The organism is Streptomyces sp. MUM 203J (assembly GCF_022414595.1).
In the GTDB taxonomy this organism is placed as follows: domain Bacteria; phylum Actinomycetota; class Actinomycetes; order Streptomycetales; family Streptomycetaceae; genus Streptomyces.
Genome location: NZ_JADWYO010000001.1, coordinates 288,358 through 346,028, shown reverse-complemented (window position 1 = coordinate 346,028; position 57,671 = coordinate 288,358). Strand labels below are relative to the sequence as shown.

The 57,671-nt window shown below is 73.1% G+C and carries 45 protein-coding genes and 1 pseudogene (2 of these 46 only partly in view); 24 read left to right on the top strand and 22 right to left on the bottom strand.

What is annotated here, in order from left to right; translation table 11 throughout:
• The 5 genes from I3F58_RS01455 to fxsT all read left to right on the top strand — a co-directional run.
• Positions 1–820, top strand: partial view of a MoxR family ATPase gene (locus tag I3F58_RS01455; RefSeq protein WP_240106267.1) — the 3' portion only. It extends 215 nt beyond the left edge of the window; only the last 820 of its 1,035 coding nucleotides appear in the window; its start codon lies off the left edge, out of view; its stop codon occupies positions 818–820.
• On the top strand, positions 817–4,212 hold the full coding sequence (locus I3F58_RS01450) for an SAV_2336 N-terminal domain-related protein (RefSeq protein ID WP_240106266.1): 3,396 nt from the start codon (positions 817–819) through the stop codon (positions 4,210–4,212). Before I3F58_RS01455 ends, I3F58_RS01450 begins: the two co-directional genes overlap by 4 nt.
• Positions 4,209–4,376, top strand: coding sequence for a hypothetical protein (locus I3F58_RS01445; protein ID WP_240106265.1), 168 nt, complete (start codon positions 4,209–4,211; stop codon positions 4,374–4,376). Before I3F58_RS01450 ends, I3F58_RS01445 begins: the two co-directional genes overlap by 4 nt.
• Positions 4,373–5,551 carry an FxsB family cyclophane-forming radical SAM/SPASM peptide maturase gene (locus I3F58_RS01440; protein WP_240106264.1) on the top strand — a complete coding sequence of 393 codons (1,179 nt, stop codon included), beginning with the start codon at positions 4,373–4,375 and terminating at the stop codon, positions 5,549–5,551. Before I3F58_RS01445 ends, I3F58_RS01440 begins: the two co-directional genes overlap by 4 nt.
• A 129-nt stretch (positions 5,552–5,680) precedes the next feature.
• Positions 5,681–8,647, top strand: a complete 2,967-nt coding sequence (gene fxsT / locus I3F58_RS01435) for an FxSxx-COOH system tetratricopeptide repeat protein (RefSeq protein ID WP_240106263.1) — start codon at positions 5,681–5,683, stop codon at positions 8,645–8,647.
• A gap of 70 nt (positions 8,648–8,717) precedes the next feature.
• Here the strand turns inward: fxsT and I3F58_RS01430 are convergent, their stop codons facing one another.
• The 4 genes from I3F58_RS01430 to I3F58_RS01415 form a co-directional block, all read right to left on the bottom strand.
• Positions 8,718–12,530: a multifunctional oxoglutarate decarboxylase/oxoglutarate dehydrogenase thiamine pyrophosphate-binding subunit/dihydrolipoyllysine-residue succinyltransferase subunit gene (locus I3F58_RS01430; protein ID WP_240106262.1), complete on the bottom strand. Its 3,813-nt coding sequence runs from the start codon at positions 12,528–12,530 to the stop codon at positions 8,718–8,720.
• A gap of 355 nt (positions 12,531–12,885) precedes the next feature.
• A complete protein-coding gene (locus tag I3F58_RS01425; RefSeq protein ID WP_240106261.1) occupies positions 12,886–14,049 on the bottom strand; it encodes a HAMP domain-containing sensor histidine kinase in 1,164 nt (387 codons plus the stop codon).
• Positions 14,050–14,648: 599 nt separating this feature from the next.
• Positions 14,649–15,386 (bottom strand): response regulator transcription factor, encoded by a 738-nt coding sequence (locus I3F58_RS01420; protein ID WP_240106260.1) that lies wholly within the window; start codon positions 15,384–15,386, stop codon positions 14,649–14,651.
• Positions 15,387–15,477: 91 nt separating this feature from the next.
• On the bottom strand, positions 15,478–16,167 hold the full coding sequence (locus I3F58_RS01415; RefSeq protein ID WP_240106259.1) for a spermidine synthase: 690 nt from the start codon (positions 16,165–16,167) through the stop codon (positions 15,478–15,480).
• 282 nt (positions 16,168–16,449) lie between these two features.
• On the opposite strand from I3F58_RS01415, the gene I3F58_RS01410 reads away from it, so the two are divergent.
• Positions 16,450–17,049 (top strand): rhomboid-like protein, encoded by a 600-nt coding sequence (locus I3F58_RS01410; RefSeq protein WP_308354934.1) that lies wholly within the window; start codon positions 16,450–16,452, stop codon positions 17,047–17,049.
• Here the strand turns inward: I3F58_RS01410 and I3F58_RS01405 are convergent.
• A complete protein-coding gene (locus tag I3F58_RS01405; protein ID WP_240106258.1) occupies positions 17,033–17,716 on the bottom strand; it encodes a GNAT family N-acetyltransferase in 684 nt (227 codons plus the stop codon). The genes I3F58_RS01410 and I3F58_RS01405 overlap by 17 nt on opposite strands.
• A gap of 117 nt (positions 17,717–17,833) precedes the next feature.
• Positions 17,834–18,193, bottom strand: coding sequence for a zinc ribbon domain-containing protein YjdM (locus tag I3F58_RS01400; protein ID WP_308354933.1), 360 nt, complete (start codon positions 18,191–18,193; stop codon positions 17,834–17,836).
• Positions 18,194–18,494: 301 nt separating this feature from the next.
• Here I3F58_RS01400 and I3F58_RS01395 point away from each other — a divergent pair, with 301 nt between their 5' ends.
• The gene (locus I3F58_RS01395) at positions 18,495–20,789 is read left to right on the top strand and encodes an MMPL family transporter (RefSeq protein ID WP_240106256.1); all 2,295 of its coding nucleotides are present in this window, start codon (positions 18,495–18,497) and stop codon (positions 20,787–20,789) included.
• A gap of 183 nt (positions 20,790–20,972) precedes the next feature.
• On the opposite strand, the gene I3F58_RS01390 is transcribed toward I3F58_RS01395, so the two are convergent.
• The 3 genes from I3F58_RS01390 to I3F58_RS01380 form a co-directional block, all read right to left on the bottom strand.
• Complete coding sequence (locus I3F58_RS01390) at positions 20,973–21,182, bottom strand: 4-oxalocrotonate tautomerase family protein (protein WP_240106255.1); 210 nt, start codon at positions 21,180–21,182, stop codon at positions 20,973–20,975.
• Between the two features lie 94 nt (positions 21,183–21,276).
• A complete protein-coding gene (locus tag I3F58_RS01385) occupies positions 21,277–22,182 on the bottom strand; it encodes an SDR family NAD(P)-dependent oxidoreductase (protein WP_240106254.1) in 906 nt (301 codons plus the stop codon).
• Positions 22,179–22,940: an SDR family oxidoreductase gene (locus tag I3F58_RS01380; RefSeq protein ID WP_240106253.1), complete on the bottom strand. Its 762-nt coding sequence runs from the start codon at positions 22,938–22,940 to the stop codon at positions 22,179–22,181. Before I3F58_RS01380 ends, I3F58_RS01385 begins: the two co-directional genes overlap by 4 nt.
• An 87-nt stretch (positions 22,941–23,027) precedes the next feature.
• Here I3F58_RS01380 and I3F58_RS01375 point away from each other — a divergent pair, with 87 nt between their 5' ends.
• From I3F58_RS01375 to lon, 4 genes are all read left to right on the top strand, one after another.
• Positions 23,028–23,888 (top strand): helix-turn-helix transcriptional regulator, encoded by an 861-nt coding sequence (locus I3F58_RS01375; RefSeq protein ID WP_240106252.1) that lies wholly within the window; start codon positions 23,028–23,030, stop codon positions 23,886–23,888.
• 341 nt (positions 23,889–24,229) lie between these two features.
• Entirely contained in the window at positions 24,230–25,402 is a 1,173-nt protein-coding gene (locus tag I3F58_RS01370; RefSeq protein WP_240106251.1) for a ThiF family adenylyltransferase, read from the top strand.
• Positions 25,399–26,004, top strand: coding sequence for a GNAT family N-acetyltransferase (locus I3F58_RS01365; RefSeq protein WP_240106250.1), 606 nt, complete (start codon positions 25,399–25,401; stop codon positions 26,002–26,004). Before I3F58_RS01370 ends, I3F58_RS01365 begins: the two co-directional genes overlap by 4 nt.
• Positions 26,005–26,121: 117 nt before the next feature.
• The gene (gene lon, locus I3F58_RS01360) at positions 26,122–28,560 is read left to right on the top strand and encodes an endopeptidase La (protein ID WP_240106249.1); all 2,439 of its coding nucleotides are present in this window, start codon (positions 26,122–26,124) and stop codon (positions 28,558–28,560) included.
• A gap of 45 nt (positions 28,561–28,605) precedes the next feature.
• On the opposite strand, the gene I3F58_RS29240 is transcribed toward lon, so the two are convergent.
• The gene (locus tag I3F58_RS29240; RefSeq protein WP_275677950.1) at positions 28,606–29,760 is read right to left on the bottom strand and encodes a helix-turn-helix domain-containing protein; all 1,155 of its coding nucleotides are present in this window, start codon (positions 29,758–29,760) and stop codon (positions 28,606–28,608) included.
• Positions 29,761–29,914: 154 nt separating this feature from the next.
• Here I3F58_RS29240 and I3F58_RS01350 point away from each other — a divergent pair, with 154 nt between their 5' ends.
• The 4 genes from I3F58_RS01350 (at position 29,915) to I3F58_RS01335 (ending at position 35,962) form a co-directional block, all read left to right on the top strand.
• Positions 29,915–32,821, top strand: a complete 2,907-nt coding sequence (locus I3F58_RS01350) for a M4 family metallopeptidase (protein ID WP_240106248.1) — start codon at positions 29,915–29,917, stop codon at positions 32,819–32,821.
• 151 nt (positions 32,822–32,972) lie between these two features.
• A complete protein-coding gene (locus I3F58_RS01345) occupies positions 32,973–33,653 on the top strand; it encodes a response regulator transcription factor (protein WP_240106247.1) in 681 nt (226 codons plus the stop codon).
• A gap of 227 nt (positions 33,654–33,880) precedes the next feature.
• Entirely contained in the window at positions 33,881–34,945 is a 1,065-nt protein-coding gene (locus I3F58_RS29545) for a sensor histidine kinase (RefSeq protein WP_240106246.1), read from the top strand.
• A gap of 531 nt (positions 34,946–35,476) precedes the next feature.
• On the top strand, positions 35,477–35,962 hold the full coding sequence (locus I3F58_RS01335; protein WP_240106245.1) for a MarR family transcriptional regulator: 486 nt from the start codon (positions 35,477–35,479) through the stop codon (positions 35,960–35,962).
• Here I3F58_RS01335 and I3F58_RS01330 read toward each other — a convergent pair.
• Positions 35,947–36,729 carry a protein phosphatase 2C domain-containing protein gene (locus tag I3F58_RS01330; protein WP_240106244.1) on the bottom strand — a complete coding sequence of 261 codons (783 nt, stop codon included), beginning with the start codon at positions 36,727–36,729 and terminating at the stop codon, positions 35,947–35,949. The two genes, I3F58_RS01335 and I3F58_RS01330, sit on opposite strands and share 16 nt — an antisense overlap.
• Positions 36,730–37,198: 469 nt before the next feature.
• Here I3F58_RS01330 and I3F58_RS01325 point away from each other — a divergent pair, with 469 nt between their 5' ends.
• The 6 genes from I3F58_RS01325 to I3F58_RS01300 all read left to right on the top strand — a co-directional run bounded on the left by I3F58_RS01325 (position 37,199) and on the right by I3F58_RS01300 (position 43,751).
• Positions 37,199–40,375 (top strand): nitrate- and nitrite sensing domain-containing protein, encoded by a 3,177-nt coding sequence (locus tag I3F58_RS01325; RefSeq protein ID WP_240106243.1) that lies wholly within the window; start codon positions 37,199–37,201, stop codon positions 40,373–40,375.
• Complete coding sequence (locus I3F58_RS01320) at positions 40,372–40,968, top strand: roadblock/LC7 domain-containing protein (protein WP_240106242.1); 597 nt, start codon at positions 40,372–40,374, stop codon at positions 40,966–40,968. The genes I3F58_RS01325 and I3F58_RS01320 overlap by 4 nt, the downstream gene beginning before the upstream one ends.
• Entirely contained in the window at positions 40,968–41,366 is a 399-nt protein-coding gene (locus I3F58_RS01315; protein WP_240106241.1) for a DUF742 domain-containing protein, read from the top strand. The genes I3F58_RS01320 and I3F58_RS01315 overlap by 1 nt, the downstream gene beginning before the upstream one ends.
• Complete coding sequence (locus tag I3F58_RS01310; RefSeq protein WP_374207880.1) at positions 41,347–41,967, top strand: ATP/GTP-binding protein; 621 nt, start codon at positions 41,347–41,349, stop codon at positions 41,965–41,967. Before I3F58_RS01315 ends, I3F58_RS01310 begins: the two co-directional genes overlap by 20 nt.
• A gap of 17 nt (positions 41,968–41,984) precedes the next feature.
• Positions 41,985–43,223, top strand: coding sequence for a styrene monooxygenase/indole monooxygenase family protein (locus I3F58_RS01305; RefSeq protein ID WP_240106239.1), 1,239 nt, complete (start codon positions 41,985–41,987; stop codon positions 43,221–43,223).
• Positions 43,224–43,421: 198 nt separating this feature from the next.
• Positions 43,422–43,751 carry a hypothetical protein gene (locus I3F58_RS01300; protein ID WP_240106238.1) on the top strand — a complete coding sequence of 110 codons (330 nt, stop codon included), beginning with the start codon at positions 43,422–43,424 and terminating at the stop codon, positions 43,749–43,751.
• Between the two features lie 210 nt (positions 43,752–43,961).
• Here I3F58_RS01300 and I3F58_RS01295 read toward each other — a convergent pair whose 3' ends face one another.
• The 4 genes from I3F58_RS01295 to I3F58_RS01280 form a co-directional block, all read right to left on the bottom strand.
• Complete coding sequence (locus I3F58_RS01295) at positions 43,962–44,720, bottom strand: hypothetical protein (RefSeq protein WP_240106237.1); 759 nt, start codon at positions 44,718–44,720, stop codon at positions 43,962–43,964.
• A gap of 64 nt (positions 44,721–44,784) precedes the next feature.
• Entirely contained in the window at positions 44,785–45,096 is a 312-nt protein-coding gene (locus I3F58_RS01290) for a hypothetical protein (RefSeq protein WP_240106236.1), read from the bottom strand.
• A 10-nt stretch (positions 45,097–45,106) separates the two neighbouring features.
• Entirely contained in the window at positions 45,107–45,841 is a 735-nt protein-coding gene (locus I3F58_RS01285) for a TetR/AcrR family transcriptional regulator (protein WP_240106235.1), read from the bottom strand.
• Between the two features lie 75 nt (positions 45,842–45,916).
• Complete coding sequence (locus I3F58_RS01280) at positions 45,917–46,852, bottom strand: diiron oxygenase (RefSeq protein WP_240106234.1); 936 nt, start codon at positions 46,850–46,852, stop codon at positions 45,917–45,919.
• Positions 46,853–47,089: 237 nt separating this feature from the next.
• On the opposite strand from I3F58_RS01280, the gene I3F58_RS01275 reads away from it, so the two are divergent.
• On the top strand, positions 47,090–48,187 hold the full coding sequence (locus tag I3F58_RS01275) for a ferritin-like domain-containing protein (protein ID WP_240106329.1): 1,098 nt from the start codon (positions 47,090–47,092) through the stop codon (positions 48,185–48,187).
• Entirely contained in the window at positions 48,174–48,656 is a 483-nt protein-coding gene (locus tag I3F58_RS01270) for a Uma2 family endonuclease (protein ID WP_374207879.1), read from the top strand. The genes I3F58_RS01275 and I3F58_RS01270 overlap by 14 nt, the downstream gene beginning before the upstream one ends.
• Here I3F58_RS01270 and I3F58_RS01265 read toward each other — a convergent pair.
• The 5 genes from I3F58_RS01265 to I3F58_RS01245 all read right to left on the bottom strand — a co-directional run bounded on the left by I3F58_RS01265 (position 48,589) and on the right by I3F58_RS01245 (position 54,187).
• Positions 48,589–49,083: a DUF3291 domain-containing protein gene (locus tag I3F58_RS01265; RefSeq protein ID WP_240106232.1), complete on the bottom strand. Its 495-nt coding sequence runs from the start codon at positions 49,081–49,083 to the stop codon at positions 48,589–48,591. The genes I3F58_RS01270 and I3F58_RS01265 overlap by 68 nt on opposite strands.
• A 32-nt stretch (positions 49,084–49,115) precedes the next feature.
• The gene (locus I3F58_RS01260; RefSeq protein WP_240106231.1) at positions 49,116–50,588 is read right to left on the bottom strand and encodes a penicillin-binding transpeptidase domain-containing protein; all 1,473 of its coding nucleotides are present in this window, start codon (positions 50,586–50,588) and stop codon (positions 49,116–49,118) included.
• Positions 50,585–51,973, bottom strand: a complete 1,389-nt coding sequence (locus I3F58_RS01255) for an FtsW/RodA/SpoVE family cell cycle protein (protein ID WP_240106230.1) — start codon at positions 51,971–51,973, stop codon at positions 50,585–50,587. Before I3F58_RS01255 ends, I3F58_RS01260 begins: the two co-directional genes overlap by 4 nt.
• Positions 51,974–52,094: 121 nt before the next feature.
• Positions 52,095–53,390: a HAMP domain-containing sensor histidine kinase gene (locus I3F58_RS01250; RefSeq protein ID WP_240106229.1), complete on the bottom strand. Its 1,296-nt coding sequence runs from the start codon at positions 53,388–53,390 to the stop codon at positions 52,095–52,097.
• Complete coding sequence (locus tag I3F58_RS01245; RefSeq protein ID WP_240106228.1) at positions 53,387–54,187, bottom strand: hypothetical protein; 801 nt, start codon at positions 54,185–54,187, stop codon at positions 53,387–53,389. Before I3F58_RS01245 ends, I3F58_RS01250 begins: the two co-directional genes overlap by 4 nt.
• A gap of 227 nt (positions 54,188–54,414) precedes the next feature.
• Here I3F58_RS01245 and I3F58_RS01240 point away from each other — a divergent pair, with 227 nt between their 5' ends.
• Positions 54,415–56,244, top strand: a complete 1,830-nt coding sequence (locus tag I3F58_RS01240; protein WP_240106227.1) for a choice-of-anchor A family protein — start codon at positions 54,415–54,417, stop codon at positions 56,242–56,244.
• A 31-nt stretch (positions 56,245–56,275) separates the two neighbouring features.
• On the opposite strand, the pseudogene I3F58_RS01235 reads toward I3F58_RS01240, so the two are convergent.
• A pseudogene (locus I3F58_RS01235) lies at positions 56,276–56,845 on the bottom strand (GNAT family N-acetyltransferase).
• A gap of 25 nt (positions 56,846–56,870) precedes the next feature.
• Positions 56,871–57,671, bottom strand: partial view of an NERD domain-containing protein gene (locus I3F58_RS01230; RefSeq protein WP_240106226.1) — the 3' portion only. It continues 3 nt past the right edge of the window; 801 of the gene's 804 nt are visible here — the last part of the coding sequence; its start codon lies off the right edge, out of view — the gene reads right to left on this strand; it ends in the stop codon at positions 56,871–56,873.

Below are 57,671 nucleotides of genomic sequence, written 5' to 3'. Positions count from 1 at the left end.
TCTGCGGCGACCGCTCCTGGTGACGGGAGAGCCGGGCTCCGGCAAGAGCACGCTCGCCCACGCCGTCTCCCACGAGCTGGACCTCGGCCGGGTCCTGCAGTGGCCCATCGTCTCGCGCAGCGAACTGCGCGAGGGCCTGTACGCGTACGACGCCATCGGCCGCCTCCACGACGCACAGCTCCACCGCGAGGCCAGGGACGTGCCCGACCGGTCCGACGCGCCCGGAACGGACGGTATCGGCCGTTACATCCGCCTCGGCCCCCTCGGCACGGCACTCCTGCCCACGGAGCGGCCCCGGGTCCTGCTCATCGACGAACTCGACAAGAGTGACATCGACCTGCCCAACGACCTGCTGAACGCCTTGGAGGAGGGCAGCTTCCGCATCCCCGAGCTGGAGCGCATCGCGGACCGCCCGGAATGCGGCACTGTGTACGTGCTCGACGACGACGGCCGCTCGGTACCCGTCAAGGGTGGCCGTGTCACCTGCCACGCCTTCCCGTTCGTCGTCATGACCAGCAACGGGGAACGCGACTTCCCTGCACCCCTGCTGCGCCGATGCATCCACCTCAGGCTGAAACCGCCCCGTAACGAAAGGCTCGCCGCCCTCGTGCAGGCCCACTTCGGCGAGGGCGCCGACGAGGCCCACGCGGACCTGCTGCGCGGGTTTGCCGAAAGCGACCACGACGGCGAGCTGCGCCTCACTGACCAGCTCCTCAACGCGATCTTCCTCACGCAGCAGGCGGCCCGCGACGGCAACGCCCAGCGCGACGACATCGCCCGGCTCCTCATGCGGCCCATCGACCCGCGCTCCCACGGATGACCGCTGCCGCCGCCCTGCTCACCGAGCTGGTCACCCGACTCCGCGACGCGGACCTGGCACCCACTGCCGAGGACGTCGCCGACGCCCTGTGGCTGTCCAGGTGGGTGACCCCGGGCGGCGGAAGACCCACCACACCGACGGGACCCGTACAGGACTGGCGCGGCCGGCCGGCCCCCAGGACGTCGCCGGACGGGCAGGTGCCTTCGCGGCCCCCCGCACCGCCGGTCGCATCGCGGCCACCTGGTGCGCCGGGCGCACCCGGCCGGGCCGACGTGTCCGTTCCCGACTCCTCTGCACCACCGGGCCAGTCCGGGAACGACACCCGCGTCTGGGTGCCCACCGCCGCCACCCTGCCCGACCCGCTCGCCCTGCAATGCGCGTTACGCCCTCTTCAGCGCTTCCAAGCCGCTCACGCGCCCGTACGCCGCGTCCTGGACGAACACGCCACAGCAGAGCGGGCCGCCGACACCGGACTCATCGTGCCTGTCCTGCGCCGCGAGCGCCGCAGCGTGGCCCGCGTCCAGCTGCTGATGGACGTGTCCACGTCCAACGTCGTGTGGGACCAGACGCTGCATGAACTGCGGGCAGTCTGCGAACGCGCCGGTGCCTTCCGTGACGTGACCGTGCTCTACCTGCATCCGCGCGTCGACGGCACGCCGGGCTACGCCACGACCGCGGTGCCGGGCGAGCGTACGTGGCTGCGGTCCCCGGGTCAGCTCACCGACCCCACCGGGCGGCAGTTGACCCTCCTGCTCAGCGACTGCGCGGGCCCCATGTGGCGCGACGGCACCATCCAGCGGCTGCTGCACTGCTGGGCCTCCACCGCACCGGTCGCCGTCATCCAGCCCCTGCCGCAGCGCATGTGGGGCGACACCCACCTGCCCGCCCGGCCCGGGGAACTGGGACGCTCCGAAGGGCCTGTACGGAGGCTGTGGTTCCGCCCCCGTGGGCGGGCCCCGGTGGGGTTCGGGGCGGAGCGTGGTGCCGTGCCGATCCCGGTCCTCGCGCCGAACCGGGTCGCGCTCAACACGTGGGCGCGACTCTCCTCAGCCACCGCCCGGCTCGCCCTGCCCGGCGCCGCCGCGATCGTCACCGCCGACCAGCGCCCCGCGCAGGGTGGTGCCGCGGCCCCGCGGGACGTGCCGGGCGCCGAGCGAGTGCGCGCTTTCCGCCGGTACGCCTCGCCGCCCGCCCGCCGGCTTGCCGCGTGCCTGACGGCGGCTCCCCTGGTGCTGCCCGTCATGCAGCTCGTCCAGCGGGCGATGTTGCCGGGTAGCGGGCCCGACGTACTGGCGGAGGTATTGCTGAGCGGTCTGCTGCGGCGCGCCGACGACGCGGACGATCAACAGGATGTTCTCGTCTACGACTTCATGCCCGGGGTCCGGGACGAGCTGATCGGGCTCCTCACGGTCGGTGACGCGCAGCTTGTCCTGAAGAACACCTCCCAGTACCTGGCGCGCCGCTTCGGCACCGGCGTGCCGAATTTCCCGGCGATGGCAGCCGCCTACCTCGCCGGCACGGTGGAGCCGCTCGCCGGCGCCGCCGACACGCCGGGTCTGCGCAGGTTCGCCGTCGTCTCGACCGGTGTCCTACGCCACTTCCTGTCCACGCCGCAGGCGCCCACCACCTTGCCAGAGCCCCCTGAGGCGCTGGCAGCGCGCGCACGCGAGGCCCTGCACCGCTTCCGCTCCGAGAGTTCCTCCCGTGACCTGGACGCGGCGATCCAACTCCTCACCCGCGCCGCCCGCACGGAACCGGACCGGACGGCCCGGGCCTCGTACGAGCTCGCGTTGGCGGAGGCCCTGCTGGAACGCTGGGAGGCCCGCCGCCTGGGTGAGGACTTGCGCGACGCTTTGACCGCGGCGGAACAGGCAGTGCCGGAGGAGCCGACCGGGCATTGGGCGGCGGCCCGAGTGCTGGAGGTCATGGAAGCGGAGGTCTACGCCGCGGGCGCCGACACTGATGTCGTGCCCGGTGAGATCACGCGTCACGTGACGGACAGGCTGAGGCAGCTCGACGGCGACGAGCGGCGGGACGCATTGCGCTTCGCACTGCTGATGCGGTGCGTGGACCACCTGGAGAAGCTGCCGCCGGAAACGCACACGAGTAACCCGAAGGCGCGAGTCAGCGAGGCACATACCGCGCTGATCCTGGCCACCGACCTCGCCAGGTACGCCGGGCGGCTGGCGCACCCGCCGCCGCACAGTCCCCTCCACTGGTTCGAGACCATGACCGGCAGGGCTCTGCTGGCGGCACGCCGACTGGTCGAGGAGCACGACAGTCCCGAGGCACGCTACGTCCGTGGCCACACCGCCTTCAAGGTCGCCCAGGGGAACGTCGAACTCGGCACGAGCGACGAGGACGTCCGACCGCTGGCCCGAAGCGCCGCTGCCGATCTGACGCGGGCGCTGGCCGCGTGGCAGGAAGCCCCGACCGGGGAACCGGACGCCGCACCCGACTGGCGCCCCGCCCCACGACAGATGTTCGAGGACTGGTTGACGGCCGCCGAGGCGTTCACGCTGGCCAAGGAGGACACCGGTGAGGCCGACCCCGAGGCGACCTCCGCGTTGACGCAGGCGAGGGCCATCGCCGAGACGTCGCTGGGCGAGGAGGGATGGGACACACGTCTGGCACACTGCCTGGCGCTGCTCACCAAAGGCGCTGCCAACGAGAAGCCTCCGTCCTTCCCCAGGATCGTCGAGCTCACCGCCCGCGCCCTGGAACTCTCCGAAGCGGACACTCCCTTGCACGCGGCTGTGCTGCATACGCATGTGACAGCCGTTCTGGCAGGTGCTCCACGTGATCCGGAACACCTCGCCACCGCGATCCGGTTCGTGCGGGCGGCGGTCGGTTGTTCTCCGGAACAGTCGCAGTTCCTCGCCCATCATCGGCTCGACCTCGGCCGCCTGCTCCTGAGACGCCACCAACTGCGTGGGGCGGTGACCGACCTCCACGAGGCCGACTGGCTCCTGGGCGCAGCCGCGCGTGATCCGCGTATCGGCCCGGCTGCGGCCGATGCCTGGGCGTCCCGGGGAGAGGCCGCGGAACGGCTGGCGGAGGCGACCGGCTCCACAGCACGTCTGAACGAAGGAGCCGAGCACTACCGGCAAGCAGTGACGGCAGCCCTTGAAGGGGGCCGTCATCGGTTCGCTGCGACCCTGACACGGAAGCGCGCCGAGCTGCTGCTGCAGACCGCAGGCCCGCAACGCGCACTCACCGAGTACCGCCGCGCCCTCCGACTCCTCACCGAGGCAGGCGAGTCCGCCTCACCGGCGGCCGACCGCATTCGCCAGGCCGTCGCCCGCCTGGAATCCGGGAGCACCGAGGTGCAGGCGTCTCCGTCCGCCGCCGCGCCAGAGGACCCTCCCACCGGCAGGCCGGACAGGACATGACTCACCCCGACATCCCCGATAGCACACCCCTGCCCGATTTCGGTGACCTCGTCCGCGCCGGCGGCGCCACCCCCACCGGTCACCCTGTCCTGGACGCCGTGCTGACCGACGTCCGCACCCGGGACCCCGCCACCACCGTCGCCTACTACGACGACGCGCCGTGACCGGTAGCGGTGTGCCGTTCCGGCAGTTTGTGCTGAAAGTGCACAGCCGGTGCAACCTGGCCTGCACCTACTGCTACCTCTACCAGGGGCCGGACGCCTCCTGGCGCGACCGGCCCGCGCGGGTGCAGCCGCGCACCATGCGGCAGGTCGCACGCCGGATGGCCGAGCATGCCGCCATACACCGCCTCGACCGTATGCGCGTCGACCTCCACGGGGGTGAGCCGCTCCTCGGGGGGCCCGACACCGTGATCGCGTACGCCCGGACCGTACGGGATGCGATCCCCGCCCACTGCACCCCGGCCTTCACCGTGCAGACCAACGGCACTCTCCTCACCGAGCACGCCCTGGACCGGCTCGCCGTCCACGGCATTGGAGTCGGGCTCAGCCTCGACGGTGGAACCGCGCAACTCAACGCGCGCCGCGTCGACCACGCGGGCCGCCCGTCCTGGCCCGCAGCCGAGCGGGCGGCGCGGCTCCTCACACGGCGCGGCGGGCAGTATGCAGGCGTGCTGTGCACCATCGATGTCACCGCGCCGCCCGCCGACGTCTACGAGTCCCTCCTCGAACTGGCGCCGTCTCGGGTCGACTTCCTGCTCCCGCACGCCAACTGGGCCACCCCGCCACCGGGCGTGCAGCCCTCGGCGCCCGGCAGGCGGCCGCGCCCCACCCCGTACGGCGACTGGCTCTCCGAGGCCTTCGACCTGTGGTGGGGGGACCCGCGTGGGACCACGACCCGCGTGCGGCTCTTCCAGGAGGCCCTCGCACTGCTCGTCGGCGCGCCCAGTGCCAGCGAAGCCCTCGGGCTGTCCCCGATGGCGGCCGTGGTCGTGGAGACGGACGGCACCATCGAACAGGTCGACTCGCTGCGCTCGGCCTATCCGGGGGCCTCCGCCACGGGCCTCGACGTGCACCGGCACTCCTTCGACGCGGCGCTGCGGCACCCGGGCATCGCCGCACGCGCACTCGGCGCCGCCGCGCTGGCCACCGAGTGCCGTGCTTGCCCCGTGGTCCGGGTGTGCGGGGGTGGCAACTACGCCCACCGCTACGCACCGCGTGACGGATTCCGCAACCCCAGCGTCTACTGCGCCGACCTGGAACGCCTGGTCAGACACATCGCACAGCGTCTGTGTGATGTGACAGACAAGCAGCAATGCAACACAACCGTCGGTCCCTGACGCAGAACTGACGCACAATCGAGGAAACTCGCGCACAAAGCGACTGAACTGGCTGAGCTGAACAGCCCGGTCGAACTCACATGAACTCGCAGTCGAATCTTCGGATTCCCTCCCGAGGGAGACCCTCGCATGACCGAAGACTCCCCTCCCATCACGGTGGTCTTCGCCGGACAGAGTGAACGCTGGGCGGCCTGGATCGAAGAAGTCCTGACGGGCGTCGGCCTGCCGAATCGGCTCGTGGGCTGGGACCCGCTTCGCACGCCCGCCCAAGGCTCCGCTCTCACCGAGCTGTTCGACGATCCGGGCCGCGTCCTGCTCGTCCTGGACGACTGGTACCTCCGCTTCGACTCCGGTCGCTACCACGGCTGGGCAGAAGCCCTGCGCGCCCTCGCGCCCGAGCAACGGGACCGGCTGGACGCCGTCAGCGTCACTGCACGGCCGCTCCCCGACGCCGTGCGCGACCTGAACCCCGTCGAGCTGCGCGGCGTACGGCGCGAGGAGGCCAGGCGGCGACTGCTGGGGCTCCTCGGCGCCGCCGAAGCTCCGGTCCCCGTCGACCTCACCCGCTCGCTGCGCTTCCCCGACGAGTTGCCGCCCGTGTGGAACGCCGACCGCCGCAACCCGCGTTTCACCGGCCGAACGACGATCCTTGAGCGCGTGCGCGCCGCGCTCACCGCGGCACCTCCCCACGCACCGTCCCTCGTGGCCCTCCACGGCACCGGCGGCGTCGGCAAGACCCAGATAGCCCTGGAATATGCCTACCGCCATGCCGGGGAGTACGACGTCGTCTGGTGGGTCCGCGCCATGACCACCAGCACCGCCCGCGAGAGCCTTGCCGCACTAGCCGAGGCCCTCGGCGTCAACGCGGGCAGCGAACTGGAGGCGCTCATAGACGCCGTACGCACCGTTCTGCGTGCCCCCGACCGTCGCTGGCTTCTCGTTCTCGACGGTGCCGAGGCCCCCGAGCAACTGGCCGGACTGCTGCCGGACGGGCCCGGCCACATACTGCTTACCGGGCGTAGGACCACTTGGGCCCGGCACGGCGCCGAGTTGATCGAGGTGCCTCGCTTCTCCCGCAAGGAGAGTGTCGCCTACGCCTGCCGCCGTGCCCCCCGCCTCCTGGAGCACCAGGCCGACGCCCTCGTCCACGAGCTGGACGACCTGCCGCTCCTCGTCGACCAGATGGCCGCCTGGCTAGACCACCACGCCACAGTGGCCGTCGAGACCTACCTCCACCAGATCCGCAACGCCGATCCCAACGTCTTCGGCGTCGTCCCGTCCGGCGACGAGCCCCGCCCCTTCCACGTCGTGTGGTCCATGGCCGTCAACGCCCTCTACGAAGACGCCCCGGAGGCCCACGAGCTCCTGAAGCTTCTGTCCTTCTTCTCTCCCGACGTCGTACCCGTACGGCTTCTGCGTTCCGCACGCTCCGCCGATCTGCCCTCGCACCTGGCCAGCATGGCCGCGGACCCCAGCAGTTGGAACACGGCGCTGCGCACCCTGTCCGAGACCACCGCCATGTGGCTGGAGTACGAGACGGGTCCGCCCGCTGACACGGACACCGTCGGTACGCTGCGCATGCACCGGCTCTTCCATCGGTTCGTCCGCAGCAGCCTCCCGCCCCTGGACTGCGAGCAGGGCTCCGCCACTGCCTGCCGAGTCCTCGTCTCCGCCGACCCGCACACCCCCACCGACCCGCGGCACTGGCAGCGGTACGCTGAGCTCATTCCACACCTGGAGCCGTCGGGCGCCCTGGAGTCCGAGCACGACGACGTACGGCGGCTCGTTCTCAACTGCGTGGAATACCTGCGTACCCGTGGCGAGTACCAGGCAGGCTGGTGGATCAGCAGGCGCGCCACGGAGAACTGGCGCATGGTCTCCGGACCTACCGACCCGCTCGTCCTCGTCGCCACCCACCAGCACGCCAACATGCTGCGCAGGCTCGGCCGGTACGCGGATGCGGAGGAGCTCGGCCAGACCGTGCTTCGCGACCTCGCCGCCGCCGGAGTCGAACGGCGTGACGTTCGCGTCCTGCGCGCCCGCAACGGGCTCGGCGGCACACTCATGGCGCTCGCCGAGTACGAAGAGGCCGACCGGTTGTACGCCGAGGCGGCCGAGGACGCCGGGGCGACCCTCGGACCGCGCGTGCCGCTGACCCTCCGCCTGCGTACCAACCTCGCCACCACCAGGGCGCTGCGCGGCCACTACGCCGAGGCCCTCGACGAGCACCAGGCTGTGATGCGCGAAAGGGTCGTTGTGCTCGGAGGCCGCGACCAGGCCACGCTGCTCTCCGCCCTGCACACCGCCTGGACTCTGCGTCTGCTCGGCCGCTACCAGGACGCCCTGGACTATCAGGAGCAGAACACCCGGCTGCACCGGCAGATTCTCGACCGCAACCACACGCAGACGCTGTTGGCCGAGCACAACTTCGCCCTGTGCATGCGCCGCGAGGGCAACCTGGGGTTCGCCCGTGCGCTGATGCGTAGCGTCCACGAACGTCTGGTGAGCCGCCGCGGCGGGCACCACCCGGAGACACTCCTGGTGTCCAGCGACTTCGCGATGCTGCAGCGCAGTGTCGGCGACACGGGGGCGGCGCTCGACCTGATCTCGGCCACGGCCCGGCGGTACGCCGCTCAGCTCGGCGACGACCACCCGTACACGATCGGCGTTCGCGACAACCACGCCCTTGTCCTGCGCGACCGGGGCGACGCGACGGCCGCGCGCACTCTGGCGGAGGACTGCCTGTCCCGGATGCGTGACGCTCTGGGCCCGGACCACCCGTGGAGTGTCGGCTGCGCCCTGAACACCGCGGGAGCCCGCGTGGCGGACGGTGACGCGAAGGGTGCGGCGGCCCTGGGGAGGGACACCCTGGAGCGGGCCCGCACCGCGGTGGGCACCGACCACGTCCTGACGCTGAACGTCCAGGCTGCGCTCGCCCGGGACCTGCACACGCTGGGCGAGGACGAGGAGGCGGGCGGGCTGGAGGGCGACGCGGTGCTGCGACTGGTATCCGGGTTCGGGGCCGAGCACGCGCAGGTGAGGTTCCTTCGCGGCGGGGGCCGGCCGTACTGGGACTTCGAGCCGCAGCCGTACTGAGCAGGTACGCCGGAGGGCCCGGCACCCGCCTGTGCGGGTGCCGGGCCCTCCGGCGTACCGGAAGCGGTCGTCAGGCCTCGAAGACCTCGGTGAGGAGCTGCGCCTGCTCCTGCTGGTGGCGCTTCGCGGAGCCCACCGCCGGGCTGGAGCCGTGCGGGCGGGAGATCCGGCGCAGGCGCTCGCCCTGCGGGATGTCCGCGCCGACCGCCAGGTCCAGGTGGTCGATCAGGTTCAGCGCGATGAACGGCCACGCCCCCTGGTTCGCCGGCTCCTCCTGGGCCCAGATGTACTTCTCGGCGTTCGGGTACTTGGCGATCTCGGCCTGCAGCTCCGCGCCCGGCAGCGGGTAGAGACGCTCCAGGCGGATGATCGCCGTGTCGGTCGCGCCGCGCTTCTTCCGCTCGGCGTCCAGGTCGTAGTAGACCTTGCCGGCGCAGAAGACGACCTTGCGGACGGCGGACGGGTCGACCGACGCGTCACCGATGACCGGGCGGAACCCGCCGGTCGTGAACTCCTCCGCCTTCGAGGCAGCCGCCTTCAGACGCAGCATCGACTTCGGGGTGAAGACGATGAGCGGCTTGTGGTGCGGGTTGTGCACCTGCCAGCGCAGGAGGTGGAAGTAGTTCGACGGGAGCGTGGGCATCGCGACCGTCATGTTGTTCTGCGCGCACAGCTGGAGGAAGCGCTCCGGGCGGGCGGACGAGTGGTCCGGGCCCTGGCCCTCGTAGCCGTGGGGGAGCAGGAGGGTGACGCCGCTGGTCTGGCCCCACTTCTGCTCCGCCGAGGAGATGAACTCGTCGACGACGGTCTGCGCGCCGTTCACGAAGTCACCGAACTGCGCCTCCCACATGACCAGCGCGTTCGGGCGGGCCAGCGAGTAGCCGTACTCGAAGCCCATCGCCGCGTACTCGGAGAGCAGCGAGTCGTAGACGTTGTACCGCGCCTGGTCCTCGGCCAGGTAGAGCAGCGGGGTGTAGTCCTCGCCGGTCACCTGGTCCACCAGCACACCGTGCCGCTGGCCGAAGGTGCCGCGGCGGGAGTCCTGGCCGGCCAGCCGGACCGGGACGCCCTCCATGACCAGCGAGCCGACGGCGAGGGTCTCGCCCATGCCCCAGTCGATCGTGCCGTCCTCGATGGACGCGGCACGGCGCTGCAGCTGCGGCAGCAGACGCGGGTGCACGGTGATGTGCTCGGGGATGTTGACCTGGGACTCCGCGATCCGCTTGACGGCCTCCTGGGAGATCGCCGTCTGGACGCCGTCCGCCGGGAACCCGGCCTGCGGGTCCACCGCGAGGCTCTCGCCGGGCTGCGCCGTGGCCTCGCGGACCTCGGTGAAGACCTTCTCCAGCTGGCCCTGGAAGTCCTGGAGCGCCTGCTCCGCCTCTTCCACGGTGATGTCGCCCCTGCCGATCAGCGACTCGGTGTACAGCTTGCGCACCGAGCGCTTCTGGTCGATCAGGGTGTACATCTGCGGGTTGGTGAACTGCGGGTTGTCGCCCTCGTTGTGACCGCGGCGGCGGTAGCAGATGAGGTCGATCACGACGTCCTTGTTGAACGTCTGGCGGAACTCGAAGGCGAGCCGCGCCACCCGGACGCAGGCCTCCGGGTCGTCGCCGTTGACGTGGAAGATCGGCGCCTCGATCATGCGGGCCACGTCCGTGGCGTACATCGAGGAGCGCGAGGACTCCGGCGCCGCGGTGAAGCCGACCTGGTTGTTGATGACGACGTGGACCGTGCCGCCGGTGCGGTAGCCGCGCAGCTGCGACATGTTCAGCGTCTCGGCGACGACGCCCTGGCCCGCGAAGGCCGCGTCGCCGTGGAGGGCGATCGGCAGGACGGTGAAGTCCGTGCCGGCCTTGCCGATGATGTCCTGCTTGGCGCGGACGACGCCCTCCAGGACCGGGTCGACGGCCTCCAGGTGGGAGGGGTTCGCGACCAGGCTGACCTTGATCTGCTCGCCGTCGAGGCCGGTGAAGGTGCCCTCGGCGCCCAGGTGGTACTTCACGTCGCCGGAGCCGTGCATCGACTTCGGGTCGAGGTTGCCCTCGAACTCGCGGAAGATCTGGGCGTACGACTTGCCGACGATGTTCGCGAGGACGTTCAGCCGGCCGCGGTGGGCCATGCCGATGACGACCTCGTCCAGGCGGGACTCGGCCGCGCTGTCGATGACCGCGTCCAGCAGCGGGATGACGGACTCGCCGCCCTCCAGGCTGAAGCGCTTCTGGCCGACGTACTTCGTCTGCAGGAAGGTCTCGAAGGCCTCCGCCGCGTTCAGGCGGCGCAGGATGCGCAGCTGCTCCTCGCGCTCCGGCTTGGAGTGCGGGCGCTCGACGCGGTCCTGGATCCACTTGCGCTGCTTCGGGTCCTGGATGTGCATGAACTCGATGCCGGTGGTGCGGCAGTACGAGTCGCGCAGCACGCCCAGGATGTCGCGCAGCTTCATCATGGACTTGCCGCCGAAGCCGCCGACCGCGAACTCCCGCTCCAGGTCCCACAGGGTGAGCCCGTGCTCGGTGATGTCCAGGTCGGGGTGCTTGCGCTGGCGGTACTCCAGCGGGTCGGTGTCGGCCATGACGTGGCCGCGGACCCGGTAGGAGTGGATCAGCTCGAAGACGCGGGCGGCCTTCGTCACGTCGTCGTCGTGCGACGTGTCGATGTCCTTGAGCCAGCGGACCGGCTCGTACGGAATGCGCAGCGACTTGAAGACGTCGTCGTAGAAGCCGTCCTCGCCGAGGAGGAGGTTGGCGACGATCCGCAGGAACTCGCCGGAGGCGGCGCCCTGGATGACCCGGTGGTCGTACGTCGAGGTGAGGGTCATCACCTTGGAGACGCCCAGCTTGTTCAGGGTGTCCTGGGAGGTGCCCTGGAACTCCGCCGGGTAGTCCATGGAGCCGACACCCATGATGACCGACTGGCCGGGCATGAGGCGCGGCACGGAGTGGACGGTGCCGAGGCCGCCGGGGTTGGTGAGGGAGACGGTGACGCCGGTGAAGTCGTCCATCGTCAGCTTGTTCGCGCGGGCGCGGCGGACGATGTCCTCGTATGCCTGCCAGAACTCGAAGAAGGTGAGCGTCTCCGCCTTCTTGATGCCCGCGACGACGAGCTGGCGGTCGCCGTTGGGCTTCACCAGGTCGATCGCGAGGCCGAAGTTCACGTGCTCCGGCTTGACCAGGGTCGGCTTGCCGTCCTTGACCTGGTACGACCAGTTCATGGAGGGCATCGCCTTGAGGGCCCGCACCATCGCGTACCCGATGATGTGCGTGAAGGAGATCTTCCCGCCGCGGGCGCGCTTCAGGTGGTTGTTGATGACGATGCGGTTGTCGAACAGCAGCTTCACCGGGACGGCGCGGACCGAGGTGGCGGTCGGCATCTCCAGCGAGGCGTCCATGTTCTTCGCCACGGCGCCGGCGGGGCCGCGCAGCGTCACGAACTCGGGGCCGACGGGGGCCCCGGCGGCGGGCTCGGCCTTGGCGGCGGGCTTCGCCGGGGAGGGCTTGGCCGGGGCGGCGGGCGCGGGCCTCGGGGCCGGGGCGGGCTTCGCGGAGGCGGCAGGAGTCTGTGCGGGTGCTCCTGCGGCCGGGGCGGCGGTCTGCGGCTTGGCCGGGGCGGCGGCCGGGGCCTGGGCCGGCGGCGTCACGGTGCCCGAGGCCCCCGGGACCGCGGGTGCCTGTCCGGCGGGCTTGTCCGCCGAGCCGGACGCACCCGGCTTGTAGTCGGCGAAGAAGTCCCACCAGGCGCGGTCGACCGAATTCGGGTCCTGGAGGTACTGCTGGTAGATCTCGTCGACGAGCCACTCGTTGGCGCCGAACGCCGCGGCAGGGCTCTTGCCCTGTCCGTCTGGGTCGGTCGAGATGCTTGAGTTACTGGGGGACTGAGACGACACGGCGGTAACCGCCCTCTTCCGCTTCACAAGGTGATGGACAGCGGAAATAAAGGCTACGCCTCCAGCGGCGAGAGGTGCAGGCCGGGCAGGTCATCGTCGCGTACATCACACCAAATGGCGGGTTTCGCCGAGGGGAATGGCGGGAAACAAGCGTGGTTTGGCAGTGACGCGCTGTGACCAGCCCGGATGCGGGGTAGCGCGGAGCGGGGGTATGGCTCTGATTCGGCCACACCCCTGACGGGCCGGGTTCCGACCCGTCACGGCTCGGTGACGGTCCGCGCACGTCTTCCGTACGCGCCCTCGTACGTTCCGTACGGGATTACGGATACGAAGTGGCCCTGGTTCGAACCCTACGTCAACCGCGCTGTGGGGGGATCCCCGGAAGGGTGACGAGGATGCGGCAGCCCCGTGCTGATTCGGCCACACCGATACGGCCACCGTGCAGATCGACCGCCCACCTGGCGATGGCCAGGCCCAGGCCGGTGCCGCCGTCGCTGCCCGGGCCGTGCGGGGACGGGACGCTGCCCCGGTTGAACCGCTCGAAGACCGTGTGCCGCTCGGGCTCCGGGATGCCCGGGCCCTCGTCCAGGACCTCGAGGTCCAGTGACTCCGGCGCCGGTCCGCGCCGGGCCCGTACGGTGACCCGGCCGTGCGGCGGGGAGTGCTTCACGGCGTTGTCGATCAGGTTCGCGACGACCTGGTGGAGCCGCTCCACGTCCGCGTACGCGGACAGCTCGGGCGGCGACACGTCCAGGTGCAGGTGCACGTCGCTGCGGGTGCTCGGGCCCGAGGCGCAGCCGGCCGCGGACTTCCGCTGCGACGCGGCCAGTCCGGCCTCCCTGAGGACGCCGGACAGATACGGCCACACCTCGAAGCGGCGGGCCCTCAGCGGTACGACTCCGTTGTCGAGCCGCGACAGGTCGAGCAGCGTCTCGACGAGGCGCCCCAGCCGTTCGGTCTGCGCGAGCGCGGTGCGCATGGTCTCCGGGTCGGCGGCGGACACGCCGTCCACGACGTTCTCCAGCACCGCGCGCAGCGCCGCGATGGGGGTGCGCAGCTCGTGCGAGACGTTCGCGACCAGCTCCTTGCGGTGCCGGTCGACCGCTTCCAGGTCGTCCGCCATCCGGTTGATGGTGCAGGCGAGGTCCCCCAGCTCGTCACGCCGCCCGGCGCCGCGCACCCGGCGGGTGTAGTCGCCGTGCGAGATGCCCTTGGCGACGGTGTTCATCTCGTCGAGCGGGGCGGTGAGGCCGTGCGCGAAGAACTGGGTGAGGAGGAGGGTGGCGATCACCGAGAACACGGTGATGAACCGCAGCTCGGTCTCGGTGCGGAGCGCGACGAGAAGCAGCCCGGTCGTGATGAACACGGAGACGACGACGAGGGTGCCGAGCTTGGTCTTGATCGAGATCGTGAACGCCCCGAGCCGCCGGAGCCGCCGGAGGCGCGACGCGAGGCGTGCGCCCTGGTCCCTTCTCCGGCCGGGGTGCCCGGCCGGGGGCTGGGCGGCGGGGGCGCCCATTCCGGTGACGGCCGGGCCCGCCTGATGAGCCGGGTCCCGGCCGGGAACGCCCGCGCGGTGCCTTCCGCCGGAGGCGGAGGCAGGGGGCGCCGGGCGGTGGCCGGCGGCCGGGCCGCCCGAGGCGGCCGCGGAGCCTCCGGGCTCCGAACGGCGTGTGCCGGGTGAGCGGGCGCCGACCGGGGCCTGGGGTGCGACCGGAGCCGTGGGGCCTCGGCGGTCGCGGCCGGCGGTGGGTGACGGGGCCGTGCCGCTGCCGCCGCGCGGTGTGTCCGGGGTGGCACGGGGCTCGGCCCGGCGGGGTGCGGAGGGCGGAGCGTCTGCGGCCGTCGGCCGAGGCGCCGCCGGTGGGGCGGTGACATGGGCTTCGACCTCGGGGGCCGGGTCCTCGTCGGCCGGTGCGGCGCGGGGTGCGGGCACGCGGTGGTCCGGATCCGCGGGCCGGGCCTGGTCCCTGTCCGGGTCCTGTGCCGTGGGCGGGTTCCCCGGCCGGCCGGGGTGCGGGTCCCGGGCCGCGGCCCCGTCCGAGGTCGCCGCCCGGGGTGCCGTGGTGGTCCCGGGGGCCGGCTCGGGGGGTGGGGTGGGTCGGGGGGTGGCCCGGGTCACGGGGCCGGGGTCTCCAGGGCGTAGCCGACACCGTGCACCGTGCGGATCCGCTCCGCGCCGATCTTCCGGCGCAGCGCCTTGATGTGGCTGTCCACGGTCCGTGTGCCCGAGGCGTCCGCCCAGTCCCACACCTCTGCCAGCAGCTGCTCGCGCGACAGCACCGCGCGCGGGGTGCCGGCCAGGCAGACCAGCAGGTCGAACTCGGTCGGCGTCAGGTGCACGTCGTCGTTCCGCACCCGCACCCGCCGCTGGGCGTGGTCGATCTCCAGCTCGCCCAGCCGCAGGATCCCGCTGCGCGGGGTCACCGCGGCGAGCGCCGCGCGCTCCACCCGGCGCAGCAGCACATGCACCCGCGCCACCAGCTCCCGCATCGAGAACGGCTTCGTCATGTAGTCGTCCGCGCCGACCCCGAGTCCGACCAGCATGTCGGTCTCGTCGTCCCGGGCCGTCAGCATCAGCACCGGCACCGGCCGCTGGGCCTGCACGCGCCGGCAGACCTCCAGCCCGTCGAAGCCGGGCAGCATGACGTCCAGGACCATCAGGTCCGGCTGCCACGTCTCTGCCGCCTCCACCGCGGACGGCCCGTCCGACGCGGTCTGCACCTGGAAGCCCTCCGCCCGCAGCCGGGCTGAGATGGCCTCCACGATGGTCGCGTCGTCCTCGATGACCAGGACCCGGCGCTGGGTACCCGGCGTGACCGCGGTGCCGGTGTGGCTGGTGTGTGCGTGCTCCATGCCCCGCCCCTGTCGCGTCCTGCGCGAGCGTGTCGATCCGTGGGTTTTCGTAGCTTGCGTCAACAACATAAAGGCAGCGACCGCGTCCCGGCTACGCGGGGCGAACGCCGAGGTGGACCACGTCCGGTACGCCTCGGGCAACGGGCACCTCTTCGGTCCTAACCCCGCTGAATCCGGCATTCCGCAAGGACTCTTCGAAAATGGCGGAGGGTTGCGCGGACCACACGGCGAGTACTCCGCCCGGTCTCAACCGTGCGGCACACGCGGCGAGTCCGGCTGGTGCGTACAGGCTGTCGTTGTCCTCGGTGACGGTCCAGCCGGGTCCGTTGTCGATATCGAGACACAGCGCGTCGTATGTGTCGTACGTCTCGCCGCCCCGCGGCTCGGCGGCCGGGGCGGAACGCAGGTACGCGACAAGGTCGGTGTGCAGGAGGACCGTGCGCGGGTCGGCGAAGGCGGCGCCCGAGATCGCGCCCAGCGGCCCGTCGCGGTGCCAGTCGACGACGGCCTGCTCCCGCTCGACGACGGCGATCCGCCCCCACGCGGGCTCGGCTGCGGCGTGCGCGAGCGAGAAGCCGACGCCCAGGCCGCCGATCAGGACGGACGGCGATGTCCGGTCGCCCAGTTCGCGCAGGGCCACGTCCATGAGGAGCCGCTCGGAGCGCCCGTCCGATGTGTCCATCAGGAACGTGCCGTTGGCGATGATCTCGAAGTGGTCGCCGCGCCGGCGCAGCACCACCTCGCCGTACGGGCCTTCGCGTCGGTCCAGCGTCACAGGCATGGTGACCAGCTTATGCGGGCGCGTGACCGGCGTGTGGCGCGTGTGTGACCCGGATCATGGACGGGGGGACGGTGATCGCGTTGGGTTGGGTCCGGTGACCGGGGGGTGCCGTGTTCCGGTGTGCCGGGGGGCCGAGAGAAGGGCCCCGCTGTGGCTGTGCGTCGTCCGGGACGGGCGCGGTGCGGGACGCCTGACGGGCCGTCCGGCCGGGGCCGCTGCCTCAGGCCCGCGCGGCGGGAGCGGCCCGCGCGGCACCGGGGACTGCTCCGGCCGCAGCGGCTGTTGCCCACGCCGACCGGGACGCCGTTCACCTTCTCGTACGCTCTCGTGCTCCTCGCGACCTCCCTCTACGCCGAGTTCGGGGACCCGGCGACGGTCGCCGCGCTCCAGCAGGCGTCCAGCACGGATGTGGCGCACCTGGTGAGGATGCCGCCGTCGGCGCTCGCCGCCAGCGCGCTGTGGGCGGCCGGCGGGCCGCTCTCCCCGTTCACGATCGCGTTCGTGCCGGTGCTGACCACGCTGGAGCGGCGGATCGGGGCACTGCGCACGGCGGCGGTGTTCGCGGTCGGGCATGTGGTGGCGACGCTGGTCACGGAGGTGCCGGTGGCCGTGTCGGTGGTGGCGGGACGTCTGCCCGCGTCGTCGCTGCACCGGCTGGACTACGGGATCAGCTTCGGCCTGCTGGCGTGTGTGGGCGCGCTCGCGGGGCTGCTGAACCGGTGGGCGCGGGTGCTGGTCCTGGTGTGCGTGGGGTCGATGCTGCTGTACGACCTGGCGGTGTTCGCGGACCCGGTCGCCGACTGGGGCCATCCGCTGGCTCTGCTGACCGGGGTGAGCGGCTGGCTCCTGGTGCGGCGCGCGGCGTTCAGGCGGCGGGGGTGAGGGGCGGCGCGTTCGTCGGGGCGGGGGCTTCGGCCGGGGTGCGGTAGACGCCGGTGAGCGGGCCCTGGCACCGCCATCCGAGGGCGCTGTAGAGGGCCCGGCCGTCGGTCGTGCCGGACAGGACGCCCCTGGTCGCCCCGGCCGCCGCGCCCGCGGTCTCCAGGGCCCGCATCACGGCGGTGCCGAGGCCGCGCCGCTGGTGCCCGGGGAAGGTCTCGACCTGGTCGACCACCGCGTCGGCACCGGTGACGGCGATCTGCCCGCGTGCGGCGAGGGAGCCGTCGGGCGCGTGGATCCGGACCCGGACGACGCCGCCGCGGGTGTCGCTCCGCAGGCCGTACCCGTCGGGGAGCGCGGGGGCGGGGGAGGGGTGCAGCCGGGTGTACATCATGAAGCCGGGGTCGTCGGGCAGTGTCCAGTCCGGTGTGATCCAGCGGGCGACGTCCTCCGGCGGGGCGAGCATTTTGAGCCAGGCGTGCGGGGTGGTGACGTCTTCGCAGAGGGCCCGGACGGTGGGCCCGTCCGGTTCGGGCAGCACATGCCGGAAGACGTGGGAGGGCGAGCCGACGTCGATGCGGTAGCCCCAGGGCCGGCTGACGGGCGCGGGGGTGTCACGGGAGAGGGCCCAGCCCCGCACCCAGACAGACGTAATGACTGAAGATCGCATGGGCCTATTACGCCTGAGAGGGCTGCCGCCGCGCCAGGGGTTTTCGTGCGCGGGGTGGTGCTCCCGGAACCGGATGCGGAGCGGGGGAGGGCCGGGGCGCGGGAGACCCGCGCGCCGTCAGGCCTTCTTGACCACGCTGGATTTCAGCTGCATCGCACCGAAGCCGTCGACCTTGCAGTCGATGTCGTGCCCGTCGGGCCCTCCGGGATTGAGCCGGATGTTGCGGACCTTGGTGCCCGCCTTGATCCCGGTCGGGTGGCCCTTGACCTTCAGGGTCTTGACGACGGTGACGGTGTCACCGTCCGCGAGGACATTGCCCACCGAGTCCCTGATGACGCCCTCGTCGGCGCCGCCGCCCGCCGCCGCCTCGGCGGAGGGCGACCATTCGTGCCCGCACTCGGGGCACACCAGCAGTGCCCCCATCTCGTAGGCGTACTCGCTGGAGCACTCGGGGCACGGCGGAAGTTTCTCTGTCACCCCACCAGTGTATTTCCGCCACATCGGCCCCGCGTACCCCGTGCCGTACGAGGAAGGGCTCCTCCCGCCGGGATGCGCGGAGGCTCCGTCCCGCCGGACACCTCTCCCCAGGTGACGCGCATGACGCTGACGGCGACGCTCCGGTCCTGGCATCACCCGTCAGGCGGCGCTGGGCGTGCACGCACGGCGCCGGGCGGCGTTGACTGGCGGTCATCGGACGAACCGCCCGTCTCCGGGCTCCGCGGCCGTCGTGCCCGCGCGCGGGTTCCCGCGGCGCCGGGCATGGGGAACGGGAGAGCACATGCCAGAGCCACAGCCTCCGGCCGACGGGCCGGCTCGAAGGGCCGGAACGCGGGGGCCGAGGGGTGTGCTCCGACGCACCGGCGCGTGGTGCGCCCGCCACAGCGTGACCGTCATCGTCCTGTGGCTCGTGGCCCTGGCGGGGCTGCAGGTCCTGGACCGGACGATGGGCGGTGACTACTCGGACGACTTCGTCCTGCCCGGTTCCCAGTCCCAGGCGGGGCTCGACGTGCTCAGGGAACACGATCCCGCCGCAGGCGGCTACAGCGCCCAGATCGTCCTCAACGATCCGTCGAAGCCCCTCACCGAGGAGTCCGGGCCGGTCGCGGAAGCCGTGGACAACCTCCAGAAGCTGCCCCATGTGCTCGGCGCGCAGAACCCGCTGCCCGCGTCCGGCACACCGCCACCCGCCCAGGGCACCGCCGACGTCGGTCCGCTGTCCTCGGACGGAAAGACGGCGTACATCACCGTACGGTTCGACGTGCAGCCGTCCAGGCTGGGATCGTCCTACCTGAACGAGGTAGACACGGCGGTCGAGCCGATGCGCGCGGCCGGTGTCGACGTGGAGTACGGCGGAACGCTGGGGGAGCTGGCCAGGCCGCAACCGGACGACCGCTCCAGCGAGGCCATCGGCTTCGGGGTGGCGGTCGTGGTCCTCCTGCTGGGCTTCGGCAGCGTCGTCGCGGCGGTGATGCCGCTGGTGACCGCGCTGATCGCGGTGGTCTGCGGGATCGGACTGCTGGGGCTGCTCGCGGCGGCCTTCACGTTCGCCACCGTCTCACCGACCCTGGCGACGATGATCGGTCTGGGCGTCGGCATCGACTACGCCCTCTTCCTGATCACCCGTCATCGCCAGAAGCTGATGGACGGGCTGGATCCGCCGACCGCGGCCGGGGTGGCCACAGCGACCAGCGGCCGGGCCGTGCTGGTGTCCGGCTGCACGGTGATCATCGCCCTGTCCGGGCTGTGGGTGTCGGGCATCAGTTTCATCGGCAAGCTCGGTCTCGCCGCGGCCGTCACGGTGGTGACCGCCGTCCTGGGCGCCCTCACGCTGGTACCGGCCCTGCTGGGCCTGGCCGGCCGGCGGATCGACCGGCTGCGGGTGCGGCGGCCCGTGGCCGAGACGGACGCCGCACCCGGCGAGGAGGCGCACGGCACCTGGCACCGCTACGCCCAGCGTGTGGAGCGTCGGCCCTGGTGGTTCCTGATCTCCGGGGTCGTCGTCCTCGCCGTCCTGGCGGTGCCGTTGCTGTTCATCCAGCTCGGGCACATCGGTGACGGGGCCGACCCCAAGTCGTTCACCGACCGGCGCGCGTACGACCTGATGTCCTCGGCCTTCGGGCCGGGTTCGAACGGGCCGCTCACGCTGGTCGTCGACCAGACGGACGTTCCCGAAGCGGACCGGTCGTCGCTGGCCTCCAAGGTGCAGAGCGCGCTGGCCGACGTCCCCGACGCGGCGGTGATCACGCCGATGGAGCCCACGTCGGACGGTGACGTGCTGATCGGCACCGCCTACTCCGTCGCCGCGCCCCAGGACGAGAAGACCACGGCGCTCGTCAACCGGCTCGTCGACGACGTCCTGCCGCAGGCGGTGTCCGGTACCGAGGCCCGGACCTACGTGACGGGGACGACCGCCGGGCAGGTGGACTTCCTGGACGTCGTCTCCAGCAGACTGCCGCTGATCATCGTCGTCGTCGTCGGCCTGGCCTTCCTGGTGATCCTCACCGTCTTCCGCGGTGTGCTCGTGGCGGTCAAGGCGGCCGTGCTCAACGTACTGTCGATCGCCGCCTCGTACGGCGTGGTCGTGGCGGTGTTCCAGTGGGGGTGGGGCGGACCGGCGCTGGGCGTCGCGGGGAAGGTGCCCATCGAGAGCTATGTGCCGATGATGATGTTCGCGATCGTCTTCGGGCTCAGCATGGACTACGAGATCTTCCTGCTCTCCCGGGTCCACGAGGCATGGGTGCGCACGGGGGACCCGAAGGCCAGCGTCGCGCACGCCCTGGAGATCACGGCACGGGTGATCAGCTGCGCGGCGCTCATCATGGTCAGCGTCTTCGCCGCCTTCATCATCAGCGACAACATCGTGGTCAAGATGCTGGGCCTGGGGCTCGCCGCGAGCGTGCTCATCGACGCCACCGTCGTCCGGCTGCTCCTCGTCCCGGCGGTGATGACCCTGCTCGGCCGGGCCGCGTGGTGGACCCCGAGGTGGCTGGACCGGGTACTGCCGCGCATCGACGCGGAAGGCGAGGCCGTTCCGGCCGCCGGGGCCCCGCCCGGTCGCGCGCCGGCGGACTAGCCGTCGCGGGTCAGGACGTTGCCGAGGGTGCCGTCGGCAACGACTCGGGCCGGTAGCGGTGGCTGCGGCAGGTGCGGCGGATCGTGACGAGCGAGAGGACGCAGTACGCCGCCGATGACGTCAGGCGCACGGCGGTGCGGGGCCCGGTACCGCGATGCCGGGCCCCGCGCCGGTGACACGGAGTCAGGCGTCGCCGTTGAGCATGGCGGCGGTCAGGACGTCGCCGGCGACGCCCCAGCCGCCGTCCGCGACTTCGTCGACGAGTACGACGGTCGTGGGGCGGGCCCGCTCACCGTAGATCTCCGCGTACAGGTCGGTGGTGCGTTCGACGATCTTCTTCTTGTCCTCGGCGGTGACGGTGCCGGCAGGGACCTTGAAATGGGCGAAGGGCATGAACGGTTCTCCTTGGACTGACTTCTTCCGGTGATCCGGAGGGATCGTTTGAGGGGTGGGGCCGGTGGTCTTCCCCCGAACGGCGCTGACGTGGTCAGAGACTCGGGTGCGCGGTGAGCAGCTCGTCGATCCCGACGCGGCGGAAGAACTCCGCGCGAACCCGGTCGTACACGGCCGAGACCACCTCGCTGCCGTCCCGGCTGGGATCGGTGTGGGTGCGGAACGGCCTTTCGCCATGGGGCAGGCCGACGATCCGGACGATTCCGGCAGCGACCTCCCCGGCCTCGCGCCCGGACGGGAACATGGCGCTCAGGGCGTCTTCCATCCTCGCTCTGAGCCGGCCATAGGGCTCTTCGTACTGCTCGGCACACGACGTGTCGGCAGGCGTCCCGGCGTGGGCGAAACGGCTGGTGCCGCTCGGAAAGGCGCCGGGTACGACGAGGGCGGTCTCGATGCCGAACCTGACGAGCTCGCCGGCGTAGCTTTCGGCGAGGGCGTCCATCGCGCCCCTGGCGGCGAAGCAGGGCGCCAGGAAGGGAGGGTGCCCTCCGCGGGTCGACGAGGAACCGACCCACACGAGCAGGCCGCGCCCCTGGGCGCGCATGAGCGGAAGCACGGCGCGGTTCACTCGCTGCGTGGAGAGCGCGTTGACGTCGTGGAAGTCGGCGAGCTGAGCCGTGGTGAACGCCTCGGCCGGCCCGGGAACCGTGTGGCCGGCGTTGTGCACCACGACGTCGACCCGTCCCTGTTCCGCCATCACCCGGCCGATGGCGGTGCCGACCGACGCCTGGTCCTGGACGTCCATCTCCACGGCGGCTGTCGGCAAGCCGCGCGTCCTCCTCAGTTCGGCGAGAGCCGCGACGGCGGAGGCGTTGCGGCCGGTGGCGGCGCGCATGCCGGCGAAGACGGTGTGGCCGGCCCTGGCCGAGGTCCGTGCGGTGAGATTCCCGAAGCCGCTGGATGCGCCGGTGACGACCACGACGTCCGGCCGTGCCGTCATACCAGGCCTCCGTTGGCGCGCAGGATCTGGCCGTTCACCCAGTGCCCTTGGGGGCTGGTGAGGAAGGCGACCACGTGGGCGACGTCCTCCGGAGTGCCCAGCCTCTCCAGCGGCGGGGCTTTGGCGAGCCGGTCGAGTTCCTCGTCCGTCTTGCCTTCGAGGAACAGATCCGTGGCCGTGGGACCGGGAGCGACGGCGTTCACGGTGATGTCCCGTCCGCGCAGCTCGCGGGCGAGGATCAGCGTCATCGCCTCGACAGCACCCTTGCTCGCCGCATACGCGCCGTAAGCGGGGAACTGTGTCCCCACCACGGAGGTCGAGAGTCCCACGAACGAGCCGCCCGCCCGCAGTCGCCGTGCCGCCTGCCGGGCGACGACGAAGGTCCCCCGGATGTTGGTGCGGTGCACGGCGTCGAGTTCTGCCAGGTCGAGATCGGCGATGGGCGACAGTGCGAGCCTTCCGGCGGAGTTGACGACGGCGTCCACGCCGCCGAACTCCGCCTCCGCCCGGTCGAACAGCGCGGCTACGGCGTTCTCGTCCGCCACATCGCCCTGAACCGCGATCGCTTGTCCGCCGTCGGCGGCGACGGCTGCCACCGTCTCCTCGGCGGCAGCCGCGTCGCGGGCGTAGTTCACCACGACGGCCAGGCCGTCCTGGGCGAGTCTCCTGGTCACCGCCCGGCCGATGCCGCGTGATCCGCCGGTGACGACGGCGACCCGCGTATCCGCCGAGGGCCGGACGGAAGGTGTTGTGTTCATGCCCCCCATGGTGATCAGCGCCGCACGGCGGAACCAGGGGATGTCATCCCCTGTGTCCGCGCCCCGGCCGGGCGCAGAATGGAGGACATGGGTTCTGCGAGACACACCGAACTCGGGTCCTTCCTGCGTTCGCGGCGGGAACGCGTCCGCCCGGCCGAACTGGGGTTCCCCGCCGGGCCCCGCCGCCGGGTGCCGGGGCTTCGGCGTGAAGAGGTGGCCCAGCTCGCCGGGTTGTCGGTCGACTACTACAGCGAACTTGAGCGCGGAGCCGGGTCCCAGCCGTCCGAGCAGGTGATCGCCGCTCTGGCCAGGGCGCTGCGCCTGACCGCCGACGAACGCGACCACCTGTGCCGTCTGGCCGACCGTCCGGTGCCCGTGCAGGGCGGAGACGCCTCGCACGTACACCCCGGCATGCTGGATCTGCTCCGGCGTCTGACGTCGACACCCGCACAGGTCATCACCGACCTCCACGTCACCCTGGTGCAGAATCCGCTCGCGGTGGCCCTGCTCGGGGACCAGTCCGGATTCCGGGGTACCCGGGCCAGCTTCGTCCACCGGTGGTTCACCGAACCCGAAGCGCGGCAGCTCTACCCGGAGGCCGACCACGAAGTCCAGTCCCGCGCCTTCGTCGCGGATCTGCGGGCGGCCGCCGCCAGACGGGACGCGAGGGACGCCGGAGCCCGCTCGCTCATCGGTGCGCTGCTCGGCCTCTCCGCGGAGTTCGCGGCGTTGTGGGCGGTCCACGACGTGGGGTTCCGGCGAGACGACCGCAAACGCATCAACCATCCCGCGCTCGGCCTGATCGAGGTCGACTGCCTCAACCTGTTCAGCGAGGACGGTCGGCAACGGCTGCTCTGGTTCACCCCCGCGGCCGGTGCGGACAGCGCCGGCCTGTTCGACCTGCTCACGGTCATCGGCACCCGGGAGACCTCCGGGCCGGCGCGCTGAAGGACCCGCTCGTGCCGCCCGGAATGCGGAGCCTGGACCATGTCCCGGTGGCGTGGCCGCCGACGGCCAGGCGGATCAGGCTCGGAGCGCGCCGCAGTCACCCGGGTGAGCGTCGGCGGCGGGTGGCGGGCGGGACCGTGACGCGGACCCGGGCGGAACATCGGGTCGAAGGACGTCGTGCTGATCGGCGCGGCGCGGTGTGGCGGCTCGGGGAGGCAGGCCAGGCCGCTCGAAAGGCGCGCAGAGGCGCAGAGGGCGCGTTCGGTAGAAGATCAATTCGAGCGTGCGCCTGCGGGTGACGTGGGGCTTTCCATGATCGCCGGGTTGTTAGCTTCCCCGTCGTGACTCAGTTGATGGAGTCCGGCCCGGAGCCGGACCGCCGTGTGCCGCCCTCCGCGCGTGAGGCGAGCGAATCGTTTCGTCCGCTGGTGCTCGACCCGGCACGGCCTGCCGACGCCGCCGTCCTGGCCGGGCTGAGGGAATCGTCCGGCGTGCGCGAGGTCCATGACCGTATCGAGGAGCAGGTCGAGGAGCTTCTGCACTGCCGGGCACCCCGGGATCCCTTCGGTTCCCGCTCTCGCCGCCTCGCGGTCGCCGAGGCGATGGGCTCCCGGCCCGACGTCTACGGCAGGTGGGTCTGGTACCCGTGGTCCGGGCGCCTGGTGCGTGTGCTGCCCGAGGACGTTTTCCGGCTGGTGCGTACCGATCGCAACCGGGACAAGATCACCCGCGAGCAGCAGCGGGAACTGCTGCGGCGCCGGGTGGGCGTCATCGGGCTGTCGGTGGGCGGCAGCGCGGCGCTGGCCTGCGCCATGGAGGGGGTCGGCGGGGCCTTCCGGCTGGCGGACTTCGACCGGCTCGGCCTGTCGAACCTGAACCGGCTGCGGGCGGGTGTCCACGAGCTCGGGGCGGAGAAGAGCGTGCTGTGCGCGCGCCGCATGTACGAGCTCGATCCCTACCTGGACATCGAGGTCTTCCGAGGCGGTGTCACCGAGGACACCATCGAGGAGTTCTTCGGCGGTCGTGCCCGCGGCGACGGACTGGACCTGCTGGTCGAGGAGTGCGACACCCCGTGGGTCAAGGTCGCCGCACGTGAGCATGCCCGCCGCCGGGGGGTCGCCGTCCTCATGGACACCAACGACCGGGGGCTGCTCGACATCGAGCGCTTCGACCTCGAACCGCACCGTCCGCTCTTCCACGGCCGCACCGGCGGCGTGAGTGCCGACGACGTGCGGAACCTGGACCGGGAGGAGACCATCCGCTTCCTGCTCGCCATCGTCGACGAGCACCGCCTGAGCCCTGCCATGACCGACGCCCTCACCCGTGTCGGACGCTCCCTGTCCAGCTGGCCCCAGCTCGCCAGCGGGGTGATGCTCGGTGCGGCCCTGATCGCCGACACCGCCCGCCGCATCCTGCTCGGCGAACCCCTGCCGTCAGGCCGGCACTCCATCGACCTCCACACCCTCGTCGCCGCCGGTGCAGGCCAGCGCACACCCGTGGGAGCCGACCGGTGAACCGGGTCCCCGAACTGCGCGGCGAGCACCTGCGGCTGCGGGAACTGCACGCCGACGACCACGAACCCTTCACCCGGATCCTCACTCACCGTGTGCTGACCCGCTACCTCGGCATCGACCGCATGGACGCCCGCCAGGCCCATGACGCCTTCGCCCAGGCCCTGGCCCAGCCTCACACGCACCCCCGCCGCAAATACACCCTGGCCGTCTGCGCCCCCGACGACGGCACTTTCATCGGCACCATGGGGCTGCTCGTCGAGGACTACGGCAGCAACGCGATGCTCACCGCTCTGGCGCTGCTGCCCGGATCTCCCGTCCGGGGCCACGGGCACGAGGCGGGCCGCCTGCTGATGGCGTACGGCTTCGGGCACCTGGGCCTGCACCGCATCTGGGCCGGCCACCGCAGCGATCACCACAGCATGCCGCAGCTGATGCACGCCGCCGGACTTCGCCCCGAGGCCACCCTCCGCGAGCTCTTCCGCACCCAGGGCTGCTGGCACGACGTCACGACCTACGCCACCGTCGCCCCCGAGTGGAAACGCCAGGCCACCACACGGGAACTCGCCATCCTCGACGGTGCGGGCGGACCCGACCCCGTCTGACGGGCCTCCAGCACACGCAGTGATCGCTCACAGCGAACAGTGCCCCGGTCGGGGAACAACGATCGGCTCAGGTGCATTGAGTCCGTGTAGCTCAACTTGCCTGCCGAAGGGGAGATCATGGCTGCTTCGCCGTCCACATCGCTGACCCTGCCCGTCCTGCCTCTCGACGACGAGGTCGTACTGCCCGGGATGGTGGTGTCCCTGGAGCTGGCCGACGCCGATGTGCGGGCCGCCGTCGAGGCGGCGCGGGCCGCCGCGCGGGGCGGGGGCGGGAAGCCGCGGGTGCTGTTGGTGCCGCGGATCGACGGGACGTACGCGGGGATCGGGGTGCTCGGCGCCGTCGAGCAGGTCGGGCGGCTGTCCGACGGGGACCCGGGAGCGCTGATCCGGGGCATCCGACGGGTGCGGATCGGGGCCGGGACCACCGGGCCCGGGGCCGCGCTGTGGGTGGAGGGGGCGGCCGTCGAGGAGACCGTGCCCGACCCCCTGCCCGGCGGCGTCAGCGAACTCGTCACCGAGTACAAGGCCCTCGCCACCAGCTGGCTCCGCAAGCGCGGCGCCTGGCAGGTCGTCGACCGGGTCCAGCAGATCGAGGACGTCGGCGCCCTCGCGGACAACGCCGGGTATTCGCCGTTCCTCACCCTGGAGCAGAAGACACGGCTGCTGGAGACCGCCGACCCGGTCGCCCGGCTGAAGCTCGCCGCCGAGCAGCTCCGCGAACACCTGGCCGAGCAGGACGTCGCGGAGTCCATCGCCAAGGACGTGCAGGAAGGCGTCGACAAGCAGCAGCGGGAGTTCCTGCTGCGCCGCCAGCTCGACGCCGTACGGAAGGAGCTGCGGGAACTCGACGGAGAGGACGGAGAAGGGGAGAGCGACGACTACCGCGGACGGGTCGAGGCGGCCGGGCTGCCCGAGAAGGTCCGGGAGGCCGCGCTCAAGGAGGTCGACAAGCTGGAGCGGGCCAGTGACCAGTCCCCTGAGGGGGCCTGGATACGCACCTGGCTCGACACCGTCCTGGAGCTGCCCTGGAACGAACGGACCGAGGACCGCTACGACATCCGCGGCGCGCGCACCGTGCTCGACGCCGAACACGCCGGACTCGACGACGTGAAGGACCGCATCACCGAGTACCTCGCCGTCCGCAAGCGGCGCGCCGACCGCGGGCTGGGTGTCGTCGGAGGGCGCCGCGGAGGTGCCGTGCTGGCTCTGGTCGGCCCGCCGGGGGTCGGGAAGACCAGTCTCGGCCAGAGTGTCGCCCATGCCATGGGGCGGAAGTTCGTCCGGGTCGCCCTGGGCGGCGTACGGGACGAGGCGGAGATCCGCGGCCATCGCCGTACCTACGTCGGCGCCCTGCCCGGGCGGATCGTCCGGGCCGTCAAGGAGGCCGGGTCCATGAACCCCGTCGTGCTCCTCGACGAGATCGACAAGGTCGGGTCCGACTTCCGCGGTGACCCCGCCGCAGCGCTGCTGGAGGTGCTGGACCCCGCGCAGAACCACACCTTCCGGGACCACTACCTGGAGGTCGAACTCGACCTGAGCGACGTCGTCTTCCTGGCCACCGCGAACGTGCTGGAGGCCATCCCCGAGGCGCTGCTCGACCGCATGGAGCTGGTCCGGCTCGACGGATACACCGAGGACGAGAAGATCGTCATCGCCCGTGACCACCTGCTGCCCCGGCAGCTCGAGCGCGCGGGGCTCGCGGACGGCGAGGTCGCCATCCAGGAGGACGCCCTGCGCCGGCTCGCCGGCGAGTACACCCGCGAGGCCGGCGTACGGAACCTGGAGCGGGCCGTGGCCCGGCTGCTCCGCAAGGTGGCCGCCGAGGCCGAACTGGGCGAACGGAAGCTGCCGTTCACCGTGGGCGCCGACGATCTGCGCGCGCTCATCGGACGGCCCCACCACGTGCCCGAGTCCGCGCAGGACCCGGCCGAGCGGCGCACCGCCGTCCCCGGCGTGGCAACCGGCCTGGCCGTCACCGGGGCCGGGGGTGACGTGCTGTTCGTCGAGGCGTCACTGGCCGACCCGGAGACCGGGGCCGCCGGGCTCACCCTCACCGGACAGCTCGGGGACGTGATGAAGGAGTCCGCGCAGATCGCGCTGTCGTTCCTGCGCGCGCACGGCGCCGAACTCGAACTGCCCGTCACCGGGCTGAAGGAGCGGGGCGTGCACGTCCACTTCCCGGCGGGCGCCGTGCCCAAGGACGGGCCCAGCGCGGGCATCACCCTGACCACCGCGCTCGCCTCGCTGCTCAGCGGGAGGCTCGTGCGGACCGATGTGGCGATGACCGGCGAGGTGTCGCTCACCGGGCGCGTCCTGCCCATCGGCGGCGTCAAGCAGAAGCTGCTGGCCGCGCACCGGGCGGGCGTCGGGACCGTCGTCATACCGAAGCGCAACGAGGCGGACCTCGACGACGTGCCGGGCGAGGTGCTCGCCGCGCTGGACGTCCGCACGGTCACCGATGTGCGGCAGGTGCTGGACATCGCCCTGGCGCCGGCCGCAGGTGGGGGCGCCGCGGGCGGGGACGCCGAGGGCGGGCGGGTGGCCGCGGTGGCCTGACCCGTCGCACGGCCGCGGGGCCGGCCCTCCGTGACCCCCCGGGGTTCACGGCCGGAGCCAGCCCCGCGCCGTCGCCCGCGCACCGGCCTGGAACCGGGTGCGGGCGTCCAGCGCCTCCAGCAGACGGCTGATCCGGCGCCGCGCGGTGTGGACATGCACGCCCAGGCGGCGGGCGATCGCCTCGTCCTTCAGTCCCGCCGCGAGCAGCGCCAGCAGCTCCCGCTGCTCCCCGGCCCCCACCACCTCCCCGGCCCCCCGGCCCCCGTCCTCCAGGGGTGCCGCGCCCGTCCACGCCGCCTCGAACAGCGGCAGCAGCGCGTCCCGCAGCCGGGCCTCCGCGACGACCAGCGCGTACGCTCCCGGCGCGGCCGGGTCCACCGGCGGCAGCAGGGCGACCCGCCGGTCCACCACGACCAGCCGCGTGGGCACCCGCTCGGCCACCCGCACCCCGGCCCCCCGCCCGACCCACGCCCCCAGCCCGCCCGGGCCGTGTCCCACGGCGCCCCCTGTCGCCGGGTGTCCGGGTTCCGGCCCGCCGTCCAGCGCCGCCCTGGTCAGGACCGCCCGCAGGGCCACCCCCCGAGCCGCCAGCGCCGCCGGCGTCACGGCGAAGCGTGCCGGGCCGCCCCCGGCCGGACCGGCGAGCGGGCCTGCCGCCGCCGGGGCTTCCGGGCCCGGGCCCCACGGAGCTTCGCCTCCCTCGGCCACGCCCCCTGTGACGGGGTCCCCCGGAGACGGGGCCGGGTTCTCCGGGCGGTCGGCCATGACCAGGACCTCGTGTCCGGCGGTCGCCAGCAGCGAGGCCAGCCGTTCACCGATGGCCCGGCGGCCGGTCACCGTCTCCACGCCGGGTGCGCCCGGAGGCGTACGGCCGGACGCCGCCAGCCGGTCGGCGGTCCGCCGCAGTCGCGCCAACTCCGCGGACCTCCGCTGTAGTTCGGCCTGTCGCCGGTGGATCAGCGTGCGCAACGCGGTCTCCGGCGCGGCCGGATGAGGCAGCCCGCCCTCCTCGGCAGGGTCCGCCGGTCGCGCGAACCCGTGCTCGACGAGCCGGTCCAGTGCGGTGTGCACCCGTGCCGTCGGCAGACCGAGGAGACACGCCAGCTCCTCGACCCTGCAAGCCCGTTCCAGCAGCAATGCCTGATACGCCCGCTCCTCGGCCTCCCCCAGGCCAAGTGGGGGCAATTCCCCCTGGATCATGCGTCGGATTCTCACCAGGAGCTCACGGAACACACAAGTGTGCATGTCCACTTCTCACTTCATCTGGCTCATTGCCCACGTCACACCACGACCGCTTGCATGGCCACCGACATACCCGAACGGCTCTGACCAAGCACGTAGGAGGGTACGGACTGTGCGCGACACCCGAGACTTACGGGGGACACGTGACGTACGGAAGGGCGCGGCGGCTGCCGGGGGAGCGGCACTGCTCGCCGCCGGGCTGCTGATCACCGCCGTCCCGCCCGCCCAGGCGGCGGCCCCGGCGGCCCCCGCGGCCGACACGGACCGGCGGGACGGGCAGCCACCGGCGGCCGACGTCATCCCGCTGCCGGAGACGGACACCCCCGCCCTGGTGGAGGGCATCCACGACCCGGTGGACGCCAAGGCGGCCCCCGCCGACGCGGCCCGCGGCCATCTCGCCGCCAAGGAGAGCCGCTACAAGATCGCTGAACCTCGGCGTGATCTCGTCCCTGTGGGCACCCAGCGGCGGGGCGCGGAGGAGACCGTACGGCTCCAGCAGAAACACCGGGGCGTGCCGGTGCTCGGCGGCCAGTACGTCGTCCGGATGGAGAAGAAGGGCGGCGAACGGGCTGTCACCGGCACCTCCGGCAAGTACTTCACCGGTCTGACCGCGGACACCAGGCCCGCGGTCTCCCGGGCGACGGCCGAACGGCGTGCCGTAACCGCGACGCTGACCCGGCTGGGCGACACCCGGCTCACCAGGCCCGCGACCTCCTCGGACGGCGCCCGCAGGGCCGGACCGTCCCTGCGCGGCAGCACGAACGGCCTGGTGGTCGTCCCGCGCGGCGAAGGCGTCCTCACGTACCACGTGACGGTGCGCGGCACCCATCCGGAGACCGGCGCGCCCGTCCTCCAGCACGTGTACGTGGACGCCCGGGCCGGCTACCCGGTGCTGCAGTACACGGGCATCAAGTCGATGGGCCCGAAGGCGGCGGGCGGGGCGGCGCCCTCCGCGGGCGCGAACCCCACCGCCACCGGCGTCAGCGGAAGGGCTTCCGGGAGCGCCGGGGGCGGTGACGCCCTCACCGGCACCGGCCTTCGCCTCGACGGCTCCAGGGTGGACCTCAACATCCACCGCGCCACACCCGAGGGGCCGTATCTGCTCTCCGACCGCGCCCGCATGGCGCGCAGCAGCAAGAACGCCCTCACCACCTGGGACGCCCGCGACAAGGACGTCCTGGAGGTGCTCGGCACCTGGCCGGGAGATCTGAAGGAATTCGCCTCCGCCACAACCGAGTTCGGTGGTGCGGCCACCGACTCCGGGGCCGTCGACGCGCACTGGGCGGCGGGTGAGGTGTACGACTACTACAAGGGGCGGCACGACCGGGACGGGCTCGACGGACGCGGCTCCACCGTCAACTCCCTCGTCGGCGTCACCTTCTTCGGCCTGCCGTACGTGAACGCCTTCTGGGACGGCACGAAGATGGTGTACGGCTCCGGCGACGAGAGGTACAAGCCGCTCTCCGGCGACCTGGACGTGGTCGGGCACGAGATGACCCACGGCGTCGTCGAGAACACCTCCAACCTGGTGTACGCGGGCCAGTCCGGCGCCCTCAACGAGGCCTTCGCGGACTACTTCGGCAACGCCATCGACGTCGACAGCTCCGGCACCCGGATGGACGACCCGGACGCGGGCCTGATCGGTGAGGACCTGTGCCGTGAGGGCAGCCCCCGGGCCTGCGCGTTCCGCGACCTCAACGACGGGGCCAGCACTTCGAAGAACTTCCTGGGCGTCAGCTTCGGCACCGACAACGGCGGCGTCCACCTCAACTCGACGATCTTCTCGGGCGCCCTGTGGGACCTGCGCGAGGACGTCGGCGCCGAGCTGGCCGACCGGATCGCCTACAAGGCCCTGACCGAGTACCTCACCCCGCTGGACGGCTTCACCGAGGGCCGCAACGCGGTCATCGCCGCCGCCCGGGACCTGGGCGCCACGGCACGCCAGGTCAGGACGGTGAAGCGGTCGTTCAACGCCCACGGCATCGTGCCCGGCTGGGAGAACGCGCTGGGCGTGGACAGCGACACACTGCTGAAGAAGGTCAACACCGAGGGCGTCGGCGTCGGGGCGGGCGGCGGCTGGTGGACCACGTCCCTGTCGAACGACGACGGCTCGGAGGCGTACTCCGTCTACGCGGGCCGGATCGACGGCAGGGGCGCGCCGAAGCTGATGAGCCCCAACGACGGCCGCTACCACGTGTACCCGGCGACCGACGGGAAGACCGTGGTGTGGGCCGCGTACGGGGCCGACGGCGTGGAGATCCTTTCGCGGCCGCTCTCGGGCGGCCCGGTGAAGAAGCTGCACTCGGTCCAGGGCGACGTCGTCAGCCTGCACATCGCCGGGGGTGTGGCGGTCTTCGACGTCCTCGACTTCTCCGCCGGCGCGCGGCGGGTCGGCTACCTGCGGCCCGGCGACCGCACGCCCACGTATGTCGACGGGGGCCAGGCCGGGGTGCTGACCGGCCTGCCGTCGGTCGCGCACGGCCGGATCGCGTACGCCAAGGTGGCGCCGGCCAAGGACGGCTCGGCATACCGGCTGGGCGTCGAGATACACGACCTGGCCAGCGGCCGGACCGTCACCGCCGACCAGCTCGGTGAGCCGCAGAGCATCAACGGCACCGCCGTGAACGCCACGCACGCCTTCTGGCTCGTCGACGAGAACCTCGGCGACGAGGGTCAGACCGGTATCCGGCGGGCCGGGGTCGACGGCACCGGTGCGTACGACATCAGCAGCGAGTACAAGCCGGGCGCGCTGTCCGCGACGGACATCACGGCGTCCGACACCGCCGTCACCGTGGGCACGGTTCCCGCGGGAGGCGTCGGCGAGCTGCTGACCAACGCGGGTCTGACGAAGATCTGGCAGCTCAGCACGGACGGCGCGCGCAAGCAGCGCCTCTCCTGCAACCGCGGCGAGCAGTTCTCCCCGGCCGCCGACTCCGGGACGCGGGTGGTGTGGCTGGACGGTACGACCGGCTGGACCAGCGTCGTGACCCGCAACCGCCCGGCTGGCGCCTGCGGCTGATCCGCACAGGTTCCGCCCTGGTGAGGACCTCCGGCTCTGGCGGGCCGGGGGTCCTCGGGGGCTTCGCCCCGGGGGCTCGTCCGTCCGGGCGGGGCGCGTGCAGCACCTATGCTGAGGGCCGCTCCAGAACGCCTGAGTGGGGTCCGGCCGTATGAACCGTTCAGCAGTGCACGTGATGATCGTCGATGACGAGGTCCTGATCAGAGAGGGACTGCGGCGGATCGTCGGGGGGTTCGCAGGGGTCGAGGTGGTCGCGGTGTGTTCGGGGGGAGCGGCGCTGAGTGAGGCCCGGGAGCACCGGCCGGACGTCGTCCTGCTCGACGTGCGGATGCCGGACCGCGACGGGCTGACCGTGCTGGCGGACCTCCGGTCGCTGCCCGAGCCCCCGGTGGTCGCCATGCTGACCACGTTCGACGCGGACGAGCACCTGTCGGCGGCGCTGCGCGGCGGGGCCGCGGGGTTCCTGTTGAAGGACACGGCGCCGGAGCAGCTGGAGTATCTGCTCCAGGAGCTGGTGGCGGGGGGCAGCGTGATCTCTCCGAGGGTGACGCGGACGGTCGTCGACGGCTTTCTCCGCGCGGAGAACGAGGTCCCGGTCGCGGACGGCACCGCCGCCCCCCGTGACGGCGCGCTGCTGGAGGACCTGACCGCCCGGGAGCGCGAGGTCCTGGTCCTGCTGGCCGAGGGCCTGTCGAACGCGGAGATCGCGCGACGGCTGTTCATCGGCACGACCACCGTCAAGGACCACGTCAGCACCCTGCTCGGCAAGCTCGGCGTCACCAACCGCGTCCAGGCGGCGGTCCGTGCCCACCAGCTACGGCTCGTCCGGTGACGACGCCGGGCCAGAGACCGGCGTCCGGAGCGGGGGCCGCGGCCGGGGCGGCACGGCCGCCGCTGGTGCACGGCGTGGCGGGCGGTGCGCCCGGTGCGGGCGGCGGGGCGGAGCGCCGGCCCGGTGTCCGTGCGGGGTCGGAGCCCGGGGCGGCGGCCCCGGGGGTCCCGGCGGGCCGGGGGTCCCGGCCGCCGTGGTGGCGCAGGGCCGGGGTGGAGCGGGTGGCCGTGGCGGCGGCTGTGGCCGAGCTGCTGACCGTCGCCGACGCCTTCAGCCGGCTGACGCTCGCCGTGTGCACGCTCGCGCTGTGCGCTCTGTTCCTGCGGCGGCGGTGTCCGCTGGTCGCCCTGTGCGCGACGCTGCCGTCGATCCTGACCGGGCACCTGTGGCTGCCGCCGATGATCGCGATGTTCCATGTCGCCAAGGGCCCGTCCCGGGCCCTGCGCGTCGTGGGCTGCGGGCTGCTCTTCTGCGCGGCCGTGTGCCCCTGGCCCGTCGGCGAACTCGCCACCATGACCCGCGAGGAGATACTGACGTCCATCGAGGCGGCCGGGCTGCTGAGCACCGGGCCCACCGCCCTCGGCCTGCTGGCCGCCACCCGGGCCGAGCTGCGCGCCCGGCTCGCGGACCTCACCGCGACCCAGAAGCGCGAGCGCCGCCTGGAGGCCGAGCGGGCCGTCGCACGGGAACGGGCGAGGCTGGCGCGCGAGATGCACGACACGGTGTCGCATCACGTCGGGATCATCGCCGTGCAGTCGGGCGCGTTGCGGGCCGCCGGGACGGCCGACGACTGGCAGCGGGAATCGGCCGAGAGCATCCGCCGCCACAGTGTTCAGGCGCTGGAGGAGCTGCGGGACATGGTCGGCGTCCTGCGCGGCTCCGACGCGGAGGCGGCGGCCACGGCGGGCCGCGCGGGCCTTGACGACCTGCGCGGACTGGCCGCCGACAGTCTGCTGGACGTCGACCTCACACTGGACCTGCCCGGCGGCGCCTGGCCCGAGGCGGTCGAGGCAGCGGTGTTCCGCATCGTGCAGGAGGCACTGAACAACGTACGGAAGCACGCCCCCGGGACGCGGGTCACGGTCCGGGTCGCCCCCGCGGAGGACGCCGCCGCGCTGACGGTCGAGGTCCGCAACAGCCGGCCGTCCTGTCGCCGTGCCACCGGGCTGCCGACGGGGGGCGGGCACGGGCTGGTGGGGCTCAGAGAACGGGCGGAGCTGCTGGGCGGCCGGCTGACGGCCCGTCCCAGCGCGGACGGCGGCTTTCTCGTACGGGCCGAGCTGCCGCTCTGACGGCCCCGACCCACCGACCGGAGGGGGCCGACCGGTGGTACCGGCGCGGCGCCCCCGGCGGGCAGCATGAGCAGCGCCGGGCATGACGAGGTCTGACCAGCCTCGCCCGGGCCCCGAGGAGGAACTTCCGCGGCGTGTTCCGTGGAACGGGGGCCCCGCGCGTTCTGCGGCGGGCATACCGGCGGGTGGCGCCCCGCCGTACCGGGGCAGCGGTGCGGCGGGGCGCCTTCGGCCGTGTGACGCGTTGTTCCCCTGTCCCCCTTGCCGGCCGTGTCGGCAGGCGGCCGCCGCCGTGTGAAGGGAGGGCTTCCGCTCCCCGGCTCCGGATGCCGCGGCCTCGCTGATCGACTCAGGGCACCGCCCGCCTTCGAGCACGGCCCGCCTTCAGGCGCCGGACGGGCCCGCGCACGCCCCTGACGGTGACCACGCGCAGGGCGCCGGGCGGGCCTGAGCGCGCTGTGCGGCGCCCCTCCGGGATACTGATCGTCACGGGCGGCGGACGCCGTCCGCGACGCGTGCGAGAGGTGTGACGTGCAGGAAAGCGGGGCAGAGGGCGGCGCGGCGGAGCCCGGGGTGGACCAGGAGTTCCTCGCGCTCGAGCGTGAGCTCGCGGTCTTCCTGCGGCGCGCCCGCGCCCAGTCCGGCGAGATGGCCCGCGAGGTGCACCCGGACCTCGAACCAGCCGCGTACGGGCTGCTCGTCCGGCTCGACGAAGCCGGCGCCCAGCGGGCCACCGACCTGGCGGCGTACTTCGGCGTCGGCAAGGCGACGATGAGCCGTCAGCTGCGTGCGCTGGAGGGCCTGGGGCTGATCGGCCGCACGCCCGACCCGGCGGACGGCCGCGCGTCCCTCGTACGGATCACCGACGACGGCCGCGCCCGCTTCCGCCGCGTGCGTGACGCCCGCCGCGCCCGGTACGTCCGGAAGCTCTCCGACTGGGACCGTACCGAGGTCGCCGAACTCGCCCGGCTCCTCCACCAGCTCAACACCCGCGCCGAGCGTCACAGCTCCGCGTAGACGGCCGTCGCGTCGTCGTGCGGCTTCCAGCGGCGCGGGCCGTCCGCCTCCGCGTGGAGGGCTTCCAGTCCGCGCACCCGCCGCAGGAGACCCCGTGCGCCCTCCTTCCGCAGGAGCGTGACGCACTGAGCCCAGTCGCCCGCCCCGAACAGCTCCACCCACCGCGCGGCCCCGTCCGTCAGCGCCGCCAGCGCCCGGACCTCCTCGCGCGGGGTCACCCCGGTCACCGACCGCCCCGCCACGCCCGGGTCCGCCGCCGCCGTGAAGAACCCGCCCTCCGCGTTGCGCAGCCGGTCCGTCGCCTCGTGCGAGCGCAGCACCTCGCGCGGGATCCCGTCCAGCCGGTCGTCCCGCACCGCCCGCACCGCGCCCTGCGGCGACTCCAGCAGCAGCACCGAGTCCGACAGCACCAGGTGTTCCACCCGCTCCTCGTCCCAGCGGGCCAGAACGACCGTCGCCTGGGGCGTACGCACGTGAGAAAGGTCACAGGTGCCTTGGTGGAGGTTTGCGGTGCGCCGGATTGCCTCCGCCAGGATCTCCGTCAGTGTCAGGTCTCGCCGCGAACCGGACAGTTCGGTCAGTGCGCCCCCGAGGCGGGCCGTGAACCACGGCACCGTGTGTACGCAGCCGTCCTCCCCCGCGGGCGGAGTCACCCCGTCCAGCACGACCACGGCGCCACCGGCGCCCGACGCCGGAACAGCCGTGGCGGACCAGTCCTCATTGGGGCGTTCAGGGCTTCCGGGGATCGAGGCGGTTTCCACGTGCATGGGTGTCAGTGTGCCGGACCGCCTCCGGGTCCCCTCACGCCGCGCACAGGGGGTGATACGCCGCGAAAGGCCTGTACCAGCAGGCCGGGGCCGGTGCCCGGGGACGCTCTCCGGAGATCTCGGAGGGCCGTGGGCACATGCGGGCGCGCATCCTGCCAAAGCCCGCGTGGAAGGTCCAACCCGGCCTTCCGCGTCCGGCCCCGCGCGTGAGCACGCGAGTTGTTCGCCAACTGTGGAGTGTTGTTCACTCGTTCGGGTGGCGGGGCGGCCGATGGGTGCTCCCTTCCCATGAGGGCTGGAATGGTCGGAGGCCGTGCCAGGGGTGGGGGCTCGCGCGTGTGACCGGTCGTCACCTCTGCTTCATGGGCGAACGAGTTCAAGAATGTGAGCACCGGTGCAGAAGCGCAGTGACACTCCCGGCGATCCCCATGTACCGGGCGGGCGCCGCGTACGTGTACGCAGTCGGCTGGTGGCCGGTGTCGCACTCGTCGGCATCACGGTCGTCGGCGCCGGGGCGCCCGGTCTGCTCGCCACCTCGGCCGATCTGACGGAGTCGCAGGGGCTCGTCACCCTCGCCAAGCTCAACCGGCAGGCCGTCACGCTCGCGCACTCCCTCGCGGACGAGCGGGACGCGGTCACGGAGTACGTCGCGGCCGGGCGGAACACGGGAGAGGGAGCGACGGACGACGCCGACCCCGGCCGGACCGACGCCCAGGACGGGAAGTCCCGGAACACCCGGCCTCCCGGCGCCGGCACCGCCCGCGTCGACCGCCAGATCGCGGAGATCAGGGCCGCCGCCCCCGAAGACCTGCGCCGCGTCCTCGCAGGCGTCCCCGAGCTGCGCCGCACCGCCCTCACCGGCACGGGCACCGCCCTGGAGGTGCACCGCTCCTACACCGAGGTCATCGGCAGGCTCCAGGCGCTCGCCGCCCGGCTCAGCGACCGCACCCCCGCCCGCGCCGACAGCGTCGGCCGCGCGCCCGCCGAGCTGGGCCAGGCCACCGAGCGCGCCTCCGCCACCCGGGGCCTGCTGCTCGCCGCCCTCGCGGTGCCCGGCACCGACGCCCCCGGGCACACCGAGTTCGACCCGGCCACGGGCACGTACGTGACCCGCGAGGACCCCGCCGCCAAGGCCGCCGCCCGCACCCGCGACCAGCTCAGCGGCGCCGCCCACCTGGCCCGGGTGCGTGAGCAGGTCGCCCTCGCGGACTTCGGGCAGGAGGACGACCCCGCCGCGCACGAGTCCCTCGCGGCCACCGTCACCGGCCCCGAGGTCACCGCCGCCGAGAAGTTCCTCGGCACGCTCACCGACCGGACCGAACTGTCCGAGAAGGAGCAGCGGACCGACCCGGAGAAGCTGGAGGCCGCGCTCACCGCCCGCGTCGAGCAGATGCGCGGCGTCGAGTCCGCCCTCGCCACCGCCCGCATCGAGAGCATGGAACGGCTCCGGGACGAGGACGTGACGACGCTGGAGCTGCGGATCGCGCTGCTCGGGGGCTGCCTCCTGGTCGCCGTCGCGGTGTCCACGGCCGTCGCCCGCTCGCTCACCCGGCCGCTCGCGGTGCTGCGCCGGGGCGCGGCGCGGCTGGCGGACTCCCCGTCGCCGCAGACCGAGGAGCCGATCCGGTTCACCGGCCGGAACGACGAGTTCGCCCAGGCCGTACGGTCCCTCAACACCCTCCACGGAAAGCTGCAGGCCCTCGCGGCGCGCGCGCAGGCGCCGGACGCGCCGGTGCGGGAACGCACGCCCGCGGCCGGGGACGGCGGGCCCGAGTCGGCCGCCACCGAACTCGCCGCCCACCGGACCGACGCCCTGGCGCAGACCCGGCGGCTCGCCGCCGAGCTGGAGCGGCTGCGGCACACCGCCGACGACACGGCCGCGACCTCCGTCAACCTCTCCCTCCGGACGCTCGCGCTCGTCGAACGGCAGCTCACGGTCATCGAGAAGCTGGAGGAGCGCGAGCAGGACCCCGAGCGGCTGGCCACGCTGTTCCGGCTCGACCACATGGCCACCGTGATGCGGCGGCACTGCGAGAACCTGCTCGTCCTGTCCGGCCACGAGCACCGGCACGCGCACCAGGAACCCGTACCGCTCGTCGACGTGCTGCGGGCCGCGGTCAGCGAGATCGAGCAGTACGAGCGGGTGGCCATCCAGTCGCTGCCGCCCCACACCTATGTGGCGGGCGACGCCGCGGACGACCTGAGCCATCTGCTGGCCGAGCTGCTGGAGAACGCGACACTGTTCTCGGCGCCGGACGCGGGAGTGCGGCTCTCCGCGTGGCTGGTGGAGGGCGGCGACGTCACGGTGTCCGTGTCGGACAGCGGCGTCGGAGCGACGCGGGAACGGCTGGCTGCTCTCAACGCACGCCTCGCGGAGCCGTCCCGGGGCGCACCCGAGGGGGGCGAGGAGGGCGACGGTCTCGGTCTGCGTGTGACCGCGCTGCTGGCGGCGCGTCATGGCGTACGCGTGGAACTGCAGGACGACCAGCAGGGCGGCGTGACGGCGGTGGCCGTGCTGCCGCAGGTCCTGCTGCCGGAGGCCCCGCTCACGGCGGGCCCCCCGGCGGTCGCCCTCGCCCAGGGCGCCCCCACGCTGACCCTTCCGGGCACCGTCGCCGAGGCCAACGAGAACGCCCTGCCGCCACGCCCTCGCCCGGTCCCTCCCGGGGCTGTCGAGCCGGAGCCCGAGACGGCTGAGGCGTCCGGCGCCGACGGCTCCGCGCCCGAGCCACCCGCGCCCGAAGCCCCGGGGAAGGCCGGTGTCGGGGCCTTCGCGCCCGGTGCCGAGGACGACCGCCCCGCCGCGGAGACCGGCGAAGGTCCGCAGCCCGGGGCCGTCGAGCCCGGGTTGCCCGGCGCGGCCGGAGCGCCGGGGGCGCCCGCCACCCCGCCCGAGCCGGAAGCGGCCGGGTTCCGTGACGCCGGAACCCCGGACGCCGAACCCGCTCAGGCCGACGTCTCCGGGGCGTCCGGCGCCGTCGGGGACGGGTCCGCGCCGGGGCCGAGGGACCCGGAGCCCGAGGTGACGGCAACCGGTGACCACGCGGCGGCTGAGGCCGGCTCCCCGCCAACCGGCCCGGACCCGCGGGCTCCGGAGGCCGGGGTGTCCGAGTCCGGCGCCCGCACGGCGGAGGCTCAGACGGCCGGGGGCGACCAGCCCGAGGGCCACCGGGCGACCCCCTCCCAGGATGTGACCCCGGTGTCCGCCGGCGCCGAGCCGCAGGACTCCGAGGCGGAGGCCGCCGGCTCCCTCGAACACCGCGCCGACGCGTCGGCCGACGATCACGAGCCCGCCCCCGACGCGCGGGAGGCCACCCTTCAGGTCCGGCTGCCGCAGCAGGGCGGCGCCGAGGCACCCGGGCGGGCAGCCGCCGACCCCGCGTCCACCGAGCCCGCGTCCCTCACCGGCAAAGGGCTGCCCAAGCGCACGCCGCAGCAGGTCGACTCCGTCGCGCCGCGACCGGAGCGCACCGGGCAGGTCGACGCGGAGGAGCTGCGCCGCAGACTCGGCGGGTTCCAGCGGGGGGCCGAGGACGGGCGGCGCGCGGCCGAGGCCGAGGCCGCCGACGGCTCCGGCACCACACGTACGCAAGAGACCGAAGCGTCACCAGGAACGGGGGACACAGGCGAGGAGGCACGCAGTTGAGTGCGACGACCGGCGCGGACACCGGTACCCACAGGGCGGACAGACGGAGCAGTGAGGCGCGCAGCCTCCACTGGCTGCTCGGCGACCTCGTGCGGGAGGTTCCGGCGATTCACTCGGTCGCCGTCGTCTCGTCGGACGGGCTGCTGCTGCTCTCCTCCGACACGGCCGGCGGTCCGGACGGCGAGGCGGATGCCGGGCAGGACGCCGTCGCCGGTCCGTCGCGCCGCTCGCCGCGCGGCTCCGGCGCCGATCTCGCCACCATCGTCTCCGGGCTGGCCAGTCTCACCGTGGGCGCCGCCCACCTCATGGACGGCGGCCAGGTGAGGCAGACCATGGTCGCGATGGAGCACTGCACCGTCCTCGTCATGGCGATCAGCGACGGCTCCCTCCTCGGCGTCCGGGCGGCGGCCGACTGCGACCTGGGCGAGGTCGCCTACCACATGGCGCTCTTCGTGGGCCGGGCCGGACACGTCCTCACTCCCGGGCTCCGCAGCGAACTGCGCGCGTCGCTGGAGCCGGACGGGCAGCGGACCGCCGCCCCGGCCGCGTCGGCGGGCGCCAGGCCGAAGCTCGCCCGACGGGAGGTGCGGTGATGAGCGCCCTGTCGGCCACCACAGTCGGCGGTCTCCCGGTCCGCGGAGAAGGGCACCGCGCCTCGCGGGTGCGCCCATACTCGGTCACCGGCGGCCGTACCCGCTTCGGCCACGTCCTTCTCGTCGAGACCTTCGTCGCCGCCCAGGAAGGCAGCGAGTCCGGCACCGGTGGTGCGCGATCCATGCCGGAGACCCGCGCCATCGTCGAGGTGTGCCGCCGGATGCGTACCGTCGCGGAGATCTCCGCGCTGCTGCGGATGCCTCTCGGCGTCGTGAGGGTCCTCATCAGCGACCTGGCCGACCAGGGCAAGCTGCGCGTCTACGGCACCGGGCACGGCACCGGCCGGCCCGACCGCGCGCTGCTGGAAAGGGTGCTCAGTGGTCTCCGCCGTCTCTGACCCCTCCGTGCCCCCGTGCGACGAGGACGTGCGGGCCTGGCAGCTCGACCGCACGCAGGCGCCCACCGCCACCAAGATCGTCGTGGCGGGCGGCTTCGGCGTCGGCAAGACGACCCTCGTCGGCGCCGTCTCGGAGATCACGCCGCTGCGCACCGAGGCGCTGATGACCGAGGCGAGCGCGGGCACCGACGACCTCTCCGCGACCCCGGGCAAACTCAGCACCACCGTCGCCATGGACTTCGGCCGGATCACGCTCGACGACGACCTGGTGCTGTACGTCTTCGGGACGCCGGGACAGCGGCGCTTCTGGTTCATGTGGGACGACCTGGTGCGCGGCGCCATCGGGGCGATCGTGCTGGCCGACACCCGGCGGCTGGACGACTGCTTCCCGGCGCTCGACTACTTCGAGACCTGCGGCCTGCCGTACCTCGTCGCGGTGAACCACTTCGAGGGCACGGAGCGGTTCGCCCCGGAGGACGTACGGGACGCGCTGAGCGTGCCGGAGGACGTGCCGGTCCTGGTGATGGACGCGCGGGACCGGATCTCGGTCGTCGAGACACTGCTGGCGCTGGTCACCCGCGCGCTGGACAAGACCCCGTAAGACCGTAAGGAACAGCCATGCGGAAGATCCTCATCGTCGGCGCCGGTCAGTCCGGGCTCCAGCTCGCCCTGGGCCTCCAGGCGCGCGGGTACGAGATCACTCTGATGTCGAACCGCACCTCCGACGAGATCCGGTACGGGCGGGTCATGTCCACGCAGTGCATGTTCGACACGGCGCTCCAGCACGAACGGGACCTCGGGATCAACTTCTGGGAGCCGCAGGCACCCGCCATCGAGGGCGTCGGGGTCTCCGTCGCCGGGCCCGGCCGGGACCGGGCGGTCGACTGGGTGGGGCGGCTCGACGGGTACGCCCAGTCCGTCGACCAGCGGGTCAAGATGGCCGGCTGGCTGGACACCTTCGTCCGGCGCGGCGGCCAGCTCGTGATCCACGGCGCGGCGCTGTCCGACCTGGACTACTTCTCCCGCATGTACGAGCTGGTGCTCGTCGCGGCGGGCAAGGGCGAGCTGGTGTCGCTGTTCCCCCGGGACGACGCGCGTTCCCCGTACCGCGAGCCCCAGCGTGCGCTGGCCGCGTCGTATGTGCACGGGCTCGGGCCGCGCCCGGAGCACCCGGACTTCGACGCGGTGCGCTGCAACCTGGTGCCCGGGGTGGGCGAGCTGTTCGTGATGCCGACCCTCACGACGAGCGGGCGGGCGGACATCCTCTTCTGGGAGGGAGTGCCGGGCGGGCCGCTGGACGTGTTCCGGTCGGTCACGGATCCGGTCGAGCACCTGGCCCTCACTCTCGACCTGATGGAACGTTTCACACCCTGGGAGTACGCCCGGGCCACGAAGGCAGAGCTGACCGACGCGGGCGGCACGCTCGCCGGGCGCTACACCCCGACCGTCCGTGAGCCCGTCGGCCGCCTGCCGGGCGGGGGCCTCGTCCTGGGAGTCGCGGACGTGGTCGTCGCCAACGACCCGATCACCGGACAGGGGGCGAACGCGGCGGCCAAGTGCGCGGCGTCGTACCTGGCGTCCGTCGTCGAGCACGGCGACGGCCCGTTCGACGAGGCGTGGATGCGGCGGACCTTCGACCGCTACTGGGAGACGGCACGGCATGCCACCACCTGGACCAACGCGATGCTGGCGGCGCCGCCGGAGCACGTCCTCACCCTGCTGGGGGCGGCCGCGGACCTGCCCCCTGTCGCGGACCGTTTCGCCAACGGCTTCGACGACCCGTCGGACTTCGCGTCGTACTTCTACGACGCGCAGCGCACGGCCGCGTACCTGGAGTCGGTGAGCCCGCGGCTCTGACGGCCGGTTTCCGCGCACTCGCCGGGAAGCGGCAGCGAGCGGGGGGTCCGGTGTGCCTGCCGCGCCCGTCGCCTGCCTGGTTCCCGCCGGGAGAGACTGCGGCCGTCCGGGCCGCGGGGCCTGCGGGCGGATGCGTGGAAAGGGCGGGGCACGACGGCGACGGGGCGTGAGACGGGCGCGCGGCCGTAGCCGGGACCGGTGCGGCTCGCGGGGCCGCCGCCGATCCTGCCGTCCCTGGTGCCCGCTGCGGGCGGCTGCCCCGTGTTCGACAGGTGGCTGCCGCACGACCGTGAGCGGTACGAGGCGGGCAGGGCGGCCGAGGCGCGCGTCCCCCAGGCACCGGCCCGTCCTTGGGAGGACGGTCTGCGGGACGTCACCTTCACTGTCCAGGACGTGGAGAACAGGCGGAGGGACCGGCGGGCGACCGTGTCCGGTGGGCCCTTCCGGAACGGGGACGTGCTGTTCGGCGACCCGGGGCCGGTGCTCCGGCACCTCGCACCGGGTGGCCGGGACCGTCTGGCGCGGTGACGTCGTGGTGCTCGGCAAGGGGGAGCTACGGCAGGGTTCCTCCGGGGAGCCGCTCGACGAGCCGCAGACGGCCGCTGTGATCGGGGTGTTCGCGGGGACTGCGGGCCGCGCTCATGTTCTGGTCGGGGGCGGTATGGCTGGTCAGGCCCGACGGCCGTGAGCCGTTCACCTGGGGGCGCTACGGCAAGGCGGTGGTCGTCACCATGGCGGTCACCTGCTTCGTGGTGGGGCATCCGGCCCTCCTGGTGGGGCTTCCCTGGGGGGTGGTGCCTCCTCTGGGCGTGGCGGCGGTGGCTTGTGCGGCCTGGCCGCGGTACCGGCACCGGCGTCCGGTTCCGGCGGGCTGAGCTGCGACGGCGGCAGCTCCGCGAGTGCCCTCGCGGCCTCCAGCAGGCGGAGCCTGGCGGCGTCCCGGGCATCGCGGCGGCCGGCCAGCAGGAGCTGCTCCCGGTGCAGGGCCGCGCGGGAAGCGGCGGCCAGGGCGCCCGCGTGTTTCTCGGCGGCCTCCAGCCGGGCCAGCTCACCCGCCTGCCGCTCGGCCGCCCGGCGCAGCACCCGGCCCTGCTCCAGCACCGCCTGCGCGTCGCGCGCGAACAGGAGGCGCAGCGCGACGGGCAGGCCGGGGCCACCGCCCTGGTACTGGGCCCGCGCGAACCGGCCGACGGCCGCCCGGGCGCGGGCGAGATCGGCGCGGGTCCCGGTCAGGCCGGCGGTGAGAGCGGCCGTCCTGGTGGTGAGTGTCTTCCGCCGCGCGTCGGACTCCCGGTACGCCGCTTCCGCCGCCTCCGCGTCCCGGTGGAGCGTGCGGAGCCGGTCCAGCAGGCCCGGGAGGGCGGCCGGCGGGGCCGCCTCGGGCGCCGGGCGGGGGCGCGGGTCGTCGGGTGCCGCCGCCGCGGGATGCGGTACGGGGAGGAGCGCGGCGGCCAGCATCGCCGTCGCGGTGGCGGCTGTCTTCGTACGGAGGCCCATGCCGGGATGATGGAGCGTCAGATGGGATGCTCATGTGCGGAATGGGCGGTTCGGGGTAACGCTCTCACTGCGGTGGGGGACCCTGCGGCGAGGAACCCCGTGCTGCGGGGCCCTGCGGTGTGGACCAGGGCCACCTGAGCGCGCGGCGTTCGCGGCCGGCCGGCTCGTACTCGTACTTCCAGCCGCGCTGGAGGCCGAGGCGTCTGGTGTGGCCGGCGGGGACGCGGCGGTAGGCGTGGACGGTGGGCGGGCCGCCGTCCTCGTCGGGGACGGGGACCACGTACCACTTGGGCGGGTGGCCGGTCATGCCGGTCAGCACCGGCAGGACGCGGCCGTCGAGGGGGCCGCCGTGGAAGGGGGTGTTCTCGCTGTGCACGAGGACAGTGTCACAGCAGGTGGCTCGCCTCGGCCACGACGGGCAGCGCGCGGCGGGCCAGCGTGCCGACCGGGCCGTCCGGGGTCTCCAGGGCCAGCAGGCCCCGGACCACGCGCGCGGTCTGCGGGTCCGTCGCGGACGTCGCGGTCAGCAGGGCCACCAGGTGGTCCACCAGCCAGGCGCGCAGCTCGGCGGCGGGCGGGTTCTTGCCCTCGTCCAGCCAGATGAGCGAGGCGGCCTCGACGGCGGCGATCCAGGTGCGCACCATCATGCGCAGCCGCGGTCCCGGGTCGGGGACGTCCAGGTGGACGAGGATCTGCTCGGCCGCTGCGCGGCGCACCTCGTCCACGATCGCCGTCGTACGGGACGTCTCCGCGACGCTGCCGCCCCGGAGGAGGGCGCTGAAACCGGCGTCGTGCCCGTCCACGAACGCGAGGTAGCGGTCCAGGACGCGGGCGAGGCGTTCGGTGGGCGGGCCCTGCGGGGGCTCGGTGAAGCACAGCTCCAGTTCGTCGGCGGCGGAGCGGAGGGCGGCCTCGTAGAGCTGCTGCTTGCCGCCGGGGAAGTAGCGGTAGACGAGCGGGCGGGACACCCCGGCCGCCTCGGCCACGTCGTCCAGGGACACGTCCTCGGGGGCGTGGTGGGCGAAGAGCGTCAGGGAGGCGGTCAGGAGCTGCTCCCGGCGCGCTTCGACACTGAGGCGGCGGTAGGCCGGTGGGCGAGCGGGGGAGGGGGCACTCGTCATGCGGGCAGGGTACTGCGGGGCCGGTGCGGGCGGGGTGGGGGTGCGGGGGCGGGGTCCGGGGGCGGAGCCCCGGTGTCACGCCAGCAGCCCCGAGCTCCTCCACAGCCGCCGTCCCGGCCCGCGCAGGACGCCGATGTCGTCCAGGAAGTCCGTCAGACGCTTCGCACCCGTCTGCATGACCTCCCGGCGGTGGCCGCTGGCCCGCACCGCCGCGACGGCCTGCCGGCGGTCGAGGCCCACGTTCTCGTACACCTGGGGGTTCACGAAGCAGACCGAGAAGACCCGCGCCGCCTCCCCGCAGCTGAGACGGGTGAACTCCTGCTCCCAGCGCGGCGCCGTCACCATCTGGCGCCGCAGCTCCTCGCGCGCGTACCGGACGTGGCGGGCCTCCTCCACCACGTGGATCCGGGTCACCCCGCGCACCAGCGGCTGGATCCGCTCGTCCGGGAAGGTCAGCCGCTGCATCCAGTCGAGGATCTCCTCGCCCAGAAGAGTCGCCGCGAAGGACCCCGGCGTCGTCGACACGGTCTTCAGGATCCGCGCCAGGTTGTGGTAGACGCGCGGCACCGGGTACGCCGGGGCACCGCTCTTCTGGATCAGGCGCGCGAACATCATCGAGTGGCGGCACTCGTCGGCGATCTCCGTGAGCGCGTACCGGACGTGGTTGCTGGTGACGGACTTGTCGTAGATGTGCCGGACCAGCAGCTGCATCAGGATGATCTCGAACCAGATGCCCAGGGAGGCGAGCGAGGCGGCCTCGTGCCGGGCCAGGTCCATGCGCTGCTCCTCGGACATCCGGTGCCACAGCGGGGTGTCGTACAGGGACACCAGCTCCGGCGGCCAGGACCACTTGCCGTCCTCGAACGGCGCGTCCCAGTCCAGCTCCCGGTCGGGGTCGAAGGAGTGCTTGGCGGAGGACTCCAGCAGTCGGGCGGCGACCTGCTCGCGGTCCCGCAACGGGCCCAGCGCGTCACGCAGCAGTCGCAGGTCGGGTTCGGACGCGGTCGTCATGGGCGCGGCCACCTCGCCTTCCGGTAGGGGGAGTTCGGGGGGTGTTCAACGACGGAGATCTGGGGGACAGTCTTATGAGACTTGCTGTCAGCAAGGGCGTCAATCCCCCCGGCGTCAGTTGTTCGAACCCTGTCCCGCACCATGGAGCCTGCCCCTCGGACCACGAAGGAGCCGCCAGTGCCCAGCCACCACCCGAGCAGCGACCCGAGCAGCGACCCGGGCCGCGACCCGTACGCCCTGTACGCGAACCGCCCCGCGGCGCCCGCCTGGGAGGTCCCCGCCTCCGGTGCCGCACGGTTCTCCTGGGGGTACGACGAGGGCCGCGACCGGCTGCTCGCGCTGTACCAGAAGGGCAAGGACAAGCAGTGGGACGGTGCCCGGCGCATCGACTGGGACCTGGAGGTCGACCCGTACGACCCGCTCGGCACCCCGGACGAGGCCATGACCGTCCACGGCACCCCGCACTGGTCGAAGATGACCGCGAAGGACCGCGCGGAGCTGCGCCGCCACTACGCGTCGTGGCAGTTCAGCCAGTTTCTGCACGGCGAGCAGGGCGCCATGATCTGCGCGGCCCGCATCATCGAGTCGGCCCCCGACATGGACGCCAAGTTCTACTCGGCCACCCAGGCCATGGACGAGGCGCGGCACGCGGAGATATACGGCCGGTTCCTGAACGAGAAGATCGGCCTGCTCTACCCGATCAACGACAACCTCCAGTCGCTGCTCGGCGACACCCTGCGCGACTCCCGCTGGGACATGCCGTACCTCGGCATGCAGGTCCTCATCGAGGGCCTGGCGCTCGCCGCCTTCGGCATGATCCGCGACACCACGAAGAAGCCGCTGCCCAGGCAGATCCTCGCGTACGTCATGCAGGACGAGGCCCGGCACGTCGCCTTCGGGCGGATGGCGCTGCGCGACTACTACCGGCAGCTCACCGACGCCGAGCTGCGCGAACGCGAGGAGTTCGTGATCGAGGGCTGCTACCTGATGCGCGACCGGCTGCGCGGGGTGGAGGTCCTGGAGAACTTCGGCATCCCGAAGAAGGAAGCCGAGGCCATGTCCGAACAGTCCGAGTTCCTGCACCTGTTCCGCAAACTGCTGTTCAGCCGCATCGTCCCGTGCGTGAAGGACATCGGCCTCTGGGGCGAACGCCTCCAGAAGGCCTACCTCGACATGGGGGTCTTCGACCTGGGCGACTCCAGTCTGGACCTCCTCATGGCCCAGGACGAGGAGATCGCGGAACGCCTGGACGCGGAACGCTTCGCCCAGGAGGAGGCCGAGCGGGTCGCGGAGGTGACGGACGCGATCGCGGACGGGGCCGGTGCCACGGCATGAGGCGCCGGGCGCAGGCACGGCTCAGGCGCCGGAGAAGCTGGAAGCCGTCCGGGAGATGAGGATCAGGCTGGACGAGCACAACCGGCCCGGGCCCGACGTCCTCGTGGTGCCGGTCGACGCCGGCGCCGGCCCGGGGCAGACCTGGGTCAGGCCGGAGGGCGTCGTCCTCGCCGTCGAGGTGGTGTCCGAAGACTCCGAGGAGAGGGACCGCGAGGTCGAGCCCCGCAAGTACGCCCGGGCCGGAGTGCCCCACTTCGGGCGGGTGGAGGAGAACAACGGGCCGCCGGCCGTCCACGTCTACGAGCTTGATCCGTCCGCCAGGTCATACGTGCCGTCCGGCATCTTCCACGACCGGCTCAAGGTCCCCGTCCCCTTCCCCCTCGGCATCGGCCTCGTCGCTGTCAACCGGCGTCGCCCGTGGAGGCCACAGGCTCCGCCGGGCCCGGCGGGAAGCGGTCCCGCAGGGTGAAGGCGTACGGGGTCGGGCCGTGGGCGCGGAGGTGGAGGACCCGGGACTCCGCCTCGGCCGGAGTCGGGCGGTGACCGGACGGGACCCACCACAGGGCTGCCATCGGCTCCCTCACCCGCTCGAAGAACTCGTGACGGCGGGCCAGCAGCTCGCGATGTCGTCCCTGGTACATGAAGGCCTTCAGGGACTCGGCGTCCCGCCACACCGACATGTTGATCAGCATCGACGGGTCGCCGAACACCCGTAGCGCCGTCGCGTCGCCGCCCTCCGTCTGAAGGCGCCACACGAAGCCGTCCGCCGTGTCCGCGACGGCGTTCACCGGATCGAGGCCGTCGACGAAGGGCTTCAACTCGGGAGATTCCAAGGAGTGTCTCAGTCGGGCGAGGTTCACCTGGGCCAGCTGGAAAGGGGTGTTGGTGGTGGTCATGGGCGCACGCTAATCGTGGAACGGCTGTTCGTTCACCTCCTTTCGCCCAGTGAGATCGCCGCCTCCATCACCGCCCGGGCGATCGGGGCCGCACTGCCGCCGCCGCTGATGTCCTCGCGCCGCGCCGAGGCGTCCTCCACGACCACCGCCACCGCCACGGCCGGGCGGGACGTGTCCGCCGCCTGCGCCCAGCCGATGAACCAGGCGTAAGGGGTGCCCTCGTTGCCCACTCCGTGCTGGGCCGTGCCGGTCTTGCCGCCGACCTCCGCACCCTCGATGCCCGCGTTGCCGCCGGAGCCGTGCTCCACCACGTCCACCATCAGCGCCCGCAGCCGCGCCGCCGTCGACGGCTTCATGGCGCGGGCGTAGGTGCGGCGCATCGTCTGCCGGACCAGGCCCCCGGAGGCCGTCGTCGTCTCCTCCACCAGGTACGGGTGGGCCACCTCCCCGCCGTTCGCCACGGCCGCGGCCACCATCGCCATCTGGAGCGGGGTCGCCTTCGTGTCGTACTGGCCGATGGACGAGAGCGCGAGCTGGTCCGGGCTCATGTTCGCGTCGATGTTCGAGCGGGCCACCCGGGAAGGGATGCGCAGGCCGGGGTCGTTGAAGCCGAAGCCCCGGGCCGTCTTCACCATGCCGCCCGCCCCGACCTTCACCCCAAGCGCCGCCATCACCGTGTTGCACGACCAGCGCACCGCGTACGCGAGGGACGCGTCCGCGCAGCCCTTCGCCTCGTTCGGCAGCCTCGTGCGGGTGCCGGGGAGCACGTACGGATCGGGGACGCCCGTCGGGGCGTCCACGTCCGTGACGACACCGGCGTCCAGTGCCGCCGCCGCCGTCACGATCTTGAAGGTGGAACCCGGCGGGTAGGTCTCCCGGATCGCCCGGTTCAGCATCGGCTTCGCCGGGGCCGTGTTGAGCCGCGCCCAGGCCGTCGCCGCCTGGCTGCCCGTACTGGACAGCAGGCCGGGGTCGTACGACGGGCTCGACACCAGCGCCAGGATCCGTCCGCTCGACGGCTCGATCGCCGCCACCGCCCCACGCCGCCCCGACAGCCCCCGGTAGGCGGCCTGCTGGAGCGCGGAGCGGATGGTGGTGACCACGTTGCCGCCGGGCCGGCGGGTGCCGCTGCCGGTGCCGCTCCAGAAGGGCAGCGGGGAGAGCAGCGGGCTGGTCCCGGAGAGCAGCGCGTCCTCCGCGTGCTCCACAAGTGTCGTCCCGTACGTCTGCGAGGCGTAGCCCGTCACCGGCGCGTAGAGCGGCCCGTCGGTGTACGTCCGCTCGTACCGCAGCAGCTGCCCCGTGTCCTTGGAGCCGGTGACCGGCTCGCCGTCGACCAGGATGGCGCCGCGCGGCGCCGCGTACCGTTCCAGCACGGGACGCCGGTTGCCCGGGTTCTTGTCGAGCCGGTCCGCCTCCATTACCTGCACGCGCGCCGCGTTGGCCAGCAGCGCGACCAGGAGGACGACACACACTGCGGCGGCACGGCGGATACATCGCGTCAACGGGCCTCCTTGCGTACGGGGGTGTCCTGCGCGCCCGCCGGTGCGGGCGCGGGCACCGCGGGGGCGGCGGCGCGCGGGGCGCGGGCCGAGGCGCTGAGGCGGATCAGCAGTGCCACGATGGCCCAGTTCGTGACGACGGACGAGCCGCCCTGCGCCAGGAAGGGCATCGCCATCCCCGTCAGCGGGATCAGCCCCATCACCCCGCCCGCGATCACGAACACCTGGAGCGCCAGGATCGAGGCCAGCCCGACCGCCAGCAGCCGCCCGAACGGGTCCCGCAGCGCGAGCCCGGCGCCGTACCCCCGGGCCACCAGCAGCGCGTACAGCAGGAAGAGCGCGGTCAGGCCCGCCAGCCCCAGCTCCTCGCCCGCCGTGGCCAGGATGAAGTCGGACTTCGCGGCGAACCCGATGAGTGAGGAGTGCCCGAGCCCCAGGCCCGTCCCGGACACCCCGCCCGCCGCGAACGCGAACAGCGACTGCGCCAGCTGCCCCGGTCCCAGCCCCGCCTCGATCGACGCGAACGGGTGCAGCCAGTCCTCCACCCTGCCGTTCACGTGCGGCTCCAGCGACCCCACCGCGTACGCCCCGGCCGCCGCGAGCAGCAGCCCCATGACGACCCAGCCGGTGCGCCCCGTCGCCACGTACAGCAGGATCACGAACAGTCCGAAGAACAGCAGCGACGTGCCCAGGTCCCGCTCCAGCACCAGTACGCCCACGCTGATCAGCCACACCGCGACCACCGGCCCCACCACCCGCCCGGGCGGCAGCCGGGTCCCCAGAGTCCGGCGTCCGCCGCGCGTCAGCACACCCCGGTTCGCCGCCAGATACGCGGCGAAGAACACCGCCAGCAGGATCTTGGCGAACTCGCCCGGCTGGAACGACAGTCCGCCGACCCGCACCCAGATCTTGGCCCCGTTCACGGCGGGAAAGAAGATCGGCAGGACCAGCAGCGCCAGCGCGGCGGCCACCGACACGTAGGCGTACCGCTGGAGCAGTCGGTGGTCCCGTACGGAGAGGACCACGACCGTGAACAGCGCCACGCCCAGTGCCGACCAGACGAGCTGGGTGGTCGCCGCCCGGTCGGCCGGGGTCTCCAGGTCCAGGCGGTAGATGAACACCAGTCCCAGCCCGTTGAGCAGCACCGCGATCGGCAGGATGAGCGGATCGGCGTACGGGGCGCGCATCCGGACCGCGAGGTGCGCGAGCAGGGCGAGGAACCCCAGCCCGGCGCCGTACCCGGCGACGTCCGGCGGCACGGCGCCGCTGTGCGCGAGGCCGACGTTCGCGTACCCGAGCACGGCGCACAGGACGGCGCCGACCAGGAGGGACAGCTCCACACCACGCCGCTTCTGGGGGAGCGGAGGGTGCGGCGGCGCGTCGGTCATGCAGGGGAAGGTAGCAAGATGCGGGTGTTATGTCCCTTATGCCGGAGGGGTTGGGTCCGTCCGGGCCCCCGGGAGAGCGCATACCCCGGCAGGACGTCCCGCCTTTCTCGGCCGGCGCCCGCTAGTCCGGACCTGCCACCGGCCCGTCCGACAGATCCACGTACTCGGGCAGCGTCAGCCGCGCCCGCGCGCCGCCGTCCGGAGCGTTGTCGAGCTCCAGCTCCGCACCGATGACCGCCGCCTGGCCCACCGCGATCGTCAGGCCCAGCCCGTGCCCCTTGCCGCCGCTCTCCGTGCGGAACCTCTGCGGCCCGTGCTTCACCAGATAGGCCGGGTAGCCCTCGCCGTGGTCCCGGACCGTCACCACCGGCCCGTCCACCACCAGTTCGACCGGCGGGCGGCCGTGCCGGTGGGCGTTCGCCACCAGATTGCCCAGCACCCGCTCCAGCCGCCTGCGGTCCGTCTCCACCCTGGTGTCCCGCACGATCCGTACCGAGGTGTCCGTGCCCGAGGCGCGCACCACCCGTCGCGCCAGCGGCCCCAGCTCGTACACGGCCAGGTCGACGGTCTCGCCGCCGGTGTCCAGCCGGGAGATCTCCAGCAGGTCCTCCGTCAGCGCCCGCATCGCCCGCACCCGGTCCCGCACCAGTTCCGCGGGCCGTCCCGGCGGCAGCAGCTCGGCCGCCGCCGACAGGCCCGTCAGGGGTGTCCGCAGCTCGTGTGCCACGTCCGCGGTGAACCGCTGCTCGCTCAGCAGTTTGCCCTGCAGCGACGAGGCCATGGTGTCGAGCGCGCCCGACACGGTCGCCACCTCGTCCTGGGGGCGCGAGGGGTCCTTCGTGCGGGGGTCGTTGACCCGCGCGTCCAGATCGCCCGCACTGATCCGCCGCGCCACCTGCGCGGTCAGATGCAGTCGCCGGGTCACCCGCGTCACCGCGAACCAGCCGACCAGCAGCGTCGCCCCGATGGCCAGCACCGAGGAGCCGAGGATCGCCTGGTCCAGGCCGCCGATGGTGCGGGCGCCGAGCGTGTAGTCGACCCGTACGGCCAGCGCCCGCCCGTCCGCCGGACCCGCCGCCCACATGGCCGGCCGCCCCTGGAAGTCCGCGACCATGGTGCCCCGGCTGCCCCGCGCGGCCAGGTCCCGCAGCGAGGCCGGAAGCCCCTGCGGGTCGACGCCCGCGCCCGGCGGCAGCGGAGTGCCCTCCTCATACGCCCGGGTGACCTCCGTCAGCCGGTCCAGCGCCTTCTCGCGGGAGGAGTCCACGGTCTGCCGGGTCACCGAGACGTGCACCAGCGCGCCCAGCAGTGCGGCGAGCGCGCAGCACATCAGCGTGATGAAGACGGCGGCCTTCCAGGTGAGGGTCGCGGTCCAGGCGGGGCGGCGGGGCGCCCGGGGGACGCGGCGGACACTCACGGCGCGCTCCCCTGCGAGGAGGGCGCGGGCTCCGGGCCCTCAGCGGGCGCCGGGCCCACGTCGGGAGCACGCGTCACGTCCCGGTCCCCGTCCAGGTCCGGCGGGCTGGGCTTGACCCGGACGATCTCGTCCCGCGTCGGCAGCATGGTGCCCTGCCGCTCGTCCCACGACCACGCGGTCCGGTACTCGTATCCGGGGATGCCCGCGGATGCCGACCGCAGGATCAGGTCGCGGCCCGCGGCCTCCACGCTCACGATCTGTTCCTCCGCCGCCATGACGCGGGTCAGCCCGCCATGCCGGTCCGGCATGTAGCAGCGGACGGCCACCCACTGCTCGGGCATCCGCACCGCGACGATCAGCTCGTCCTCGCCGTCCCCGGTCAGGTCCCGGTAGTAGGGCCTGAGCAGCGGGCAGGCCTCGGGCCGGTCGCCGCACTCCCTGATCCGCCGGGCCGTCGCGTCGTCGAAGTCGGCGGCGCCGCGGAACGTGTCCGGGTCGGCGTCCACCTCCGCCCGGAGCACCTTCACGGCGTCCAGCCGGTGCACGTCACGGTCCGGCACGGCGATACCGGGCACCCGCTCGGTGTCGTCCTCGCCGTAGTCGTGCGGGGGCGCCGTGACCGGCGGCAGGTCCGGCCAGAGCCGTACCGGCCCCACCGCGGTGGGCGTGGCACCCGCGCTCTTCAGCTCACCCGCGTCACCGCACCCCGCGGCCAGCGGAAGCATCAGGGACGCCAGCACGACCGGCAGCAGCGGCCGGGCCGCGCGGGCGGGGAGGCGGGGGCGGTGCGGGGTCACGGTGCTCCTGGTGCGTGTCAAGGTCCGAGCAGCCACGATACGTACGCCCCTCGCGGGGCGGCTCCCGGGGCGCGGCGCGGGGGTTACGGCCCGCGAGGGCGGCCCGTACCGGCGGCCTGCTCCGTTCGGCAGTACCGCGTCACGCTTCGCGGTGAGCGTCTCCCCGACCGGAGGAACGGCGGGTTCCCTACGTGGTGGGCTCCGTCAGGGGACCCGAGACTCCGATCATGAGAAACCACACCCCTCGGCGCCGGGCCGGCTCGGCCGGGCTGTCCTGCGCCCTGGCCCTCGTGTCCGTACCGGTGCTGATGCTCGGACCGGGAGCGTCAGCCGCAGTCGCCGCGCCCCTGCCCGGCGGGCTCGGCCCCTGCGTACCGGGCGACTGCCCCGACCCGTTCCCCGGGATCGACAACGGCCTCGTCGCGGGCCGGGACAACGCGATCAACATCTTCGTCGGTGACGACTTCCACGTACGGGGCGCCGCCGCCGAGGCGGAGGGACGTGTGGTCGTCCTGGACGCCTTCGACATGGACAAGGACCCGGGGGCGGGCCAGGCCTACAACGTCGGCGAGGCCGGTGTCGGCTCCCGGGTACCGCCTCCCGCGGGTGCGGACTGGCTCACCACCGGCGGCGACATCACTGTGGCACCGGGGGAGCGCGTGCTGGCCGAGGCCGGTGTCGTACGCCATGCGGGCACCGTGACCGGCACCGTCCTGGCCACGGTCGTCGGCGACCCGGACGCCGTGGCCCCCTACACCGCCCTGCGCGACCGGCTGACCACGGCCAGCCGCTGCTACGCGCGGGTGGACGGCGTACCGAGGACACCCACCGGCACGGCGGTCAACCAGGGCTGGCAGACGCTGTTCACCGGCGACGGGACCTCGGCGCTCCAGGTCTTCAACGTCGACTTCGACCTCGCCGGTCCGACCGGAGGACAGCAGGGCGTGGCCTTCGCGGACATCCCGGCCGGCGCGACGATCCTCGTCAACGTCCTGGGCGCGGACCGCACCATCAACACGTACAGCGGCGGCATCGACGACGCCACCGACCCGCTGAACGCCTATCGCGACCGCCTGCTGTGGAACTTCCCGGACGCCACGGCCGTGGACCTCACCGGCACGGGCCAGTTCCAGGGCAGCTTCCTGATGGGCGAGCAGTCGTCCAGCACCACGGTCACCCTCCCCGGCATCAACGGCCGCTTCTTCACGACCGGTTCCCTCACCCACACCAGCGCCGCCACGGGCGGCGGCGGCCAGGAGTTCCACGCCTACCCGTTCAACGGCGACCTCCCGTACTGCGGCGAGGCCCCGGTGACGACCGGTCAGGTGCGGGTGCTGAAGACCGACGCGGAGACCGGTTCGGTGCTGTCGGGGGCGACTTTCCGGTTGTGGGAGGAGTCCAACGGCATGCCGGGCCTGCAGACGGGCGGGGCGGATCCGGACAGGCAGGTGGGTGGGCCTTGTACGACGGGTGCGGACGGGGTGTGCGCGCGGTCGGTGGGGACGGGGACGTACTACTGGCAGGAGACGGAGGCTTCGGACGGCTATGACCTTCCGTCGCCGTCGGTGTTCGGTCCGCTGGTGCTGACCGAGGAGAACGCGTCGGCGGGCGTCTCGGTCACCGCCGCCAACCGCCGCAGTCCCATTCCGCCGGGTACCGGCTCCGTCAAGCTCTTCAAGACCGACGCCGACAGCGGCCTGCCGCTGGCGGGCGCGACGTTCGAGCTGTGGCGGGAGAGCAACGGCCGCGACGGCCTCCAGACCGGCGGGGCGGACCCGGACGCGCGGGCGGGCGCGGCCTGCACCACGACCGCCGTGGGCCTGTGCGCCTTCGACGAGCTGGACCACGGCACGTACTACCTGCGCGAGACCGCCGTACCGGACGGCTACACCCTCCCCGCCGACCCCGTCGCGGGCCCGTACACCCTCAGCGCCGAACAGGAACTGGTCATCGCCCGGCTCGCCAACAGCCGGGGCGACGATTCCTGCGAGGACAAGGGATACGGGGACGAGGGGTACGGATACGGCGGCGAGGAGGGCTACGGTTCCTGTCCCTGAGGCCGACGGCGAGTACGCGGGACGGTGACGGTCACCGCACCGGCGGGCGCCGGTGGCCGTCCCGGTGCCCGGCGGCGGTGAGGCCGAGCAGCACCACGTCGTGGTACGCGCCGGTGAAGAACTCATGCCGACGGAGGCGGCCTTCGTCGACGAATCCCGGCCCGCGACAGAGCGCGGGGGAGGAGTCGTTGAACGCGTAGACCTCCACTTCGCACTTGTTGTAGAGCCGCTCGGTGAACACATGGGTGAGGACCGGTTCCGTGGCCTCCGCCGCACACCCTCTGCGGCGGAGGCCGTGGGGTATCCCGGTGCCGGTCCTGAACCGTCCCGCACGCCGGCCGACTTCGCCGACGGTCACCGGCCCGGCCAAGGCCCGGTCGGCCAGCGCCTCGATCACCAGCCGGAACGCCTCGCCCCCGGCGGACGTCCGGCCCGCCCGGCGGTCCAGACACGAAAGCTCTCCTCCGAGCGTGGCGGCTCGTCCAGGTCGGCGTTGCGGACATCGACGGTGCTCTGGACCGCCAGGCCACGGAAAGCCCTTCCAATCCTCCGGCCCGACGCCCCGCAGACGGACCTCCTCACCGGTCCACATCTCGCTCATGGTGCCCCACCGGTCCCCTCCGTTGCTATGTGTTCAGCCATGTTCGGCGGTCGCGGGCGATGGCGTACAGGGATTCGACCTCGGTCGGTTTCAGGGCGGGGGACAGACCGGCGAGTGCCGGGATCTGGTCGGCGCGGAGGATGCGGACGTCCTGGAGGGACGGCGGGACCGGGACCCGGGCGGCGTGGGCGAAGGCCAGGACCGGGCGCACCGCCGCAGCCAGGGCGTGAGCCGCGCGGTCGGCGTCCCGCCGGACCCACCGCAGCAGCGGCCGGGGGTCACCGCGCCCCACCGTGACCTGCGGGTCGCCGACCCGCACCCGGGCCCGGCGGGCCGACGCCACCGTGCGGACGGCCAGCGTGCCGCCCGGCCCGATCGCCAGGTGGTCGATCCCGTCGCCCGCGACCGGTGACGGCACCGCGTGCAGCACCCGCCACCCCGCCGCACCCAGCAGGTCCAGCGCCTCCCCGACGCGCTCCCGGGCGGCCACCTCGGCCTTCAGCCGCCGCTCCCTGCCGGGCTGTGGACGCCCGCCCGTCAGCAGGTCCTCCGCCGGGCGGTTCGGCGCCAGGTCGTCGTCCGGGTGCAGGGCCATCCCCGCCAGCTCCGCGGCCGTCGGGACGGGCGGCGGACCCGCCGTCACCTCACCCGTCAGATACGGCGCCAGAGCGGCGCGGGCCTCCGTCGCGTACACCTCGTCGAGCAGGCAGATCCGCCCACCCGCCCTCCCCGGCTCGTACCAGGCCACGGTCCGGCCGTCCCGGAGACTCACGAAGTACCGCTCGCGGCCGTCCGGTCCGGTCGGCGTCACTCGTAACAACGCGGT

What these genes read in the sequence shown, in the direction of transcription:
- I3F58_RS01450 (WP_240106266.1), top strand. Translation starts at nt 817, where the DNA reads ATGACCGCTGCCGCCGCCCTGCTCACCGAGCTGGTCACCCGACTCCGC.
- I3F58_RS01445 (WP_240106265.1), top strand. Translation starts at nt 4,209, where the DNA reads ATGACTCACCCCGACATCCCCGATAGCACACCCCTGCCCGATTTCGGT.
- fxsT (WP_240106263.1), top strand. Translation starts at nt 5,681, where the DNA reads ATGACCGAAGACTCCCCTCCCATCACGGTGGTCTTCGCCGGACAGAGT.
- I3F58_RS01425 (WP_240106261.1), bottom strand. Translation starts at nt 14,049, where the DNA reads ATGGGCGCCCCCGCCGCCCAGCCCCCGGCCGGGCACCCCGGCCGGAGA.
- I3F58_RS01420 (WP_240106260.1), bottom strand. Translation starts at nt 15,386, where the DNA reads ATGGAGCACGCACACACCAGCCACACCGGCACCGCGGTCACGCCGGGT.
- I3F58_RS01415 (WP_240106259.1), bottom strand. Translation starts at nt 16,167, where the DNA reads ATGCCTGTGACGCTGGACCGACGCGAAGGCCCGTACGGCGAGGTGGTG.
- I3F58_RS01405 (WP_240106258.1), bottom strand. Translation starts at nt 17,716, where the DNA reads ATGCGATCTTCAGTCATTACGTCTGTCTGGGTGCGGGGCTGGGCCCTC.
- I3F58_RS01395 (WP_240106256.1), top strand. Translation starts at nt 18,495, where the DNA reads ATGCCAGAGCCACAGCCTCCGGCCGACGGGCCGGCTCGAAGGGCCGGA.
- I3F58_RS01390 (WP_240106255.1), bottom strand. Translation starts at nt 21,182, where the DNA reads ATGCCCTTCGCCCATTTCAAGGTCCCTGCCGGCACCGTCACCGCCGAG.
- I3F58_RS01385 (WP_240106254.1), bottom strand. Translation starts at nt 22,182, where the DNA reads ATGACGGCACGGCCGGACGTCGTGGTCGTCACCGGCGCATCCAGCGGC.
- I3F58_RS01380 (WP_240106253.1), bottom strand. Translation starts at nt 22,940, where the DNA reads ATGAACACAACACCTTCCGTCCGGCCCTCGGCGGATACGCGGGTCGCC.
- I3F58_RS01375 (WP_240106252.1), top strand. Translation starts at nt 23,028, where the DNA reads ATGGGTTCTGCGAGACACACCGAACTCGGGTCCTTCCTGCGTTCGCGG.
- lon (WP_240106249.1), top strand. Translation starts at nt 26,122, where the DNA reads ATGGCTGCTTCGCCGTCCACATCGCTGACCCTGCCCGTCCTGCCTCTC.
- I3F58_RS29240 (WP_275677950.1), bottom strand. Translation starts at nt 29,760, where the DNA reads ATGATCCAGGGGGAATTGCCCCCACTTGGCCTGGGGGAGGCCGAGGAG.
- I3F58_RS01345 (WP_240106247.1), top strand. Translation starts at nt 32,973, where the DNA reads ATGAACCGTTCAGCAGTGCACGTGATGATCGTCGATGACGAGGTCCTG.
- I3F58_RS01330 (WP_240106244.1), bottom strand. Translation starts at nt 36,729, where the DNA reads ATGCACGTGGAAACCGCCTCGATCCCCGGAAGCCCTGAACGCCCCAAT.
- I3F58_RS01315 (WP_240106241.1), top strand. Translation starts at nt 40,968, where the DNA reads ATGAGCGCCCTGTCGGCCACCACAGTCGGCGGTCTCCCGGTCCGCGGA.
- I3F58_RS01305 (WP_240106239.1), top strand. Translation starts at nt 41,985, where the DNA reads ATGCGGAAGATCCTCATCGTCGGCGCCGGTCAGTCCGGGCTCCAGCTC.
- I3F58_RS01295 (WP_240106237.1), bottom strand. Translation starts at nt 44,720, where the DNA reads ATGGGCCTCCGTACGAAGACAGCCGCCACCGCGACGGCGATGCTGGCC.
- I3F58_RS01285 (WP_240106235.1), bottom strand. Translation starts at nt 45,841, where the DNA reads ATGACGAGTGCCCCCTCCCCCGCTCGCCCACCGGCCTACCGCCGCCTC.
- I3F58_RS01280 (WP_240106234.1), bottom strand. Translation starts at nt 46,852, where the DNA reads ATGACGACCGCGTCCGAACCCGACCTGCGACTGCTGCGTGACGCGCTG.
- I3F58_RS01265 (WP_240106232.1), bottom strand. Translation starts at nt 49,083, where the DNA reads ATGACCACCACCAACACCCCTTTCCAGCTGGCCCAGGTGAACCTCGCC.
- I3F58_RS01255 (WP_240106230.1), bottom strand. Translation starts at nt 51,973, where the DNA reads ATGACCGACGCGCCGCCGCACCCTCCGCTCCCCCAGAAGCGGCGTGGT.
- I3F58_RS01240 (WP_240106227.1), top strand. Translation starts at nt 54,415, where the DNA reads ATGAGAAACCACACCCCTCGGCGCCGGGCCGGCTCGGCCGGGCTGTCC.